Source organism: Ruminococcus sp. RTP21198st1_G1_RTP21198_201120, from assembly GCF_040924265.1.
GTDB lineage: Bacteria > Bacillota > Clostridia > Oscillospirales > Ruminococcaceae > Hominimerdicola > Hominimerdicola aceti.
The window spans coordinates 1-57671 of record NZ_JBCOMH010000001.1 but is presented as its reverse complement, the minus strand read 5'-3'; the positions used below and the strand labels follow the sequence as shown (position 1 = coordinate 57671).

Annotated in this window: 59 protein-coding genes and 1 pseudogene (1 of these 60 running past the window's edge); 30 read left to right on the top strand and 30 right to left on the bottom strand. The window is 41.5% G+C overall.

What is annotated here, in order from left to right:
• The 6 genes in view from AB5627_RS00300 to AB5627_RS00275 are tightly spaced (at most 33 nt apart) and all read right to left on the bottom strand, a layout consistent with a single transcriptional unit that may run on beyond the window.
• On the bottom strand, positions 1-460 hold the 5' portion of the coding sequence (locus AB5627_RS00300) for an urease accessory protein UreF (protein ID WP_022286956.1). It extends 215 nt beyond the left edge of the window; only the first 460 of its 675 coding nucleotides appear in the window; it begins with the start codon at positions 458-460; its stop codon lies off the left edge, out of view.
• Between the two features lie 16 nt (positions 461-476).
• Complete coding sequence (locus tag AB5627_RS00295) at positions 477-965, bottom strand: urease accessory protein UreE (RefSeq protein WP_117864122.1); 489 nt, start codon at positions 963-965, stop codon at positions 477-479.
• A gap of 15 nt (positions 966-980) precedes the next feature.
• Complete coding sequence (gene ureC, locus AB5627_RS00290) at positions 981-2693, bottom strand: urease subunit alpha (RefSeq protein WP_002851786.1); 1713 nt, start codon at positions 2691-2693, stop codon at positions 981-983.
• A 3-nt stretch (positions 2694-2696) separates the two neighbouring features.
• Positions 2697-3377 (bottom strand): urease subunit gamma, encoded by a 681-nt coding sequence (gene ureA, locus AB5627_RS00285; RefSeq protein ID WP_289147911.1) that lies wholly within the window; start codon positions 3375-3377, stop codon positions 2697-2699.
• A gap of 33 nt (positions 3378-3410) precedes the next feature.
• Positions 3411-3728, bottom strand: a complete 318-nt coding sequence (locus tag AB5627_RS00280; protein WP_289147910.1) for a hypothetical protein — start codon at positions 3726-3728, stop codon at positions 3411-3413.
• A complete protein-coding gene (locus tag AB5627_RS00275) occupies positions 3725-4135 on the bottom strand; it encodes a hypothetical protein (RefSeq protein ID WP_117877690.1) in 411 nt (136 codons plus the stop codon). Before AB5627_RS00275 ends, AB5627_RS00280 begins: the two co-directional genes overlap by 4 nt.
• Before the next feature lie 499 nt (positions 4136-4634).
• On the opposite strand from AB5627_RS00275, the gene speB (AB5627_RS00270) reads away from it, so the two are divergent.
• The 18 genes from speB (AB5627_RS00270) to AB5627_RS00185 all read left to right on the top strand — a co-directional run bounded on the left by speB (AB5627_RS00270) (position 4635) and on the right by AB5627_RS00185 (position 24198).
• Entirely contained in the window at positions 4635-5597 is a 963-nt protein-coding gene (gene speB, locus AB5627_RS00270) for an agmatinase (RefSeq protein WP_022286952.1), read from the top strand.
• A 156-nt stretch (positions 5598-5753) separates the two neighbouring features.
• Positions 5754-6620, top strand: a complete 867-nt coding sequence (locus tag AB5627_RS00265) for a transporter substrate-binding domain-containing protein (protein WP_333634930.1) — start codon at positions 5754-5756, stop codon at positions 6618-6620.
• A gap of 57 nt (positions 6621-6677) precedes the next feature.
• Positions 6678-7340 carry an amino acid ABC transporter permease gene (locus AB5627_RS00260; protein WP_022286950.1) on the top strand — a complete coding sequence of 221 codons (663 nt, stop codon included), beginning with the start codon at positions 6678-6680 and terminating at the stop codon, positions 7338-7340.
• Positions 7341-7354: 14 nt separating this feature from the next.
• Positions 7355-8014, top strand: a complete 660-nt coding sequence (locus AB5627_RS00255) for an amino acid ABC transporter permease (RefSeq protein ID WP_051706754.1) — start codon at positions 7355-7357, stop codon at positions 8012-8014.
• A gap of 22 nt (positions 8015-8036) precedes the next feature.
• A complete protein-coding gene (locus AB5627_RS00250) occupies positions 8037-8816 on the top strand; it encodes an amino acid ABC transporter ATP-binding protein (protein ID WP_046441104.1) in 780 nt (259 codons plus the stop codon).
• A gap of 31 nt (positions 8817-8847) precedes the next feature.
• Positions 8848-10122, top strand: a complete 1275-nt coding sequence (locus AB5627_RS00245) for a sigma 54-interacting transcriptional regulator (RefSeq protein WP_138336569.1) — start codon at positions 8848-8850, stop codon at positions 10120-10122.
• Entirely contained in the window at positions 10119-10829 is a 711-nt protein-coding gene (locus AB5627_RS00240) for a trimeric intracellular cation channel family protein (protein WP_265290358.1), read from the top strand. The genes AB5627_RS00245 and AB5627_RS00240 overlap by 4 nt, the downstream gene beginning before the upstream one ends.
• Positions 10830-10832: 3 nt before the next feature.
• Entirely contained in the window at positions 10833-11438 is a 606-nt protein-coding gene (locus AB5627_RS00235) for an AAA family ATPase (RefSeq protein WP_022286945.1), read from the top strand.
• Between the two features lie 338 nt (positions 11439-11776).
• Positions 11777-12721, top strand: a complete 945-nt coding sequence (locus tag AB5627_RS00230; RefSeq protein WP_022286944.1) for an ABC transporter permease — start codon at positions 11777-11779, stop codon at positions 12719-12721.
• 13 nt (positions 12722-12734) lie between these two features.
• Entirely contained in the window at positions 12735-13646 is a 912-nt protein-coding gene (locus AB5627_RS00225; protein ID WP_022286943.1) for an ABC transporter permease, read from the top strand.
• Positions 13647-13649: 3 nt separating this feature from the next.
• Positions 13650-14645 (top strand): ABC transporter ATP-binding protein, encoded by a 996-nt coding sequence (locus AB5627_RS00220; protein WP_022286942.1) that lies wholly within the window; start codon positions 13650-13652, stop codon positions 14643-14645.
• Entirely contained in the window at positions 14642-15661 is a 1020-nt protein-coding gene (locus AB5627_RS00215) for an ABC transporter ATP-binding protein (RefSeq protein ID WP_022286941.1), read from the top strand. Before AB5627_RS00220 ends, AB5627_RS00215 begins: the two co-directional genes overlap by 4 nt.
• Before the next feature lie 28 nt (positions 15662-15689).
• The gene (locus tag AB5627_RS00210; RefSeq protein ID WP_022286940.1) at positions 15690-17324 is read left to right on the top strand and encodes an ABC transporter substrate-binding protein; all 1635 of its coding nucleotides are present in this window, start codon (positions 15690-15692) and stop codon (positions 17322-17324) included.
• Between the two features lie 28 nt (positions 17325-17352).
• Complete coding sequence (locus AB5627_RS00205; RefSeq protein WP_265290359.1) at positions 17353-19023, top strand: ammonium transporter; 1671 nt, start codon at positions 17353-17355, stop codon at positions 19021-19023.
• A gap of 32 nt (positions 19024-19055) precedes the next feature.
• Positions 19056-19955, top strand: a complete 900-nt coding sequence (locus tag AB5627_RS00200) for a MerR family transcriptional regulator (protein ID WP_022286938.1) — start codon at positions 19056-19058, stop codon at positions 19953-19955.
• A 2-nt stretch (positions 19956-19957) separates the two neighbouring features.
• Positions 19958-21055: an agmatinase gene (gene speB, locus AB5627_RS00195; RefSeq protein ID WP_173333830.1), complete on the top strand. Its 1098-nt coding sequence runs from the start codon at positions 19958-19960 to the stop codon at positions 21053-21055.
• A gap of 28 nt (positions 21056-21083) precedes the next feature.
• The gene (locus tag AB5627_RS00190) at positions 21084-22838 is read left to right on the top strand and encodes an adenine deaminase C-terminal domain-containing protein (protein ID WP_022286936.1); all 1755 of its coding nucleotides are present in this window, start codon (positions 21084-21086) and stop codon (positions 22836-22838) included.
• Positions 22828-24198, top strand: coding sequence for an MATE family efflux transporter (locus AB5627_RS00185; RefSeq protein WP_022286935.1), 1371 nt, complete (start codon positions 22828-22830; stop codon positions 24196-24198). The genes AB5627_RS00190 and AB5627_RS00185 overlap by 11 nt, the downstream gene beginning before the upstream one ends.
• 216 nt (positions 24199-24414) lie before the next feature.
• Here AB5627_RS00185 and AB5627_RS00180 read toward each other — a convergent pair whose 3' ends face one another.
• The 9 genes from AB5627_RS00180 to AB5627_RS00140 form a co-directional block, all read right to left on the bottom strand.
• Positions 24415-25350, bottom strand: coding sequence for a DUF1848 domain-containing protein (locus AB5627_RS00180; protein ID WP_195221241.1), 936 nt, complete (start codon positions 25348-25350; stop codon positions 24415-24417).
• A gap of 4 nt (positions 25351-25354) precedes the next feature.
• Positions 25355-26209 carry a hypothetical protein gene (locus AB5627_RS00175; protein ID WP_265290361.1) on the bottom strand — a complete coding sequence of 285 codons (855 nt, stop codon included), beginning with the start codon at positions 26207-26209 and terminating at the stop codon, positions 25355-25357.
• Between the two features lie 14 nt (positions 26210-26223).
• Positions 26224-27645: a deoxyguanosinetriphosphate triphosphohydrolase gene (locus AB5627_RS00170; RefSeq protein WP_265290362.1), complete on the bottom strand. Its 1422-nt coding sequence runs from the start codon at positions 27643-27645 to the stop codon at positions 26224-26226.
• 197 nt (positions 27646-27842) lie between these two features.
• On the bottom strand, positions 27843-28109 hold the full coding sequence (locus AB5627_RS00165) for a hypothetical protein (protein ID WP_333634928.1): 267 nt from the start codon (positions 28107-28109) through the stop codon (positions 27843-27845).
• Positions 28110-28121: 12 nt separating this feature from the next.
• Positions 28122-28610, bottom strand: a complete 489-nt coding sequence (locus tag AB5627_RS00160; RefSeq protein ID WP_333634927.1) for a gamma-glutamylcyclotransferase family protein — start codon at positions 28608-28610, stop codon at positions 28122-28124.
• 19 nt (positions 28611-28629) lie between these two features.
• The gene (locus AB5627_RS00155) at positions 28630-29718 is read right to left on the bottom strand and encodes an amidoligase family protein (RefSeq protein ID WP_333634926.1); all 1089 of its coding nucleotides are present in this window, start codon (positions 29716-29718) and stop codon (positions 28630-28632) included.
• A 59-nt stretch (positions 29719-29777) separates the two neighbouring features.
• Positions 29778-31394: a recombinase family protein gene (locus AB5627_RS00150; RefSeq protein WP_368369613.1), complete on the bottom strand. Its 1617-nt coding sequence runs from the start codon at positions 31392-31394 to the stop codon at positions 29778-29780.
• Positions 31330-32271, bottom strand: coding sequence for a recombinase family protein (locus AB5627_RS00145; RefSeq protein WP_265290366.1), 942 nt, complete (start codon positions 32269-32271; stop codon positions 31330-31332). Before AB5627_RS00145 ends, AB5627_RS00150 begins: the two co-directional genes overlap by 65 nt.
• A gap of 106 nt (positions 32272-32377) precedes the next feature.
• Complete coding sequence (locus tag AB5627_RS00140; RefSeq protein ID WP_302837665.1) at positions 32378-33709, bottom strand: recombinase family protein; 1332 nt, start codon at positions 33707-33709, stop codon at positions 32378-32380.
• 236 nt (positions 33710-33945) lie between these two features.
• Between AB5627_RS00140 and AB5627_RS00135 the strand changes: the two genes are divergently transcribed.
• Together AB5627_RS00135 and AB5627_RS00130 are read left to right on the top strand one after the other, a co-directional pair.
• Positions 33946-34446 carry an RNA polymerase sigma factor gene (locus tag AB5627_RS00135; RefSeq protein ID WP_117878543.1) on the top strand — a complete coding sequence of 167 codons (501 nt, stop codon included), beginning with the start codon at positions 33946-33948 and terminating at the stop codon, positions 34444-34446.
• Positions 34433-35194: a hypothetical protein gene (locus tag AB5627_RS00130; RefSeq protein WP_117878541.1), complete on the top strand. Its 762-nt coding sequence runs from the start codon at positions 34433-34435 to the stop codon at positions 35192-35194. The genes AB5627_RS00135 and AB5627_RS00130 overlap by 14 nt, the downstream gene beginning before the upstream one ends.
• Positions 35195-35247: 53 nt before the next feature.
• On the opposite strand, the gene AB5627_RS00125 is transcribed toward AB5627_RS00130, so the two are convergent.
• The 4 genes from AB5627_RS00125 to AB5627_RS00110 all read right to left on the bottom strand — a co-directional run bounded on the left by AB5627_RS00125 (position 35248) and on the right by AB5627_RS00110 (position 37667).
• Entirely contained in the window at positions 35248-35499 is a 252-nt protein-coding gene (locus tag AB5627_RS00125) for a hypothetical protein (RefSeq protein ID WP_117878540.1), read from the bottom strand.
• Positions 35500-35662: 163 nt separating this feature from the next.
• Positions 35663-36097: a sigma factor-like helix-turn-helix DNA-binding protein gene (locus AB5627_RS00120; RefSeq protein WP_022287129.1), complete on the bottom strand. Its 435-nt coding sequence runs from the start codon at positions 36095-36097 to the stop codon at positions 35663-35665.
• Between the two features lie 485 nt (positions 36098-36582).
• Positions 36583-36945 carry a helix-turn-helix domain-containing protein gene (locus AB5627_RS00115; protein ID WP_022287130.1) on the bottom strand — a complete coding sequence of 121 codons (363 nt, stop codon included), beginning with the start codon at positions 36943-36945 and terminating at the stop codon, positions 36583-36585.
• Positions 36946-37271: 326 nt separating this feature from the next.
• Positions 37272-37667 (bottom strand): helix-turn-helix domain-containing protein, encoded by a 396-nt coding sequence (locus AB5627_RS00110; RefSeq protein ID WP_022287132.1) that lies wholly within the window; start codon positions 37665-37667, stop codon positions 37272-37274.
• Positions 37668-37834: 167 nt separating this feature from the next.
• Between AB5627_RS00110 and AB5627_RS00105 the strand changes: the two genes are divergently transcribed.
• From AB5627_RS00105 to AB5627_RS00060, 10 genes are all read left to right on the top strand, one after another.
• On the top strand, positions 37835-38563 hold the full coding sequence (locus tag AB5627_RS00105; protein WP_022287133.1) for a LytTR family DNA-binding domain-containing protein: 729 nt from the start codon (positions 37835-37837) through the stop codon (positions 38561-38563).
• Complete coding sequence (locus AB5627_RS00100; RefSeq protein WP_022287134.1) at positions 38560-39867, top strand: sensor histidine kinase; 1308 nt, start codon at positions 38560-38562, stop codon at positions 39865-39867. Before AB5627_RS00105 ends, AB5627_RS00100 begins: the two co-directional genes overlap by 4 nt.
• A gap of 122 nt (positions 39868-39989) precedes the next feature.
• Positions 39990-40565 (top strand): accessory gene regulator B family protein, encoded by a 576-nt coding sequence (locus AB5627_RS00095; protein WP_022287135.1) that lies wholly within the window; start codon positions 39990-39992, stop codon positions 40563-40565.
• 1 nt (position 40566) lies between these two features.
• Positions 40567-40701 carry a hypothetical protein gene (locus AB5627_RS00090; RefSeq protein ID WP_265290369.1) on the top strand — a complete coding sequence of 45 codons (135 nt, stop codon included), beginning with the start codon at positions 40567-40569 and terminating at the stop codon, positions 40699-40701.
• 118 nt (positions 40702-40819) lie between these two features.
• Entirely contained in the window at positions 40820-41224 is a 405-nt protein-coding gene (locus AB5627_RS00085; protein ID WP_022287136.1) for a hypothetical protein, read from the top strand.
• Positions 41225-41430: 206 nt separating this feature from the next.
• Positions 41431-42576 (top strand): hypothetical protein, encoded by a 1146-nt coding sequence (locus AB5627_RS00080; protein WP_022287137.1) that lies wholly within the window; start codon positions 41431-41433, stop codon positions 42574-42576.
• A 197-nt stretch (positions 42577-42773) separates the two neighbouring features.
• The gene (locus AB5627_RS00075) at positions 42774-43901 is read left to right on the top strand and encodes an ABC transporter permease (protein WP_368369612.1); all 1128 of its coding nucleotides are present in this window, start codon (positions 42774-42776) and stop codon (positions 43899-43901) included.
• A 2-nt stretch (positions 43902-43903) separates the two neighbouring features.
• On the top strand, positions 43904-44575 hold the full coding sequence (locus AB5627_RS00070; protein ID WP_038670449.1) for an ABC transporter ATP-binding protein: 672 nt from the start codon (positions 43904-43906) through the stop codon (positions 44573-44575).
• A 17-nt stretch (positions 44576-44592) separates the two neighbouring features.
• On the top strand, positions 44593-46254 hold the full coding sequence (locus tag AB5627_RS00065) for a hypothetical protein (protein ID WP_368369611.1): 1662 nt from the start codon (positions 44593-44595) through the stop codon (positions 46252-46254).
• Entirely contained in the window at positions 46241-46843 is a 603-nt protein-coding gene (locus AB5627_RS00060; RefSeq protein WP_038670458.1) for a hypothetical protein, read from the top strand. Before AB5627_RS00065 ends, AB5627_RS00060 begins: the two co-directional genes overlap by 14 nt.
• Positions 46844-46966: 123 nt before the next feature.
• Here the strand turns inward: AB5627_RS00060 and AB5627_RS00055 are convergent, their stop codons facing one another.
• From AB5627_RS00055 to AB5627_RS00005, 11 genes and pseudogenes are all read right to left on the bottom strand, one after another.
• Entirely contained in the window at positions 46967-47281 is a 315-nt protein-coding gene (locus AB5627_RS00055; protein WP_038670460.1) for a transposase, read from the bottom strand.
• A gap of 334 nt (positions 47282-47615) precedes the next feature.
• Positions 47616-48413, bottom strand: a pseudogene (locus AB5627_RS00050) (IS256 family transposase); the annotation flags it as partial.
• Between the two features lie 233 nt (positions 48414-48646).
• Positions 48647-51478 (bottom strand): MobP3 family relaxase, encoded by a 2832-nt coding sequence (gene mobP3 / locus AB5627_RS00045; protein ID WP_302837867.1) that lies wholly within the window; start codon positions 51476-51478, stop codon positions 48647-48649.
• A 7-nt stretch (positions 51479-51485) separates the two neighbouring features.
• Entirely contained in the window at positions 51486-51890 is a 405-nt protein-coding gene (locus tag AB5627_RS00040; protein WP_117905926.1) for a hypothetical protein, read from the bottom strand.
• 342 nt (positions 51891-52232) lie between these two features.
• Positions 52233-52469, bottom strand: coding sequence for a DUF6103 family protein (locus AB5627_RS00035; RefSeq protein WP_265291102.1), 237 nt, complete (start codon positions 52467-52469; stop codon positions 52233-52235).
• A gap of 20 nt (positions 52470-52489) precedes the next feature.
• Positions 52490-53473: a hypothetical protein gene (locus tag AB5627_RS00030; protein ID WP_265291103.1), complete on the bottom strand. Its 984-nt coding sequence runs from the start codon at positions 53471-53473 to the stop codon at positions 52490-52492.
• 300 nt (positions 53474-53773) lie between these two features.
• The gene (locus AB5627_RS00025) at positions 53774-54223 is read right to left on the bottom strand and encodes a GNAT family N-acetyltransferase (protein ID WP_195247674.1); all 450 of its coding nucleotides are present in this window, start codon (positions 54221-54223) and stop codon (positions 53774-53776) included.
• Between the two features lie 106 nt (positions 54224-54329).
• Positions 54330-56183 (bottom strand): VirB4 family type IV secretion system protein, encoded by a 1854-nt coding sequence (locus tag AB5627_RS00020; RefSeq protein WP_265291104.1) that lies wholly within the window; start codon positions 56181-56183, stop codon positions 54330-54332.
• A complete protein-coding gene (locus AB5627_RS00015; RefSeq protein ID WP_265291105.1) occupies positions 56173-56757 on the bottom strand; it encodes a hypothetical protein in 585 nt (194 codons plus the stop codon). Before AB5627_RS00015 ends, AB5627_RS00020 begins: the two co-directional genes overlap by 11 nt.
• Complete coding sequence (locus AB5627_RS00010) at positions 56758-57024, bottom strand: hypothetical protein (protein ID WP_265291106.1); 267 nt, start codon at positions 57022-57024, stop codon at positions 56758-56760.
• 360 nt (positions 57025-57384) lie between these two features.
• On the bottom strand, positions 57385-57671 hold a 287-nt coding region (locus AB5627_RS00005), incomplete at its 5' end, for a conjugal transfer protein TrbL family protein (RefSeq protein ID WP_368369610.1).

The following is a 57671-nucleotide window of genomic DNA, read 5'->3' as shown; positions in this document are numbered from 1 at the left end:
AATAGCCGTATACCGCAAGCCCCTCTGAAAGCTCGATGCCATTGTCACGCATATAAAGCCCATAGGCGATGCACTGATGACCCTTGCATATGCCCTGCTCCGTCAGGCTTTTATAAAGCCCTGTGAAGCTTTCCCGACCATTGTTGAATATTTTGAAAAAACGCCTTGTGACCTTTTCTGAGCCGCTTCGTATCTCAAATGGTGTTTTCACCGCAGAGTATATCTCATCAAGACGGCAAAGCTCCTTTTCGTCAGCATTGTATGCCGCTGCCGCCGCACCAAGCTCATTGTAGGGCAGCACTGAGATGTAAGAATGGAGATATTCTTCAAGCCCTTTTGGGGAAGTGATGATATCATGCTGAACGTAGGTTTCAAGCCCGTTTGAAAGCGTGAACGCACCCACTGGGAAAAGGCTGTCGCATATTTGCAGAATGTGCATAAGTCCTGCGGTATCGGTCATTTTTTATCAGCTCCGTTTAGTGTGAATGTTCGTGGTGATGATGTTCTCCATGCTCGTGGGAGTGGCTGTGTGAGTGTCCGTGAGCTTTGCAGACGATAAAATCGTCAAATCTGCCTATGATGTTCTCGCACTCAAAGCCGAGGTTTTTCAGGTGCTTTTCTGTAGGCTCGTCATGTGGGATAAGCACGTTGTCGTCAGATATTTTAAGTGACAAATGCCTGTTGCCTATCTCAAAGCAAAGCCTGCCCATTTCCTGCATAGTGTGAACGTTTATCTTGATAAGGGGACAGCTTGTGAGCTTCACTGCTACGCAAAGCTTATCGTCAAGATAGATGATATCCCCGTCCTTTAGGTTTTCGTCAATGGCAATGCCTATGTCACGTCCTCCTGCGGTGGTTTTTCTTATGCGCTTTTTCTCGGCTTCAAACCAATCAAGCTCAACTGTGTCTACTTCTACGGAAGGGGTGCTTTCAGAGAGATTGCCTAATATTTTTTCTGCTATCATTTTTGTTTCCTCGCTTTAGAACATAAAGTAACGCTGTGCCAATGCAAGCTCGTCAAAAGGCTCGCAGGTAATAACTTCGCCGTCAACTGTGACAGTGTAGGTCTCAGGGTCTACTCTTATATCTCCGCAGACGTTGTTGTATACCATATCAGCCTTTGAGATGTTTCGGCAGTTCTTCACAGGAAGCACCTGCCTTTTAAGACCAAGCTTCTCTTTTATGCCGTCCTCGTAGGCGTATTTTGATACGAACGTGATACAGGTGCTTGAAAGGGCAAGCCCGTGACCACCGAACATTTCTGTGTAACACACAGGCTGAGGGGTAGGGATAGAAGCGTTTGCGTCGCCCATTTTTGATGCGAAAATAAATCCGCCCTTTATTATCATGTCAGGCTTTGCACCGAAAAATGCAGGATTCCAAAGAACAAGGTCTGCCACCTTGCCAACTTCCACTGAGCCTACATATTCTGATACGCCGTGGGTTATAGCAGGGTTGATAGTGTATTTTGAAATGTAGCGTTTTATTCTGAAATTGTCGTTTCGCTGGCTGTCCTCTGGGAGTGCGCCACGTTGTTTCTTCATTTTGTCAGCGGTCTGCCATGTTCGTGTGATGACTTCGCCTACACGTCCCATTGCCTGAGAGTCGGAACTCATCATTGAGAATATTCCCATATCGTGCAAAACGTCCTCTGCGGCGATAGTTTCAGGACGTATCCTTGAATCCGCAAAAGCAATGTCCTCAGGGACGTTCTTGTCAAGGTGATGACACACCATGAGCATATCCAGATGTTCGTCAAGAGTGTTTGCGGTGTAAGGCATTGTAGGGTTCGTTGAGGAGGGGAGAACATTCGGGAACGCTGCTGCTCTGATAATGTCAGGAGCGTGTCCGCCGCCTGCACCCTCTGTGTGATAAGTGTGGATAGTCCTGCCCTTGAAAGCGTTGACGGTATCTTCAACAAATCCGCCCTCGTTAAGAGTGTCGGTGTGGATAGCCGCCTGAACATCATACATATCCGCAACAGTAAGTGCGTGGTCGATAACGTCAGGGGTAGAGCCCCAGTCCTCGTGTATCTTCAAGCCTATACAGCCTGCCTTTATCTGCTCCTCAAGAGTTGTGATGTCGCTTGAATTTCCCTTGCAGAGATAGCCGAAATTCATTGGCAGGTCTTCGGAGGCTTCCAACATTCTGTGGATATTGAACTCGCCAGGTGTACAGGTGGTGGCATTGGTGCCGTCGGCAGGACCTGTACCACCGCCTATCATGGTGGTGATTCCGCTGTAAAGGGCTGTTCTCACCTGAGTTGGAGAGATAAAATGAATGTGCGTGTCAAGTCCGCCAGCGGTGAGGATAAGTCCCTCGCCTGCGATAGCTTCCGTGGAAGCGCCTATTATCATGTTTTTGTCAACGCCATTCATGATGTCGGGGTTGCCTGCTTTGCCTATTCCTGCAATCCTGCCGTCCTTTATGCCAACGTCAGCCTTTATGATGCCTGTGCTGTCGATGATAAGAGCGTTTGTGATAACAGTGTCAAGGCACTCCTTGTCAGTGGCTTTGCAGGATTGCCCCATGCCGTCACGGAGAGATTTTCCTCCACCAAACTTTGCTTCATCGCCATGAACTGTCAAATCTTTTTCCACTTCTGCAATAAGAGAAGTATCGCCCAAGCGTACCCTGTCGCCAACTGTCGGACCATACATATCGCAGTAAGCTTTTCTCGATATTTCGATCATTTCCTACACCCCCTTGAAGCCAAGCTTTTTAGCCTTTTCAAAGGCTGCCTGCTTGATGTTTTCATCGTCCATTTTTCCGTTTACAAGACCATTCAGACCATAGCCTATGCGGTCGCCGCCGATAGGTATAAGACGGACGGTCTTTTTCTCTCCCGGCTCAAATCTTACCGCTGTGCCTGCGGGGATATCAAGTCGCATACCATAAGCCGCCTTGCGGTCAAACTCCAAAGCCTTGTTTACCTCAAAAAAGTGGAAGTGGGAGCCTGTCTGGATAGGTCTGTCCCCTGTGTTTGAAACTGTAAGCTCAATGCTTTCTGTTCCCTCGTTGAGCTTGACAGTGCCTTCCTCAACGATAAATTCCCCTGGGTGAAGCTTGCTTGCACCCTTTATAGGGTTGTGTACTGTCACAAGCTTTGTGCCGTCGGGCATTGTGGATTCTATTTGTATTTCATGTATCATTTCAGGAACGCCGTCCATGACGTCATCAGCGGTAAGAAGCTTTGTGCCGTATTGCATAAGCTCAGCGGCTGTCGCTCCTGCTCTTGCTTTTTCCATTACTTCCATGCTTATGTATGCCACAGCTTCAGGGTAGTTGAGCTTTAATCCCTGTGCCTTTCGGTCACGGGCAAGCATGCCCGCATAATGGAGCATAAGCTTATCCTGCTCTCTTGGAACAAGTCGCATTATTATTCCTCCTATTTATATAGTATAGCGTATCTACTGCTTTTTCTCTGTAAGGGCTTTTCTTACTACTCCCTCAGGGTCGCTTATGAGCATAGTGCCGAGCCATACGACGGTGCCGAGTGCAACAACGCAGATTCCTAAAAAGCTGTCGTTTATCATGTCTGCGGTGGCAGGTGTGAAATATCCTGCGCCCTGCGCTTTGTATTCAAAAAGTGCGTCCACGAGCCACATTATAGATGCGCCCCAGTACATATAGCACATCAGCCCCACTTTAAGCTTTCTGGCTTTTGGTGATGTGTACCATACTATGGTAATGATAACGGCTGCTATGAGCGTGATAAGAAGCGTCATACGGCGTCACCGCCCAGCTTTGCAGTCTCTTTTGGCTTACGTTTCAGTATCTTGTCAGACACCACAGTCAGTACAGCCCATACCGCTGTCACAAGAACAGCCATTGATGTTCCGACAGTCGCCATTTCGTGGAATGCTACTGCCATTTCCGAAGGGTCGTTAGCCGCTGTCAGGAATGGGAAGAACGGAGATATCTCGCCATGCCACAGATGCTCAAATGCCAAAAGTCCTGAACCGCCCCACAGAAAGCCTGAGAGCCTTGTTATCTTTTTAGAAAGAGGAAGCTTGTCCTCCGAAAGAGCTTTGACCTTTGTCTGCTCCTCTGCCTTTGCCTCGTGAGACTTTACTGCCTTTGCCACAATAGTTGTAACGATCGCTTCTGTTGCTGGTACTAAAAAACAAGCCATAATAAAACTTCCTTTCAAAATTGTTTTCTGAGTTTGACCTAGTGATAATAAAAAAACAACGCCCTTATAAACCGACAGGCATTGCCGTATCGGTTATAAGAGCGTCATTGCTTTGATTATCAGTATAGCACAGAGCTTTTTATTTGGCAATAGTGTTAATGAAAAATTCTTATTTTATTCAGCTTTGAATAAAAAATAGATATGAACAAAATGAAAGTCTGACACCTGAATATTGCATTATTGCCCTTTGTAAATTTGCACAAAGAAACTATTCAAAAATGAATAGTTTCGACTTTGATATGGGTGAAATGGCGTAAATACGCTGTATAAGTGATAACAAAGATTATTCCAAAGTGAATAATTTTCAGAAAAATTGAAAAATAGCTCTTGACAACTTGCAGGAATGGTGATATAATTCTGCACATAGAGCAATTCAGAAATGACTTGAACGGTCATGCGGATATGTTCCTCAGTGATTTTGAAAGGAAAGTGACCTCAAATGATCAACAACAATTGTCAGCCACCGAGCGCCTCAGGCTCTCCTCGTTTTTGTAATATGGGTAATTTCATGAGGCTTCCTCACGCGACCTCAGCAGAGGGATTGGATTTCGCTATCGTTGGTATACCGTTCGATACCGCCGCTTCTTTCAGAGCAGGCGCAAGATTTGGTCCTAACGGTGTAAGAAACATCTCGGCAATGATAAAGCCTAACAATGTTGCAATGGGCGTCAACATTATGGATTCACTCAAGGGCGCAGACCTTGGCGACGTTCCTGTGATCCCTGATTATATCCACGAAACATATGCAGCTATCGAGCAGACCTTGGACGGTGTTCTTGAATGCGGTGCAGTTCCAATAAGTATTGGCGGCGACCACGCTATCACCCTTGGCGAACTTAGAGCTATCGCAAAGAAGCATGGAAAGGTAAGCCTTGTGCATTTCGATTCACACCTTGACCTGTGCGATACGGTTTTCGGTCAGAAATACAATCACGGCACACCATTCAGAAGAGCAATGGAGGAGGGTCTTATTGATCCTGAGAAGTCAGTTCAGATCGGCATGAGAGGTTCTCTTTACGATCCTGACGATTTCAAGATCGCCGCAGACCTTGGCTTCACGGTTATCCCAGGGGACAAGCTCCACACATATTCTCCTGAAGATCTTCTCAAGGTCATAAAGGAAAAGGTGGGCGACAATAAGGTGTTCCTTACATTCGATATTGACTTTGTTGACCCGGCTTATGCACCAGGTACAGGTACTCCTGAGGTGGGCGGATTTACTTCATTTGAAACACTTCAATATATAAGAGCGCTGAAAGATCTGAACTTCACAGGCTTTGATGTAGTAGAAGTTGCTCCTCCATATGACCACTCAGAGATAACAGCTTATATGGGCGCAAATATCATTTTTGAGTTCATGTCTATCCTTGCTTATCAGAAGAAGATCGGCAAGAGAAAATAAAGATAGAAAAATAATTCACCTTCCAATAAATATAATATCAAACGCAACGGAGCGTTGACGGCGGCACTAGGGTGTCTGGCTTGTCAGCGCTCCGAATTATTTAGAAAAGTAAGTGAAAGGTTGGAATCAGTTATGAAAAGCGGAAGAAGATTTGGAATGTTAAGAAAAGTTTGTGCAGTGGCAGTGGCTTCAGTACTTGCGGCAGGATGTCTTACAGCCTGCGGAAGCAGCAAGAACACAGGTCCGCTCACACTGGACCAGATCAAGGAAAACGGTAAGCTCACAGTTGCGACAGAAGCCGCTTATGAGCCTTTTGAATACATGGACGGCGATAAGATCATAGGCTACAACGCAGATCTGTTTGCTAAGATTTGCGACGATCTGGGGGTGGAGCTTGATTATATCGACCTGCCGTTCCAAGGAATACTTGCAGGACTTGAAGCAAAGAAATATGACGTTGTTGGAGCAACACTCGGCGTAACTGCTGAACGTGCAGGCAAGTACACGATGACTTATCCTATCCAGAACGGAACTACAGTTTTCGTAAAGAGAAAGGGCGATGACAGCATCAAGTCTATCGAAGATATGTCAGGCAAAAAGGTCGGCACACAGACTTCTTGCTACAATGAGGACGATACAAAGAAATTCAACGAGAAGCTAAAGTCAGAGGGCAAGGACGGCTATGCTGAACTGCTCAAATACGACTCATTCCCTGAGGCTTTTGCAGAGCTTAAGAACGGCAAGATAGACCTTGTTGCTCAGAACTATGCAAGCTGCGCCGCAGTTGTAATGAAGAATCCTGACTATTATGAGATAGTGGCTGACGATTCAGGCAAGGCTGAAATGGTCGGCACAGACACTTGGGTATCATGGGCTGTTCGTAAGGAAGACACAGAGCTTTCTGACTATATCAACTCTGAGATACACAAGTTCAAAGAGGACGGAACTCTTGCAGAGCTTCAGAAGAAATGGTTTGGTGAAGCCGTTGACCTGCCTGAGAGCGATTATATCCCTGCCGAGTAAAAAGCACCTTTGAAAGGAGGAAATGCTCCGTCGCAAACGGCGGAGCATTATATATCAATGGAGAATTTCAACATAGTATGGCATTATAAAGACCTGCTGCTGAAAGGTCTTGGCTATACAGTATTCGTATCCGTTGCAGCGATACTTATAGCGCTTTGCGTTGGTATGCTGCTTTCGGTGATGAGAATGGGCGGCGACTCGCTTCCTTCGAGGATACTGAAAAAGATAGTCGCAGTTTATATAAGCTTTGTCCGTGGCACGCCTGTGCTGGTGCAGATATACATTATATATCAGGCACTTGCAGTAATGGGTCTAAACCTTTCAAACCTGGCGTCAGGCATAATCGCTCTTAGCCTTAACAGCGGCGGATTTATCGCAGAAATAATCCGTGGCGGACTTACGGCTGTGCCAAAGGGTCAGACGGAGGCGGCCAGAGCCTTGGGCATGAGCGAGCCAAAGATACTAATGAGGATAGTTTTTCCGCAGGTATTCAAGGTAGCTTTGCCGCAGCTGACAAGCGAGTTCATAAACGTTATAAAGGTGTCGCCGATGCTTTCTGTATTGGCAATCGTAGAGCTTACAAGAACGGCTCAGCGTCTTGTTACGCAGACATACATAAACCTGCCTTTCTATATTGCTATCGCAGTTATGTATTTTGTTATCTGCGCAGGACTTGAAGAACTTGTAAAGCTTCAGAAGAAAAGACTTGAAAGAAGATAAGGAGGCGCAGATATATGAACGAATTTATGCACGTTGCGGAAATAGCGCTTCCGCTGCTTTTGCAGGGTCTTGGAACAACGGCGGCAATATCGGTGCTGTCTATCCTTATTGCAATGGTGTTAGGCTCGGCGGTAGGCTATATGTGCCTTTCAAAAAACAAGGCTGTTGAGCTTATCGCAAGGGCGTTTATAAAGATATTCAGATGCACCCCTTTTATGGTGCAGGTATATCTTGCATATTACGGACTCCCTGCTCTTGGTCTGAACGTTTCAGCGTTTTCAACAGGCGTTATAATTCTTGGAATGTACACAGCGGCTTATACCGCAGTTATCCTTGAAAGCGGCGTCAGCGCTATCCCAAAGGGACAGTTTGAAGCTTCATATGCAATGGGAATGTCAAGATTTAAAACAATGGTGAGAATAATTTTTCCGCAGACTTTGAAAATAATCGTTCCGTCACTGACAGGACAGTTTGTTCAGACTGTTAAGGACTCATCTATCCTTTCTATCATCACAGTTGCAGAAATGACAATGATGACAAAAGAGGCTATCGGTATAACTTTTAGCCCTCTGATAGTTTATATCTGTGCAGGCGTTCTTTACTGGGCGCTGAACCTTGTTATCGAGTTCGCATCAAGATGTATAGAAAAGCACAACAACCGTGTTGCTATCTGACGAAAAAGGAGTGTAAAATACAATGGCTGAAAGCAGAAAGCCTGTTATATCGGTTCACGATCTGGCAAAGAATTACGGGGAGCTTAAGGTCCTCAGAAAAATAGATATGGATATTTACAAGGGCGAGGTGGTAAGCGTTATCGGCCCCAGCGGCTCTGGCAAAAGCACTTTTCTCAGATGCCTGAACTATCTCGAGGAGCTGACATCAGGCGAGATAGATATAGGCGGAGTTTCCCTAAAGGGCATCGACGAGGACAAGCACAACAAAAAGCTCAACGAAAAGGCTGCAAAGGTCATAAGAAAGAACGTTGGAATGGTGTTCCAGCAGTTCAACCTTTGGCCGCACAAAACAGTGCTTGAAAACGTTATGGAGTGTCCTGTTCAGGTTAAAAAGGCTAACAAGGAAGAAACAAAGAAGAAAGCCATGGAGCTTCTTGCGAGAGTTGGAATGGACGGCAAGGCAGACGCTTATCCTACTCAGCTTTCAGGCGGTCAGCAGCAGCGTGTGGCTATTGCGAGGACTCTTGCAATGGAGCCTGAGGTCATACTCTTTGACGAGCCGACTTCCGCCCTTGACCCTGAGTTCGTTGGCGAGGTTCTGAACGTTATGAAAGACCTGGCTAAGGCAGGAATGACAATGATAGTTGTCACACACGAAATGGGCTTTGCGGCAGAGGTGGCAAACAGAGTCTGCTTTATGGACGGCGGCTATGTTATCGAGGACGGCACCCCTGAGGAAGTGTTCAAGCACCCTAAGAGCGACCGTGCAAAGCAGTTTTTCTCAAAGATACTTAATGTGTAAACTATAAAGCCGCAGAAAGGAGTGCAGACAAATGGATTATGAGCAGCTAGGGCACATTCTCGAAAGTATCCACCCAGGAGTGACTATTGCCGACAGCAGCGGAGTGTTCAGATTTGTTTCAAACTCCTATCTCAGCGGCAGAAGCGTAAAAGGCTCTGACATAATAGGTAAATTCGCAGGCTCAGAGGAAATGATGAAGATGTTTTCCCCTTGCGTGACGCAAATGGTTTTTGAAAGCCACAAGCGTGTCACAACGGTGCAAAAAGGCGTTGACAATGACGAAACTTTCGTCACGGGAATACCGGTATTCAAGGACGGAGAGCTTGAGATGATAATAAGCTATTCCTCTTGGGAGATAACAGGCTTTGACGACCTGAGGGAGCGTTACAATGTTTTGCAGTATCAGAACAAAAAGCTTCTTGATGAAATAGAGCTTATGACAGGACGTGACGGTGGACAGCGTTATATCGCCCAAAGCAGCCGTTCAAGAGACGCAAGGCGGCTTGCAGGAGTTTTCTGTGACGCAGGCTGTCCGTGTTACATCTATGGTCCCACAGGAAGCGGCAAAAGCTATCTTGCTTCCACTATATACGGCAAAAAAGGAACGCTTTACACCTATGACTGCGCACCTGTCGGGGAAGAAGTCATAGAAAAGGAGCTTCTTGGAGAGGGGTCGATGATATCGCCGCTTTCGGGCATTTACGCTGTGATAATAAAGCATATAGACAGGCTGTCGCCTAGACTTCAAAGGGCAGTTCTTGAAAAATGCGCAAAAGCAGGCATCGTGCCTGTGGGGCTTTCTGAACATTCAGTGGAGGAGTTTAAAGGTGCTGACAAGCTGTCGGAGGAGTTTATAAGCGAGTTCGAGCCTTATCAGGTACAGATGTATTCTCTTGGCGAGCGTGCGGAGGATCTTAAAAGCTTTATCGACTATTATCTCGGCTCGGCAAACAAGAAATACTCACGGAGCGTTGAGTTCACCCCTCGTGCCATGGGCTGTTTGTTGGGATATGATTGGAAAGAAAATATCGACGAGGTGCATAGGACTATCGAGCGTATCGTTCTTACTACCGAGAAGAAAAAGGTGGACGTTTTCGACTTGCCTGACAGGATAACGGGCGGTTCGTCTGAGGTGTTTGCGCAGAATGCTTCCCTAAAGGATATGCTTGAATTTTACGAAAGCGGACTTGTGATGAGAGCCTATGAAAAATACAGAACATCTGTGGCTGTGGCACAGAAGCTTGGCATAAGTCAGGCGACGGCTGTGCGGAAGATACACAAATATGCAGGCAGGGACGTTGAATGAACGAGCGTTTTGATGTTATCGTTACGATACTTGAACTTATCGGCACTGCAGCGTTTGCGGCAAGCGGTGCGCTGACAGCGATAAAAAGGCGTTTTGACCTTTTCGGCGTTATAATAATAGGAGTGACAACGGCTGTGGGCGGTGGGATAATGCGTGATATCGTCATCGGAAGTCACCCTGTGGCGGCGTTTCGTGACCCCCTTGCAATGAGTGCGGCGGCTTTGATATCGGTGCTTGTGTTTGCTGCCTTGGCTGTAAAAGGCGACCTGGGGGGCAAGGCGTTGAAGCTTTATGATACTGCAATGCTCATGCTCGATACTATAGGGCTTGGCATTTTCACTGTTACAGGTATAACAGCGGCAATGAGGAGCGGCGTGTCTGACAACACTTTTTTGCTTGTGTTTTCGGGAGTTATAACAGGCGTTGGGGGCGGAGTTCTCAGGGATATTTTCGTTAACAAGAAGCCTGAGATATTTGTGGGCAACATTTATGCCTGCGCTTCTGCCACAGGTGCAGCGGCTTTTCTGCTTTGCTATGGCATGATGTCGTTCATGCCTGCCTGCATGGCGAGCCTTGCGGTGACGTTTTCCCTAAGGCTCATGTCGGTGAAATTCGGTTGGAATTTGCCGAAAATTCAGATAAAAGCCAGACAGGAGCGGAGGATAGCCGCCGCGAAAGAAAATCTCATAAATAAAAAAGGAGCATAGACTATGAAAAAGTTTATTATTACCATAAGCCGTGAGTTCGGCTGCAACGCAAGAGAGGTCGCAAGAAAGGCGGCGGCTGAGCTTGGCGTGGAGTTTTATGACAAGGACCTTGTAGATATGGCGGCAGAGCGTGCAGGCATAAGCCGTGACTCGTTTCTTGACAGTGAGGAAATGCTTGACAAGAACGCTGACCGCCTGCTGAAGTCATTTGGCTACGGCTCATCAACGCAGTTTTATTCCGACAAGGCTGTAAAAGCGCAGGTGGATATCATCAGAGATCTTGCAAACAAGCGTATATCCGCCATATTCTTCGGCAGGTGTGCAGACTATGTTCTCAGAGAATATCCGAACCACATGAACGTTTTTCTCTATGCGCCTTTGGAAGCAAGGATAAAGCATATGTGTGAAACTTATGACCTTTCATGGCCGGAGGCTGACAAGCTCATAAAACGTGTTGACCGCCAGCGCCACAACTATTATAAATACGTCACAGGCAAAAATCGTGGTGACCGTGACAACAAACATCTTATGATCGACGTAAGCGAATACGGCACTGATCTCACTGCCGAGATGATATGCTTCGCTGCAAGAAAGATGTTCGAGGACTAAGCTTTCTACTGATTACCAAATCTTCATTTGTGGGGTGCTTCTGCTTTGGAGCGCCCCTCTTTTTTTACATTTGTGAATATGAACAAAATGCAGGATATAAAACTTCTTTATTCATACAACATTTTATGTAAGCTTAAAAGACAGTTTGCGTTAATAAAAAGTTTATATATAAAATATAAAATGACTGATTTTTAGTATTGCAGTTGTAGTTGCTACAGGATATATCATAGGTATATCGAAAGAAAAGTTTCGTGAAGTAAATTATTTTCAAAAAGCAAAATGAAAGTTAAACAAGAAAATCCTGCAAAGTGCAGCTGTAAATATAGGAGGAATGTAAAGTGAAGAGGTTCAGATTTATAATCAAACGGCTGCTTTCAATGATAGTCATAATGTTTTTGGTATCCTTTCTGGTGTTCGTTGTTCTGAGAATGTCAGACGCAGACCCTCTCACAGTAATGATAGGAAACAATCAATCCACTCCTGAACTCAGGCAGGCTCTTACAGAAAAATATCACCTTGACGACCCTGTGCATATACAGTATCTCAGGTGGATAAAGGGAGTTCTTTCAGGCGACTTCGGTACAGACTATGTTGACGGTCAGGACGTAAAAGGTCTTATAATGTCAAGGCTTCCAATAACATTCGGACTTGTGATAATGAGTTCCGTCATAGGCTCAGTGATAGCTGTTATAATGGGAGTTGCAGCGGCGCTGAGAAAAGGCAGACCCTCAGACGCAGCAATTTCAGGACTTATGCTTGTGCTTTCAGGTGCGCCGTCATTTTTGGTAAGCATACTGATACTTATTTTCATGACAAAGTACGTTCCTGGATATTCGTTTATCGGAACATATACAAATTTCGGAGAGTTCTTACAACGTATAATGATACCGAGCCTGATAATGGCGCTGACGTTCGTTGCGATGCTTGGACGTATCACACGAAGCAACATGATAAGTCAGCTTCAATCCCCTTATATCGCAACAGCAGCTGCAAAGGGATTAAAGCAAAGCAACATAACCTACAAGCACGCTTTTCACAATGCCGTTATTCCTGTTATAACAGTTGCAGGATATATGATAGCAGGCTCTATAGGCTCGACAGTAATAGTTGAGCAGGTCTTTTCTCTTCCCGGTATAGGCGGTCTGCTCATATCGGCGATAGAGGAAAACAATTTTCCAATAGTTCAGATACTTGTGCTTTTCATGCTTGGAGCTTATCTTGTAATGAGTTTTGTTATCGACATACTTTATACCGTTCTTGATCCGAGAGTTGATCTTAAATAAGGTGGGATTTTTAATGAAGAAGAAAAATAAAGCAGGAACGTTTTTCACACCTGTTGTGGCGGTGACGGGAATATTCCTTGCGGTAATAGTTTTCGTATCGCTCTTTGCAAGCGTTATCGCACCGTATGACCCTCTTGCCACAGACGTGAATGCCATATATGCACCCGCCTTTTCTGAGGGACACATTTTCGGAACTGACGGACTTGGCAGAGATATTTTTTCAAGGCTCATATGCAGTGCAAGAACTTCCATTCTGAATGCCTTTCTTATAGTTGCCATAGAGGTAGTCATAGGTGTTCCTCTTGGGCTTATCTGCGGATACTACAGAGGTCCTCTTGACAGTATCGTAATGAGGGTGTGGGACGTTATAAGCGCAATACCGCCACTTCTTCTTTCCTTTATCCTTATTGCGGTAATGGGAAAGGGCATGATGACAGGTATCATCGCCATAGGCATTTCTTATATCCCTCTTACAACAAAGACCGCAAGATCAATGATAATGACAGAGAAAAAGGCGGTGTATGTTGAAGCCTGCAAATCAATGGGCTTTTCAGACGCAAGGATAATTTTCGTGCATATCCTGCCGAACATCATCACACCTATGATATCGCAGTTCACACTTGATATCGGTACAGCTATCACATCAATGGCTACTCTGAGCTTTCTGGGACTTGGCGTTCAGGCTCCGAATGCCGACTGGGGAACGCTTCTCCGTGACGGCATGGGCAACCTTTATAATAGTTCGGCACTGCTTTTTATACCTGCAATATGCGTAATACTTGTAACAGTATCCATAAACCTTTTCAGCGACGGTGTTCAGAACTATCTCGATCCGTCATCAAGAAAGCTTCCGTCATTCAAGAAATACGAAAAGAAACACAGAATAAAGAAGCTTTCAGCAGTTAAGGCAAACGGGGAGGCGTAAAAGATGAAAAAAGGAAACGTTCTTGAAATAAAAGACCTTTCTGTAGACTTTATGACAGTTAGAGGTATCGTATACGCCGTTCAGGGCGTTGACCTTGAAGTGAAGCAAGGGGAGATACACGGTATCGTAGGCGAGAGCGGCTGCGGAAAAAGCGTAACATCAAAGTCGGTCATAAGGCTTCATAACGAGGAGACCACCAGATATGCAGGGGATATCTACATAAGAGATGACAGCGGCGAGAAAGATGTTCTTGCAATGAGCAAAAAGCAGCTCCGTGATTTCAGGGGCAGCACAGCCGCAATGATATTCCAAGACCCTATGACTTCCCTTGACCCTATCATGAAAGCAGGCGAGCAGATAGCAGAAATGCTAAGGGCGAAGAAAAACTTAAATCGCCGTGAAGCAAGAGAAAAGGTCATCGAGATGTTTGAAAAGATAGGCATAACACCTGCTGAGAAAAGATACGAGCAGTATCCGTTTGAAATGAGCGGAGGAATGTTACAGAGAATAATGATAGCAATGGCTCTTATATGCGAGCCGAAGCTTCTTATTGCAGACGAACCTACCACGGCGCTTGATGTTACTATACAGGCGCAGATACTAAAGCTTATAAAAAAGCTCCAGCAGGAAAGCGGAACGTCGGTAATATTCATCACTCACAACCTTGGTGTTGTGGCTGAGATTTGCGACAGCGTAACTGTAATGTATGCAGGAAAGGCTGTTGAGACCGCAAGCGTTGTGGATATTTTCGACCACCCTGCTCACCCATACACAAAGGCGCTCCTTGAAAGCAATCCAAGAGAGAGCGACACAGAAAAAAGAATGAAAAGCATACCTGGCAGTCCTCCGCTTCTGTATGAAAAGTTCAAGGGCTGTGCCTTTGCACCAAGATGTAAGTATGCTGACGATAAATGCAGAAGCTGCGTGCCTGTTACAGAAAATGTGTCTGAGGGACACAGCACAGCTTGCTTCAAGTGGCGGGAGGTGACATCACAATGAGCAATGAAAAAGACAGACAGCCTTTTATAAGCGTCAGAGATCTGAAAAAGTATTTCTGCCTTGACAATTACAAGCTTGCAAAGGCAAAGACAAGATATATCCACGCCGTTGATGATGTTAGCTTTGATATCTACAAAGGCGAGATATTCGGCATAATAGGCGAGAGCGGCTCGGGCAAATCAACCATAGGAAGATGCGTTCTGAAGCTTATCGACGTTGATTCAGGCGAGATATATTTTGACGGCAAAAACATAACTCATGTGAGCCGCAAGGAACAGCAGGAGCTGCGTTCAAGAATGCAAATGGTCTTTCAAAACCCTCTTGCTTCCTTTGACCCGAAAAAGACTATACGCTTTAGCCTTGAAGAATCTGCAAAGGTGCATAAGATAAAGCCTGAGGTCTACAAGGCGAGGATAAAACAGCTTATGGAGTATATAGCGCTTCCGGAGGACTTGCTCACAAGATATCCTAAAGACCTTTCGGGCGGTCAGCTCCAAAGGCTTGCAATAGCAAGGGCGCTTATGCTGGAGCCTGATTTCATTCTTGCAGACGAGCCTGTTTCGGCACTTGACGTTTCTGTGCAGGCGCAGATATTGAATCTTATGCTCGACCTGAAAGAGGATAAAGGGCAGACGATACTTTTTATCTCCCATGATCTGAACGTTGTCCGTCACGTTTGCGACAGGATAGCGGTGGTATATCTGGGAGCGGTAATGGAAATGGGTACGGTGGAGCAGGTATATAACAGCGTTGCTCACCCTTACACTCAGGCACTTATTTCAGCAAAGCCAAAGGAACATCCTCTTGAAAATAAGAAGCATATCCTGCTGGAGGGAGATATACCGAACGCAGTGGATATCCCCGAGGGCTGTCGCTTTGCAGGCAGGTGCAGATATTTCAAAGAGGGCTTGTGCGACAACCGCACGCCAAAGCTCAAAGACATTGGAAACGGGCATTACGTTGCCTGTCATTTCCCGCTAGGCATTGACCGCAGCAAGACTGCTTCGGATATGTAATAAATCTTTTGAAGAAAGGAAAGTTATCATGAAAAAATTCTCACGCAAGATCGCGGCCGCTGCTGCATTGGCAATAACAGTTTCAAGCTGTATGACAGGCTGCTTCAACAACACAGGTTCCGGTTCAGGCTCAGGTTCTTCAGGAGGAAATTCAGAGACAGTTCTCAGAGTAGGCTATACTCAGGAGCCGTCATCATTTGACCCTGCCGACTTCACTATCGTGGCAGCAACTCTCACAGGTTATGACTGCTATGACACGCTTCTTAACTTCTCACATGACGGCACAACAGTTGAGCCTGCCCTTGCAGAATCTTGGGAGCAGGTTGACGATACTACATACACATACAAGATAAGACAGGGAGTAAAGTTCTCAGACGGCAATGAAATGACAATGGACGATGTGCTTTATTCTCTTAACAGAGTAACAGAAGACAACTATTATATGAGCTATCTTTTTGCAAACGTTGACAGCTTTGAAGCCGACAACGATACTTGGACGCTGACAGTTCATCTTAAGCAGCCTGACTCATCATGGCAGTATGTTCCTGCGACATCAGCCTGCACTATAGTCGAGAAGTCTGTAACAGAGGAGCAAGGCGACAAGTACGGCACTGCTGACGGAAAGACTGTCGGCACAGGTCCTTACAAGCTTTCTTCATGGTCATCAGGAAGCGAGATAGTTCTTGAAAAGAACGAAAACTGGTGGGGCGACCCTGATACTCTCGATATCGACAAGGTAGAATATTACGTTATCGAGGACGAAAGCGCATTAGCACTTGCGGCAAAGGGTGGACAGATAGACTTTGTCGAGGGTATGTCAAACAGCGTTATGTCTGTATATCAGAGTTGTCAGAACTTCAATATCCTCTCATGCGAGGGAACAACTTCAAACTATATCGCATTCAACACAGCTTCAAAGCCGTTTGATGACGAGTGGGCAAGAAAGGCTGTTGCATATTGTATCGACCGTTCCCAGATAACAACAACTATCGGCGGCGATTATGCAAAGCAGTCGGCTGTTGTTCCAATGAGCGAATCCATGATGTATATGGATAAGGACAAGTGGGATTCAACTATCGCCGAAAGCGATGTTTATACTCAGGATTATGACAAGGTAAAGGAATGTCTTGCAAAGTCAAAGTATCCTGACGGCTTTGAGTTTGATTTCTATACGACTTCACAGACGCAGAAGCAGGCTGAGCTTCTCAAGTCAATGGTAGACGCAAGTGGCTCTATCACAATGAATCTTGTGGAAGTGCCTGACAGCGATATCTTCAGCTATATGTTCGGCTACAAGACAAAGGATAACGGCGAGAGATATTACAACGCAGTCGGCACATACATGATGTCAGACTTCCTTGACCCTATGGGAATGTTAAAGACATTATATGCAGGCTCTAACGCTTGCGAGGGCGGAACGAATGAAACACTTTGGTCAAGCACAGAAGCAGACGGACTTCTTGATAAAGCGGCTCAGACAACAGACGACGCTGAGAAAATGGGTTACTATACTGACGCATATAAGATATTTGCTGATGAGTGCCCTTACCTTGGACTTTACACATCATCTGATGTTTACGCAGTAAGCGATAAGTTCACATATGACCCAAGCCCGATGTTCTGGTATAACTTCAGTTACGCAGACGTTCATGTGGCAAAATAAGAAATAATATGAAAAAGGAAGTGCGATAATGTATTCATCTCTGGATACCGTGTGGGTTCTTCTCTGCACAGCTTTGATATTCTTTATGCAGGCAGGCTTTGCAATGCTGGAAACAGGCTTCACCAGAGAAAAAAATGCAGGCAACATAATAATGAAAAACCTTATGGATTACTGCATAGGCTCTGTTCTTTTCTGGGTTATCGGCTTCAGCTTTTTGTATGGCGACTCCATAGTAGGATTTATCGGAACGCCAAGCCTGTTCGCAGCAGGAAAGTTTGCAGCCGCAGGAGATCTGCCTAAGCGAGTGTTCCTTATGTTCGCAACGGTCTTTTGTTCAACTGCCACGACTATAGTTTCAGGAGCAATGGCAGGCAGAACAAAGTTCAAGGCTTATCTTACATATTCGGCTGTTATGAGCGGAATAGTTTATCCTATAACAGGTCACTGGATATGGAACAGTGCAGGCTGGCTCAAAAGTATAGGCTTCCACGATTTCGCAGGCGGAACTGCCGTTCACGTTGTTGGCGGAACTACCGCACTTATAGGTGCGCTGCTTGTGGGAGCAAGGATAGGCAAGTTTGATAAAAACGGCAAGGCGAGAGCCATACCGGGACATAATCTCACTATCGGAGCTTTGGGCATATTCATTTTGTGGATAGGCTGGTTCGGATTTAACGGTGGCTCGCTTCTCGCCGCTCAGGGCGACAATGCGGCGGCAAAGCTTGGGGATATCTTCTTTAACACAAACATATCTGCGGCGGCTTGCGCAATAGCTGCAATGTTCATCACATGGGTGCGCTACGGCAAGCCTGACGTGACAATGACCCTTAACGGAGCACTTGCAGGACTTGTGGCTTCAACCGCAGGCTGTGACACAGTTTCGGCAGGAGGAGCATTCTTTATCGGCATAACAGCAGGCTTTGTAATGGTGTTTGGTGTTGAGCTTATAACAAAGCTAAAGGCTGACGACCCTGTGGGTGCGGTAAGTGTTCACGGTTTGTGCGGAGCATGGGGAACGCTTATGACGGGCGTTTTCGCAAAGAAAAGCGGTCTTATATATTCAGGCAGCCCGAAGGATCTGCTTATACAGCTTGCAGGCGTGCTTTCAGTGGCGGCATGGACAGCGCTTATTATGGTGATAGTGTTCACCGTGATAAAGAAAACAATGGGTCTGAGAGTTAGCGAGAACACAGAGATAGTTGGTCTTGACAAGTGCGAGCATGGACTTTCAAGCAGCTATGCGGACCTTCTCAACACTGCTCAGTTCATCACCGCTGCCGCTGACGAGCCTTCAAAGGTGAGGGCTATAGACGAAGCCTCAGAGCTTAACGCTTCTGACTACAAGGCGGACGGAAAGATGCACAAGGTGGTCGTTCTTATGAACGTCGCAAAGTTCGAGATGCTGAAAAATGCTTTGGATAAGCTTGATATAACAGGCATGACAGTTACGCAGGTGAGCGGCTGTGGAATACAAAAAGGAAGCACTGAGCTTTACAGAGGCTCTGAGCTTGAATCAAGGCTTCTGCCTAAGATAAAGGTGGAGATAGTTATAAGCACTGTTCCTCTTGGACTTCTTATTGACACTATCAGAAAGGTGCTTTATACGGGCAAGATAGGCGACGGAAAGATATTTGTTTATGACGTTGCAAACGTTGTGAAGATAAGAACAGGGGCAGAGGACGAGCAGGCTCTTGAATAAGCTGTCATAATAATTGGAATGGGGGACAAGATATGACTGATGATATGAAATACACTGTGTTTTATACAGACGAAAACGGACAGCTTGTCCCGAATGGGGAAAAGCTTCTGAGCATAACCGAGATAGCAAAGTATCGAAACATACCTACAGAACGGCTTAGATATTACGATAAGATAGGGCTTTTAAGACCTGACTATGTTGACAAGCTCACAGGGCGGAGGTTTTATTCGGCACAGCAGTGTGAAAAGCTTGGCACTATAAAAGAGCTTCGCAGGCTGAACTTATCACTGAAAGAAATAGAGGACTATTTCAGCGACAGAAACCTTGAAAAGTCCGAGCGTGTTCTCAGACAGCGTTATGAGCTTTTACAGCAGGAGATAGCGGATAAGCTTGAAATAAGCCGTGTGCTGAAAGAAAAGCTTAAATTTATCAGAGAGCTTAACAACACAGATTTCAAGCTTGATGACCCTGTTATAAGGGAGCTTCCTGAACGATATGCCCTCAAAGGGGAGAGCAACAAGTTCAGAACAAATCTCACCGGTATAGAGTTTATGAAGCTTGAGGAGGCTATAGGCGGAACTTCACCTGTGCTTGCCACTGATAAGGTGGCAATGACCATAAAAAACTCAGTTGACCCTGACGATATGGATTCCGAGGTCTGCCCTATGGTGTTCTGCTCGGCAGATCAGGCTGACAAGGAAAGCTTCACAACAGTGGCAGGAGGAAAATACGTTTGCGCTTTTCACAGGAATTGCTACAGCTATTTCGGTGAGCTTATAATGAAAATGCGCTGTCTTGCACAGGAGCATGGCTACACCCTTGGAAACGTCGGGGTGATGATATACCGTATAGACATAACCCTTACGGACAACAGTGATGAAACTATAGCGGAGCTTCAGTTTCCGCTTATAAAAGAAAGCAGGGAGAAATGATCATGATAGACAGAAATGAACTGCACGCCATGAAAACGGCGGCAAGATTTGATGAATTTGGCAACACAAGATTTCCTACAATGGCAAAGAGAGCCGTTGAGTTTGGATTAGAGCCTGCGGACAGCATTAAAAGCGAGGGCATGAGCTGTTTTGCAAGAACAAATCTCGGCCCTACATACACAAGCCACGAAACTTTTCTCAGAAGTCCTTTCTGCGAGGATATCCATAAGGTGTCGGAATATGACGTTGCAGTGGTGGGTATCCCATATGACAGCGGAGCGTCAAACCGCTCAGGCACAAGACTTGGCCCTGCCGGCATAAGACACGCTTCTTCGCAGATATCCCCTTTCAACCCTGACTATGGCGTTGACCTATACGAAAACATAAAGCTTTGCGACGCAGGAGATATCTACACACTTCCTGCAAATGCCGAAAAGACTTTCGACCAGATAACAAAGGGCATAGGATATATATTCTCTCAGGGAGTAACGCCTATCGTTCTTGGAGGCGACCACTCTACCACTTTCCCTACGCTCAGGGGCATTTCAAAGTATATCGACGGCAATATCGGCGTTATCCATATCGACCGCCACAGCGATTGCGACGCTATCCAAATGGACGAAAAAATGCACGGCACAGAATGGTATCATTCCACTCACCTGCCTAACCTCAGCGCAAAAAATCTTGTGCAGATAGGCATAGGCGGAAACTGCTGCAAGTCATGGTCAAAATTCACCCGTGACAGCGGCTGTACTGCGATCTCAATGGAGGATATAGACAAGTATGGTATCGACAAGGTGGCAGAGCTTGCCCTCGATATCGCATGGAAGGGCTGTAAGGCAGTGTATGTGAGCCTTGATATAGACGTTCTGGAAGCTGCTTTCTGCCCGGGTACTGGCACACCTGATTTTGGTGGTATGCTCCCGAGAGAGCTTTTAAGGCTTCTCAAGCTCGTGACAGCTCCCGGTATCTGTGGAATGGACGTTGTGGAGGTATCTCCTCCGTTTGATGTGAGCGAGATAACTTCACTTGCGGCGTCAAGATGTATAATCAATGTGCTTTGCAATCTTGCGCTGAACAAGTCGCTATATAAACACTGATAATATTTGTATCTGAAAGAGGCAGCTTATGAATGATCGGCAGCTAAAGGAACTTATACTGGCGGCTAAGGGTAAGCTGCCTTTTGATATTTATTTTTACAACGCAATGATAGTTGACGTTTACAGAGAACGGATAATAGACAGCGGCTCGGTGGGGATAAAAAACGGCATTATCGCCGCAGTTTGCCCTGACTTTGAGCCTAGAGCAACAGAGTTTATTGATTGCAGAGAAATGTATCTTGCGCCTTCTTTTATCGACGCTCATATGCACATAGAGTCCTCAAAGCTCACGCCTTTTGCATACTGCGAGGGCGCAGTGCCACACGGAACGGGCTGTGTATTCTTTGACCCTATGCAGATGTCGAATACTCTTGATCTTAAGGGCATAAAAGCTATATGTGAAATGCTTGGGGAAATGCCCATAGAGAGCTTTTTGCAGCTTTCTTCGCAGTATCTTTCTACTCTGAAAACGCAAGACGATATCACCAATGTTATCAAAGAGTGCAGGGCGAAAACTGTGGGTGAGATAAGCGGTGCTGTGGTGGGGAATGAGGAGATAATAAAGCTTCTCGGTGCGGCAAAAATGGCAGGTGTAAAGGTGAACGGTCACTGTCCGTCAATGGGATTTCGTGACGTTCAGCAGGCGGCTTGCGCCGGGCTTTGTGACGACCATGAGTGCGAAAGCATAAGCGACCTTGAGCAGCGGCTAGCCTGCGGAATGGCGGTGTTGGTAAGAGAGGGAACTATAGAGCCGAACTGCCGAACTCTTTGCCAGGGGATAGTAAAAAATCATATCCCAACGGACGATATAATGTTCTGCACTGATGACAAGTCTGCGGAGGATATAAAGGAAAACGGCTGTATAGATAATGCTCTGCGCATTGCAGTGAAATGCGGTGTTTCCCCTGTGTCAGCAATAAAAATGGCAACTCTCAACGTCGCAAGGCACTATGGTGTTGACGATATCATAGGCTCGGTGGCTCCCTCAAAAAAGGCGAATTTTCTGCTTATGGATAGCCTTGAAAATATGACAGTGAAAAAGGTCTTTCACCAGGGCAGGCTTGTGGCTGAAAACGGCGAGTTTCTTTGCAGGCATGAGTTTGACATAACTTGCTATCCTGAGCTTAAAAACACTGTGATATTGCCCAGAGGGCTTGACAGCCATTCTTTTGAGATAAAAGCAGGCTTTGAGAGGGGCTATGTTACTGCAAATGCAATTGAAATGCCCGAGGGTGGCATAGTCACAAGGCTTGTAAAAGGCAGGCTTGAAGTCAGCAACGGCATTGTATGCGGTGATACAAAAGCCGATATTCTGCCCATATTCGTTGTGGAGCGTTTCGGCAGGAGCGGTGAGATAGGCAATGGCTTTATAAAAGGTCTTGGCATTAAAAGGGGAGCTGTTGCCGCAAGCTTTGCTCAGGAGAGCAATAATGTCGTTGTATCGGGCGTTGACCCTGCGGATATGCTTTGCGCTGTGAAAGCTGTTGAAGCGAATGGCGGCGGTGCGGCTATGGCTATTGACGGCAAGGTGGCAGGGCTTTACTCCCTTCCTGTGGCAGGCATACTAAGCGGTGAAAACATCATAGGCGAGATAAAGGCACAGAAAGCTTTCAGAGAAGCCCTTGCCCTCACAGGGGGAAACATACAGCGTATGACGGTGGTGCTTACAGTGTCGCTGTGTCAGACTATCCCAGAGGTGGGGATGACGGAAAAAGGGCTTTTTGACGTAACCCAGCAAAGATACATACCCACATTCACAGGCGGTGAAGAATTTGAAGAATAAGCCAGAAAATGTAATAATGACAGAGGGCGACCCTAAGAAAATAATATTCCGATTTGCACAGCCTCTTATATTTGCAAACCTTTTTCAGCAGCTTTACAACACCATGGATACCATAATAGTGGGCAAGATAAATGGTGACGAAGCTCTTGCGGCGGTGGGAGTTTCCTTTGCAGTGACAATGGTCATGATAGCCGTTGCAACTGGTACGGGCATAGGAACATCGGTGCTTATAGCGAAATACTGCGGTGCCGGGAACAAGTCAAAGGTCAAGACGGGCATTTCCACTGTGCTGATATTTTCACTTATGGTCGCAGCGTTGATAGCGGTTCTTGGGGTGGTGCTTAGTATGCCGCTTTTAAGACTTCTGAAAACGCCGCAGAATATCATAAATGACGCTGCAGACTATCTGCGGATATATTCCTTAGGTATGCCGTTTATGTTTCTTTACAATGTGCAAGCGTCGGTATTTAGTGCTCTTGGCAACTCAAAGACGCCTTTTCATCTGCTTGTGATGTCCTCTTTGCTGAACATAGGGCTTGACCTTTTGTTTGTAGGGGGATTTTCCATGGGCGTATCAGGTGCGGCATGGGCGACTTTCATTGCTCAGGGAGTATCGGCAGTGATATCGTTTCTGCTTCTTACTGACAAGGTATACATAAAAGACCATGAAAGAGCAGAGTTCAGCTTCTTTTCGGGGGCAGTGTTAAAAGAGATGTCGTCCTATGCGGCAGTATCGGTGATACAGCAGTCAGTGGTGTCGGTGGGAATGTTAATAGTGCAGTCTGCCGTCAATCCCTTTGGCTCGGACGTGCTTGCAGGGTACACGGCGGCTTCAAAGATAGACTCCTTTGCCATAATGCCGTTCATAGCTTGCGGAAATGCGGTATCCACCTACACGGCACAAAATCTTGGGGCAGGCAAAAAAGATCGTATCAGAGAGGGCTACAAGGCGAGCGTACTGTTATGCGCAGGCATAGCGGTGATAGAATTTGCAGTGATAATGCTTCTCAGACGGCGATTCTTGGGCTTTTTTATGGACTTGTCAAGCTCCTCAGCTTCCGCCATAGAAACAGGCATGGGCTACATGACAGACCTTGCGTTTTGTTATATAATAATGGGAATAAATTCAAGCTTCAACGGAATGTTAAGGGGGCTTGGGTGTTTGAAGCTGTTTTTATCCGGAAGCATAATAAATCTCACGTTCCGAATCATTTTTACCTACGCTCTAGTATCGGTCATAGGCGTATCGGCAGTATGGCTGTCGATGCCGGCAGGCTGGGTTCTGAGTTTTATTTACGGGAGAGTGGGGTATAGGATCATGTGCAAGAAGAAAGATAGTGCAGGGATAAGCGATATATGATAGGTAAAGCATTAGCTTCCGAGCAGTTGTCAGCGGCTGTTCGGAAGCTGTTTTTATTGTAAAACAAAAAACTTGCAAACCCTCGTAAATAAAGGATTTGCAAGCTTTCTAACTTGTGTTGTGACTATGAAATAGATGAATTGTTTAAGCGTTTGTGTTATAAATGAAAAAACATTTTTCTTAAAAGCAATGATAGAGAATGAAAGCGTCAAATTATTACCACATTGTTAACTGATCATCTATTAAAGATTTAACGTTTCTTTCAATTATTTTATCTTCAATTAATAATTCACTGCATAACAATGGTGAATTTGGATTGTATTTTGCATAATTATCATCAACTGTTTTTAAGCTATAATTGGCATAACAATACTTACACTTATGCATACAAGTATTATACAGACCAATGTCAATACTCTCTATACAACCACAAATATCACGCTGATTTTTATCTTTGTTTGCTGAAATCCTACAGCCGCAAAGTTGTTCTATCAATTTGTCATCAATACACTTACCGTGATTTATCCCATATGAAGAAAGATCAATGCTCTCTGCGCAAGTATTGATTTCAAAATCATATTTTTTTGATATTTCACTAAATGCTTTTGCAATAAGATTTATTTCTTCTTTTACAGGTTCATTTATCTTACTCTCATTTAAAGTACGAGCATTCTTTTTATAAAAATCTACAAAGCTTATAACGCATTTATTAAAACTTCCATTTAAAATTTGAGAAAGCTTCTCAAAATACTTAATATGGTATTGTACTGTATATTTTTCACTTAGAATAATCGGATCATATCTCCAAATCACTCTATCACGACCGATTAAATCAGACAATTGCTTGAAAGTATTAATTATTTCTTCACTTTTAGATGGAACATTCGGTTCAATATCATTAGAATAAGAATTCAAGGTAAACTGAAAATAATATCTATAATCTTTCAATTCGTCAAGTTTATCAAGCATAGGTTTAGGATTTTTTGTCCAAAACACAATACAATCCACAACGTCCGGGGAAAGTTTTATTTTACTAACCTGATGTATATTCATGGGGTTCCGAACAAGAACATATCCTTCTTTTATTCTATTGAAAAACCAATCAGAATAAAAAGCAGGAATATCTGTCCTGCGGCTTGCACTGATTATCATTTAATTATTCCACCTCAATTATTAATTGTGCACTGTTACACGTTTTCGCTACACAATATTTTTGTTGGAAGTCATAGTCTATAACATAAAAGTTTTCATTCGTATCATACTGTTCAGAGTCACTATAATAACTCGACGGTGAAAATCTTTTTTTACTATATGTAAAATTATACTCCAAATTATTTAATTTGTCAATGAGCATATCAACAGTATCTCTGCCGGTATAGCAACTATCAACGTCATTAATTATTATCAGCATTGGTGTGTCATATCTTTTATTCGAAACAATGCTCTCAATAATATCATCAAAAAATTGACTTATGCCCATTTCCCCAATTTCTTTATAGAAAAAAGATATGAGATATTCAATTATAATCACATTATAATTCATTATATTATTTGTTCGCAGATAAGACAAAACATCTACATTAGTTGAAAAATTCACCTTGTAGCCCGAAACACATTTTATTTGTTCATGGATAGTATCCCAGTATTCATTTATATCTATACCATAATATTTATTTATTTTTTCACTACACACTTCATCAAAAGCCATTAAATCAGCAGCACCACCGCATCCCAACGATAATATACTAAAATCCCTATATCTATCATGATCAATTTCTTGAAGAGCATACCTTATTTCTGAACAATATTTATATGAATATCTACATACATAATAATCTAATAGTTTTCTACAGCTATAATCTGATCGTAAATTATTACGATGATAATGTATATCATCAAGACATTCTTTACAATCATGCCCACATATTGTAGCATTGCTGCAATCATCACAATTACATTCTATTGAATCATAGTCAGCGTCGCAAAAATTAATAATTTCATCAATTAACATAATAAGTTCCTCCATCACTCAATCCCACTCAACTCCTGATAAAGCCTTTTAGCATAACTATCAGTCATGCCGCAGACGAAATCAGTTACCAGAAGCAGTCTGAGATACAGCTTTTCTTTATCGCTCTTACCCTCAGAATATATTGTGTAAATCTGACGATAGTTATCAGAAATCATATTCATTAGTCTATCCTTCATAGGTGAAAGCTTTGTTCCAGTATCAAAATTAACTGCCGCAGGAATGAAATTGTCGAGCAGAAAATTGATTATATTACCCGCAGAGATCTCCATTTTAAGTATCGGCTTAGAACGGAAAACATACTCGTATGCTATACCCCCTAAAGCCTTTGACATAGCATTTCCACGTGATACAGAAAGCACATCTTTAGTGAATGTGCCTTCCATTATACTTCTGTAATTTCTTGTGAAGCCATATGAAGCACAGTATAAAAGATTTCCCTGTATACTGATAACCCAATTCTGAACCGCATTAAGCTCGGGATTTGCTATTTTCTTAGCTTTAGCATTTTGATATTTTGTTTCCAACCAATCGATCATATTGGTATAATTTTTTCTCTCATCTTCATCGGCGCATTTACTTATGTATTTCTCACTTCTTAACTCTTCAAGAAGCTGGTCATAACTGAGAAACCCTTTCTTTACTGCGTCCTCTATGTCAGCTGTCAGATAAGCTATATCATCGGCGGCTTCAAGCAAATATGTAAGCGGATACCGGCAATCTGCTGCACCGGTCGAAGATGTAATATCTTCAAAAAGCTCTTTTTCTGCAAGGTAATATCCCATCTTCTTAGTCTTGATATTACCACTTTGCTTATCTATTTCACAAGATGAAATCGGATACTTTATCAGCGTATTGAGCAAAGCATAAGTAAGATGCATACCGTTTTCATCAACAAGATAGTGCAGCTTTGTCAGCAAGCGAAGAGCCTGGGCATTACCCTCAAAACGAAGCAGATCGCTTTTCATCTGCTCGTCTAAATACCGATCAAGCGTAGTTCCGTCAAATTCAATTTTCGTTAGATTTGCTTCAAACCAGTTTCTGATGGAATCTTCACCAAAATGTCCGAAAGGAGGATTGCCTATATCATGCAGCAGCCCTGCACATTCAAGTATACTGCATACCTTGTCCTTAGTTTCCGCTGTTATATCTTCATCAATATTATTGTCGATCAGATACTGAAAAGCGGTCTGCCCTAATGATTTGGCAAATGAGGAAACTTCAAGAGAATGGGTCAGCCTTGTACGCACAAAATCGCTTTTATCCAACGGAAATACCTGAGTTTTGTCCTGCAAACGTCTGAATGACGCACTGCATATTATTCTGTGATAATCTTTCTGAAATTCATTGCGTAAATCCTTATTATTAAATTTAGACTTGGATTTCCGTTTTTCGCATAAAAGCTTTTCCCAATTCATTACAAGCCCTCTCTTTGCTGTTAATTCAAATAAACGAAATACTGCGGTGCATTTTCAATTCATAAATCACAAAGATTTAGTAGCTTTTTCGACGTAATGCACTATAGCAGAATTATAATATTATTATAACTACGTAAATTTAATTTGTTAACGAATTTGGCATAAGGTGAAGATTTTAGACACAAAATGCACATTTTCTATGTGACAATCGGGTTGGAATCTATCTGATATATTTTGTTCTCACAATCAATAAAATCCTTCGCAAACTGTTCCGCCTCAGCCAAACTGTCCTCAAGTATCTCAAACCCCACAGCCGCAGAAAAGTTGTATATCTCGACCTGCTCGGTTTCGTCAGCGAAAACCTGTATCAAAAAGCCCTCACAGAGAATTTTATTGCCTTTCTTGTCAACCCTGGGGATATATTTGTCAGGCGTAATTCTCACATAAAAATCCTTGTATCTCATTTCACCACCTCCTTAAAGCTTCAATTGAAGATCATCATATTCGTCAAGCTCTTCATCTTGAATTTCATCAAAACATTGTTCGCAAACCGACTTTTCAAGTGCCGCTCTCAGATAGCTTGTATCCATACCGTTCGCCTCATAACCCTGCTTTATAACGTTGTAGTAATAGCTCATAGGCGGTGAAATGTGACCGCTGTTCATCAGATATGCCATACATTCTTTCTTTTCGCCATTAACATCTATCTCAAAAAGCTCCTTGCGGTAATAGTTCGGAAAGCCTTCATATTTGTCAAGACTGTGCTCATCTCGTCCGTCTATCTCCCATATGAGTACGGGAACTTCCGATTTATCATTCGGCACGATCGTCGCAACACCTCTGAATTCAAGCTCGTATCCTTTCAGCATCTCCTTGCTTACGATCTTTGAATTCGGGCAGCGGTTTGCCATTTGTTCAAGATTGATGTTGCTGCCATAAGCGATATATAATCTTCTGTATTCCATAAAAATCTCCTTTTCAAATTTACATACTCATTTCAAGTTCTTCAACACCGTCACATTCGCTTTCTGACGGCTCGTTGTTTTCTTCGGGTACATTTTCGGCTTGTGTGCTGTTGTCGCTTACAGGCTCGGCACGCCGCTCACGAGCCGCTTGTTTTTCGAGCTCTCGTTTTTCTTTTAGCTTTGCCCTTGCAGCAATCCCGTCCTCCGGATGTCGCCAGGCTATGTCACCCTCAAGATGTTTCAGCAGATGTGTCCTGCAATTTTTGAATTCATCACCGATAAGTCCTAATCCCAGCAGCCATACTCTAAAGCTGTACCGCATATTATCGCTTTGAGAAACGTGAGGAGAACAGTATTTCTTTGTCATAGCCGCATTGCTTATGGCTAATGCAAGCACAATCTGACTTCTTACCTCACCGGCATGAAGTGAACCATTATACGCCCTTATCTCATAATGCCCGTGCTGAAAAAAGCTGTGCAGATTGCAGATCACATATCGGCTGTTTGAATAATGCTGAAACTGCTCACTCATCCTTCCACGATACCAAAGCTTTTTTATCTCCTCCATATCTTTGGGTTTCTTGCGGTTTATGTTCTCTATGAACTGCTTGTCCATCTTGTGGCAGTAGGATTCACGGGCAGATGATACCTGCAAAGCGTCCCACAGAAAGTTCTCCTTGCTTGCGAAGATGTTTACAAGATTTCGTATCTGCTGCGGTGTATAATCTTCGGCTGAAATGTGTATATGAGTGCCTGCACAATATCTAGGACCTGTTACTCCGCCTGCACGGCGTAATGCTCTGACAACTTCCTGCAAAAGCGGAATATCCTCATATTCCAGCACAGGAGAATTCATTTCCACGCTGTAAGATTTAGACGCATGTTCACCATTGGCATTGTAACAGTTGATACTTCCGTCATAAACTATCGCCCACTTTCTGTTCTTTGAATCAGTTACAATGTATTTGTCATAGCTTCCACCCTCGTGTTCAACACGCCCGTCAAGGACATTTGCCATAGCCTTTGCCGCCTGACTTCGTGTAAGTCCAGTCATTTCGATCTCAATGCCGTATTTTCTCGTTTTTATGCCGTTAAAATTTGATGACAATGTTACACCTCCCAACAAAAACAGCCTGCGAATATATCGCAAGCCGTAAATTTTAATCGTTATTCAATCTCCGCTTTGACCTCGTATCCCCCTTTAAAAATAACCAGTATTTCGGTCTTGCTCAGTACTTTGACGCACTCAATCAGTTTTCGTATAAGCACATTATCAAAGGTTTCCAACTCAAAATTCTCATGCTCTATCATATCTATAATTTTATCAAGCTTGTCCTGAGTTTGTTGCGAAGTTTTATTCTGAGATTTAAGGGTTTCCAATCGTTCGCTAAGCTGCTGTTCTTCTTGGTATAACTTTGCAAATTCGCTGTCGAGCTTGTCCTCATCGCAGCCGCCGGAAGCTATCAATCCGACTAAATCGTTTCTCGCTTGGTCGATTTCTTTAAGTCTGTTTTCGATGGCTATGATCTCTTCCTGCCCCTGACACTCAAGAACCGAGCCGATATTCGTTTTAAGAATCCTTGCAATGTCATTACGGCATGAATAATAGTTGTTTATCGCATAGATTATAGCTTTGTGGAGCTGTTCTTCCTTTATCGTAGGCGAGTCGGGACAATACTTTTTTCCATGTTCAAGTCGGCTTATGCAACGCCAAACTATTTGCTTTTTGCCTCTTGCCGCCCAAGTGGTTCTGCGATAAGGTGTGCCGCAGTGTCCACAAATAAGCAATTCGGTAAGAGCATATTTGCTTGAATACTTCCCTTGTTCCGTAACTGTTTTATCTGAAACTTTTCGTTTACTGGAACGCCTTGCAAGCTCCTGCTGAACTCTATTGTATGTGTCACGGTCGATTATGGGTTCATGATGATCTGTCACAAGATACATCGGACGTTCGCCGTGATTTTTAACCACCTTGTGGGTTATGCAGTCGGAAGTGAACGTCTTTTGCAGGAGTGCGTCACCTACATATTTTTCATTTTTCAGAATGCTGCGGATAAGTGATTCGTTCCATACTTTCTTTCCCTGTGAAGTCAAAATACCTTTGTTCTCGAGGAGCTTTTTTATCCTGCTCATGCTGTATCCGTCGAGAAACAGCGTATATATCAGCCTTACTGTTTCAGCCTCTTCGGGTACTATCTCCGGTTTTCCGTCTGCTCCTTTTTTATACCCAAGCAGATATTTATACTGGAACTGCACCTTGCCCTCACGGTAGGCTTTTCCTTTGCCCCAGCTTACGTTTTTACTTATGGATTCTGATTCTGCCTGAGCAAAACTTCCATACAGAGCTATCATAAATTCCGATGTCATAGTTAAGGTGTTTATGTTCTCTTTTTCAAAAATAACTCCGATACCCAAGTCTTTAAGTTGTCTGACATATTCAAGACAATCCACGGTATTTCGTGCAAATCTTGATATTGATTTGGTGATCACAAGATCTATCTTTTTGTTCCTGCACATTCTTATCATGCGGTTAAACTCGGTTCTTTTCTTCGTCTGAGTTCCGCTTATACCCTCATCTGCAAATATCCCCGCAAGCGTCCATTCCTTTTTTCTGTTGATAAGATCGGTGTAATATGCGATCTGGACCTGATAGCTGTTCTGCTGTTCTTCCTGAGCCGTAGATACTCGGCAGTATGCGGCAACTCTTAACTGGTGGTATTTATCCCTGCTTTCCGCTGTTTGCACTTTCGCAGGAATTATCGTTACATTCGGCGCTGTGGACATTTTTCTCATTCCTTTCCGTAATATTCTTAATACGTATTCCGTTAATAAGCTCAACCTCTATGACACAAAAATGGCTTATCCAAATTCGTGAAACACACGCTTTAAATAAGCCAATATCGAGTGTATTTAATTGTTTGTGATTCTCAAGCAAAGCCTTGATTTCCTCTGTTTTCTGCGGGCTGTCATTGTAAGTGCAGCAATCATATTTCATCTCGGCAAGTTTGAAGATCTCTGCTTTTACTCTGTCAAAATCTGCTTGGGCAGAATCCGTCATATGGTTTATCTCATTTTGCTTACGGACTATATCCGCAGTAGGTGAATATGTGCTTATCTCGCCGCCCGATTCCAACAGACTTGGATTTGCTATTGCCGAATTAATAACATTAAGTACAGCACCTATGATCATTTGATCTGTAATCCGATATTCAAGCTTGTAACAATCGTGATTTTTGCAATCCCAATGCTCATACTTTGAATTGCCGCCTATCCTTGAAAGTTTGTGACCGCATTCGGAGCAGTATGTACGGTTCCTGATTTCTCGCAAATCAGCGGATATCAGATTAAGTGTAGTTGCTTTCCGTATCCGCTTTTTATTTGCAAGTCTAAAAGTATCATCATCAATTATCTGCGGATATTTGTCAGTACCGAGATACTTTTCATTCTCAATTATCCGCTTAACCATGTTCTTGTTCCACTTATCCGAATCAGCATTGTAGCGAATTTTCTCTGACTGCATAAGCTTTGCGATCTCAGACAAACTTCTGCCTTTCAGATACTCGTCAAATATTTTAACAACGGCGTAAACTTCTTTTGGCTCGGTTGTTATCTCACCGTTTTTCATACAGTATCCGAACGGTATCGTTCTGTTTTTAGCCATGATCTCGCCTCCTTTCGACCTACAACAATACCACATTTTCTTCTCAAAAGCTATTACCAACAGCAACAAAAAACTGCCTTGCGATTTGACTTGCAAGGCAGTTTGGCTATATTTTTTCTTCAAACTTTAATCCGCCTATCAAATGAAATTCCAGCTCATGTTGACTTTTAACAACTATCTTATCAACAATGCTTTCAAATGCCGTTTCTTCAAACTCTGTCATAGGACTATCTCTTTTTTCAAAGAAGTCGATAAGTATTTCGATCTTATCAAGTGTTTCGTCCTCATCGTCTGAGCGTGTAAGCTTTTTCAGCTCTGCTTGCAGCTTATTGATCTTTGCCGTAAACTCAGTAGTCTGCTCAATGTATTTAGCCTCGTCAAGAAATCCCTTTGTTTTCAATCTTGCAAGTACATGAGTCTGTTCACGAAGCTTAGCGATTTCTTTGCTAATGTCCATTACTTGAGTTTTACCGCTGAATTTTCTGAATTTTAAGTCCTGCAATGCTGTTTGAAGAGGTACAAGTATTTGCTTATAATCATGCCATAATTTATTGTGAAGTCTTATAAAACTTTGCTTGATAAACTTTTCCTCAACTCGTTTATTCATGCACAATTCTGCTAAATTATCGTGTTTGCGACAAACCCAGTATATTTTATTTCTACTATCTTTGCGTTTGTATTTTGTTCCACAGTTGGCACATATCAATTTTCCTCTGAACGGTGATTCAGACACTATATTTTTATGTTTTCTGCTTTCAATCAATTTTTGAGCTTTTTCAAATATTTCTATCGAAATTATTGCTTCATGAGTATTCTGAATATAATATTTGTTTAATTGTCCATTGTTTTGAATCTTTCTATATGGAAGATTATTTGTCGTAAATGTTTTTTGATAAACTGAATCGCCAATATATTTTTCGTTGGAAAGAATATATCGAATGCCATAATAACTGAATTTATCTTTATACGCTTTGTACTTGCTCTGACAGATTTCTGAAATTCGCTGATAACCAATACCATTCAAAAACATATCAAAAATTTCTTCCACAATCTGAGCTTGAATTTTGTCAATAATCAATGCGCCATTATTTAACTTAAAACCAAATGGTGCAGAAAAAACATTTACAATTCCTTTTTCAAATCTTTTTTGATAACTCCATTTCAAGTTTTTTGAAATGGATACCGATTCTTCCTGAGCCAGACCGCCCATAATGGTTATCATCATCTCGTCAGTCATATCGGCAGTATCGATATTCTCTTTTTCAAACAGCACAGTTATGCCTAAGCTTTTCAGCTCTCTGATATTTTTCAGGCAGTCTTTGGTGTTTCGGGCAAATCGGCTGATAGACTTTGTATATATCCTGTCTATCTTGCCTTTCCGGCAGTCGCTTATCATTCGCTGAAACTCGTCACGCTTGTCCTCACGAGTACCTGTTATTCCCTCATCTATCTAAAAGCCGTCTCTGATACAATTTTATTTTTACAGAAAAACGGGTTCAAATTTCTCGGACGGGTTCAAATTTTGTAACCTTTCCGTAGATAAGGCTCGGAATTTTCAATTTTATCATATTGCTATCAGAAACTGGCGTTATAATGGTTTCTGATATTTTTTCTTTTTTATCCGACACTTTGGCGTTCTCAATTGTATTAGTAGTGAAAGGAGGGCAAGGCAAGATGTCAAAATCTTTGTTGCGTACGGACAAAGAGATTGCGGAGATCTACAAACGCCACAGTAAAACTGTTTATCGCGTCTGCTTTGCTTACATGAAAAATCCTGCTGATACCGAGGATGCAGTTCAGGATACATTCTTCCAGCTAATCAAGAGCGGTCCCGCTTTTGAAAGCGAAGAACACGAAAAGGCATGGCTTATCAGAACTGCCACGAACATTTGCAAAAATGTCCTGCGGCATTGGTGGCGCAGACACGAGAACATCGAGGATTTCTACAATCTCCCCAGCTCAGAAAATATCGAAACAGATGATATTTTCCAAGTGGTTATGGAACTCCCCGAAAAGTATAAGACCGTGGTCTATCTGTATTATTATGAAGGATATACCAGCGTGGAAATCGCAGGCATCCTGAAAAAGCCGCAATCGACAATCCGTAATTATTTGCACGAGGCTCGTGCCATCCTCAAAGAAAGGTTAGGTGATGATTTCGATGAAGAACAATAAAATCATTACTTCTTGGGACAAAATCGAACCGAGCGATTCTGCAAATGATCGTATGCTTTCTGCGATTTTAGAGAAGAACCGTTCTGTTCATGACAGAAAGGATAAGGTGAACTATATGTCACAGAGAAAGAATTTCAAAAAGTTCCTGATTCCAGTTGCCGCTTGCCTGGTAGCCATAGTCGCAGTAACAGGAATTGTTGGCAGCAATATGGGATGGTTTGGTTCTAAAGGTTATACTGTTAATCTTGCAAACGGTGACTCCATTGTCTATCACATCGGAAGTACCAACGTGGCAAGTATTCATGTCGGCTATCCCGTTTCATCGCGTAAACTGACAGATGCAGAATTGGACGCCATACTTCCTGAAACCACTGAACGAAGATCAGCCATCGGAACTTTCCGAGAGGAAAACGGGGAGCTGCTCCGAGTCGAAGGAAAACTCGGTGATGCGACAATCATATTTGCCCAGGATAATTTTCCAATAAGCGATGTGGTTCTGGAAGGAAACGAAAGCAGCTCATCGGTAAACGGAATTCCTGTCACTACGGGATACTTTGTTACCAGTCCCAACAGCAGAGGTGAGCAATCCGCAATATTCTTCGCTTCGTTCTCTATTGGAAATACGAATGTCTATGTGGAGTGTTATGGAGACAAAAGCGATGCAGATGCGGTAAGTCAAGAAACGGCAGATTTGATTTTCAGCATCATAACAAAAGGTGAGCCCGATTTTTCGGCTATTACAAAGTAAGACAGAAAAGCTCCCCACATCGGTTCAAAGTGAGCCGTTGTGGGGAGTAATCTTTATACTCGGATTTCCAATCCGTTATGGAAGGTAACCCGGATGTCATCTTTGCCGTAGACCGTGATGAAGTCGCACATTGCGTACCAGGTGCCTTCCTCAAAGTAATCGACCTGCTCCGGCAGCGACCGCAGCACCTTCATGAAGTTCTCCATCATCTGTCTCTGAGCCTGCCGCTTGGTTATCGCCGACTGCGTTTCATCCAGTTTTGCCTTTGCTGCATCGAATTTTGAAACGTCATATTTATCGCTCATCCTTTCGGAGTCTTGGCGTATGGTTTCTTTGGCTGCCGAGATTTCATACCGGCCGTGTGATTAACATACTTACAGAGTTGATATTCTATTGTCAAGTTACTTGGAGCTTTTATTCTCCTTACACTTGTATAGGGGTAGAAGTCGGATATTTAACAACCGTTTTTTATTGCAATTTTAAAAGTTTGTTAAGTTTGCATAAAATCCTACGTTTCTTTTTGTTAATGTTTTGCTGAGTGTTATGTAGAAAACAAGCCACCTCGTTTTCCGTTTTATTTTCAAAATATATTGCAAAGATCAACCTACGTTCATCCTCAGAAAGTTCATTCAGACAGCTATACAGCTTTTCAAATTTAATATTCTGTATCACTCTTCTTTCGACATCGTCATTTTCTGTTCGGAACTCCTGAAAGTTTTCAAGTTCTCCGTTAATGTTTCCTTTTAACGCAGAGAACTGGATCTCGTGCTTATAGAACGATTTATTGTTGTCATCAATATTCCATTGGGTTCTATTGTAATATGTGCGGATCTTTTCGCTTACTTCAATTTCAACGTATCTTTTGGTTATAGTGTCATAAACACTTACTATGTTTTTGCTCATTTTTTATTCCTCCGTTTTGATTTTCTTGTTCTGAATCAAAACGAAGGCTTATGGATATTTGGCTATGTATTGCTGCCAGTATTTAAAAATGGGCATAAAAAAACTCCATTTCTGCTCTTAAAGCAAAAATGGAGTTAACAAAAATAAAAAAATAGAAACCGACACTAGCTTTAAAAGCTACTTGTCAGGCTTCTACTCCGATTTTAAACAAACGTGTGATGCTTGTACTAAGTAATTAATATTATTTAATGGTTTTAACGTTATTGTTTCTCGGCATTTCCAACACTTGATCATAACTGCAAAGTTTGTACCGAAATAACTATTCTCGCCTTTTCCTGTTATTACATCAAAAAGTCTGCCACCACATATTGGGCAGCGTATATGATGTATATTATCTATTGTCAATCTATCAATCCTCCGACGTTTAGCTGGTAAGCTAAACTGATGCTAAATAAATTTGCGGCATAAACCGCAAAATTATTTGTTCATTTTTGAAGTTGGTCTATGAAATCAAGCCAATCTTTTTCTGTTGCACTATTTTCCTGTGCTTTACGAATCGCTTTTGTTACAATATTATTGCTCTTTAGATATGTAATAATGTCCGGACTAATTGTATCATTTGATGCTGCATAGAGATCATATATTTTATGTGTTTCCGCTTCGTCCAAGTGCAATTTATTAATCATTCGGTCAAGCACTTCAATAGTTGGATTGCTTCTTGCTCCGCTTTCAAGTTGACTGAGATATGCTGTAGATATCCCAATCTGTCTTGCGAGTTCTTGCTTGGTCATAGAGTGTTGTATTCGTTTCTCGGATATGAACTGACCGAATCTGAGTTTGTCAGTCATGTTTTGTGTTCTTTACTGAACTACGATTTTAAAAACAGAAACACCTGCAAAATCGTACAATTCAGTATATTGATCAAAATTTTTTACATTTGAAGCTCTCCAAGCATTTATAGTCATAAAAATTCTCCTTATTAAATTTCATATGATGCATGAGTCTTATTTAATTATACGTTTTACATTATCGATGTCAACAAAATTGGCATAAGGTGAAGATGTTTAGCACGAAATGCAAAGATCAGAAAACTAACATAATATGCTTGACCTTGCTGTTTTATTATGGTAAAATAAAAAAGAACCCTGATACAAATTCAGAGTTCTAAATTGAATTATTTTTTTGACTTTCCTATAACCTCAATGAAATACGCTAAATGCTCACGTTCTGCGTTGTCCATCTTTGCCATTATTTCTACAGCGTCGCCTATAGTCATTTTATTTGTTAGCTTTATTGCATAAGTGTCATTAAGATTTGTCCTGCTTGCACTTTTGCCGAGAATATAATCTGTAGTAACGTTATAAAAGTCGGCAAGTCGATACACAACTTCTGTAGGTGGGACAGTTAATCCTTTTTCATAGTGAGAAATCGTGCTAGGAGAAAGATGAAGATGTTTTGCTATATCTGTTTGTGTTAGAAAGTTTAGCTCTCGCAGATTGATCAATGTTTTAGCTATAATGCGTTTTTGCTTTTCGCCAAAAACATTTGAACTTTTTACTTGCTTTTTCATAATATATGCTCCGCCTCTCTTTCCGGTTCCAACACTTTTATTATAGTATAAATATAGTCCAAAGTCATAAATCTGTATTATTTATAAAAATCAGCGAATTTTGTCGTAAAATTATATCACAAATACAATTGTTGTGATTTATACTACATTTTAAGGAGGAAATACATATGCTCAGAGTGGCAATATGTGATGATAATAACGTATTTGTTAATAAAATGTCACAAGCTGTAAAATCTGAATTTACAAGGCAGAATAATGAAGATATTGAGTTAGAGACCTATGTTTCAAGCGAATTAATGTTCCAGCACCACTTAATAAAGCCATTTGATGTGATTTTTCTCGATATTGATATGCCGGAGCTCGACGGATTTCAATTAGCGGCTAAGATTTCAAGTTCAAACGACTGTTACATAATTTTTGTTACCAATCATCCTGAACTGGTTTATGATAGTCTTTATTTCCGACCACTGAATTTTATAACCAAAAGCAATGATTCTTTTTTCACAGAAAAACTACATAGTGTGGTTAATCAGCTCTTCAATGAAATGAAGCAAAACACAATTATTATTTTGGAAAATAAAGAAGTCGGAAGAGTTCCGCTGCAAATAAAGAGCATTTATTATATTGAGAGCAGTAAACATTATGTTATCTATCATTCAGAACATAACGAACCGATAAAGATCAGAGGTAATATTGGTGAATTGGAGATTCATTTTTCTCAATATGATTTTGCTCGGATACACAAGAGTTTTCTAGTTAATCTTCGTCACATTTTTAATATAGATAGAAATAAAGACGAGATAATTTTTAAGCAAGGCTTTAGATTAAATATGAGTAAAAACTACAAACAAACTGTTGATGAGAAATTAACACAGTATTTGAGGAAGACAAAATGAAGAACTTGCTATGGAAATGCTTTGAGCTTGTGATTAATTATTATCAGGGCTTTATTATGACATGGTTTGTGTATAGATTTCTAAATCCTAAATCTCTCAAACAGGCAAAAACATTTCTTTCGATTTTTAGTATCATATTTGGAACAACCATAACCCTGTTAAATCACATCACTTTATATGAGGGATTTACAAGTACTTTATATTTAGTTATATTGTTGGTATATGCCATTATTGCCTTTAACGACAGTATTATTAAAAAACTACTATCAACGATCATTCCCAATATTATTCTGCTGCTTATCACTTCTGTTGAACTTAATTTATTATCATCTCTAAATAGAATAAGCGTCAAGGACTTGATTACAAATGATAATAGCGTAAGATTCATGACTTTGATTGTAATCCAGATTTCTCTTTGGATCTCCTTGAAAATTATAATCAAGCTGTTCAAATTCTCTGACAGTTATACAATATCAGATTGGTCTCCGATTATCACAGTATTAATATCTTCCTTTATTCTAGTATCACTTCTCCATGTACTTTCACTCAATGCGGATGATACGCAAAGAATATACATCAATTTATCATACCTGGTTATCATTATACTGAATTTCCTAATGTTTTACGTTATTTATTCACTCTTCTTCAAGAATGCTCAGATAAAGAATATGAAGGTACTATCCGTAAAAGAACAGTATATGGAACAGTATGTTAATAATGCGGAGACTCAATACGAGCTGATCAGAAAAATAAGGCACGATATAAAGGATCAACTTACCACCGTTTATGAATTGCTCACAAGTGGCAAAACCGAAGATGCTTTGGAATTTATTGAACAATCCAACGGCATTGTTAAAGCTACAATGACATTTGTTCAAACCAATAATCCAGTTGCAAATGCAATAATCAACTCTAAATTGTCTACTGCATCAACTTTAGGAATAAAGGTGTCATGTATTACGGTAAATGACTTTGTAGGTATCAATGAGCTTGATCTATGTGACTTATTGAGCAATACTTTGGAAAATGCGATCACAGCCTGTGAAGCTATGCCGCCAGATTTAAACAAGTTTATCTATTTGGAAATCAGTAAAGAAAACAACATTTATACATTTATAGTGAAAAATTCTCTAGATAAGTCTGTTATTAGCGAAAATCCAAAATTAAAAACCACAAAGAAAGATATCATAAACCATGGACTTGGCACTTCTATTATTAGGGACATAGTAAATAAATACAGTGGAAGATATGATTACTATGAAATTGACAATGCTTTCTGCTGCTCTATAATCTTAGAAACTTAACTCATATGATAGCTCGGCTTATGCCGAGTTATTTTTTTGTGCCTGAAAACTGCACAATATGCCAAAACGCTTGACGAAAGATATTTTATATTGTAAAATTCAAAAAAAGCAAGGTGAAAATTATGAATTACTTGGTATCTCAGATTGTTAATTTTATTACGGAACAAGATGTAATCAGTGATGAATCAGATGTACAAGACTTTTATAGATATGGAATAGAAATAAGTATTTCATCGTTACTTAACATAGTTCTTGTTGTAATAGCAGGTATCCTTATTCATCATATAATCGAAAGTATTGTTTTTCTTTCACTATTTATACTTATCAGATCATTCACCGGAGGCTATCATGCCGACACATACTTTAGGTGCAATCTATTGATGTGTACTACATTCATATTAACCGCTTTAGCCAATAGTATATTTTCTAATAAATTCTCCCTATTGATTATTATTGTTTTAATCTGTGTTACTGAACTGATAGTTTCTATCTTGGGTCCTATAGAGAATAAGAATAAACCAATTGATGATTCGAAAAGAATAAAGCTTAAAATAATAGGGATAGTTATAACTTTAATAATTAATTGTACCGGATTGTTTCTTTCGAGAAGTTATCTAGGTACAATGATTATATTAACAACTTTTTTAATTGCCTTGCTCATGATTGCAGCAAAGATTAAAGAGAGAGGAAGTGATTAATGTGAAAAGTTTAAAAAAACTACTAGCTGAAATGATTCAGAAGATTGCAAAACATACAGCAATTTTGGCTTGTGGAGCAGCTTCGGCATACGGCGGATATCAGACTAGAGAACCTAAGAACATTTACAAGAGATAAGCATCAAAAACACAATTCAAAAGATTGGCATATTCGACTATTACGATCTACACTAGTATAGTTTTGAGCTGAATTAATCATTTTGTGCAGGAAGAAGATTGATTCAAAGGTTTTCAATATGAAACTTAAGAAGAAAATTGCGGCTATGGGTGCTGCTGTTATGATAATGGCTTCTATGAGTGCTATAGGTGCTAGTGCGTATCAAGCATCATATGAGGATAGTTATCGAATTATACTTGCATATACGTCTTATACTCCAAGCGAGACAGATTCAGTGGGAACGGTAACGAATCTTTCAACTACAAAAACAAATTACTCTGTACAGTCACCCCTTTATTACAAGACTTCTGCAGCAAAAATCGGTTCTTATACTCCTTCTGGATGGAAAAATGGTACGCTGTCCAAAGGTCAGCTTTTGAAAGCAACAACAACCCATAACCGTAATACTAGTTATAAGTATTCTGCCAGAACTCTAGTCATGAAAGATAATAGAGTTTTTAAGGATATTCAGTCTGATTACTAATATATAACCCTGAGGAGCTAAAGCTCCTGCGGCAAGCTTGCTTCGTCGCAGCCGATGAAAAGCTACGCTTACATCGGGCTTTGCTCCGAATTAAATATGCATTAAAGAAATTTTAATAAAAATCAATTGAACATTTTACAAAGGCAATGCATTATCTGAATAACATCAGATAATGCATTGCCTTAATGGGTTTGAAGGAGGAAAGAATGTACACGCTGAAAAATCTTAGAAATATGATGAAAAATCATACCGGTATGCTGGTTCTACTTGTGATTTCTATGTTTGTTTCATTCGGGGTTTTGTTTTTCGGTGTTGGATTGTACTATCAGTACAGCAAAAATATTGAGGACGGCGAAATTGACAGCTATGCTGTCGGTTTTTCCATAAATGACATTATTACAAAAAAAAATTTTTGTGAGTTTGTGAAGAATATGCCGAATAAGCTTATGGGTGATGTTTCATATATTACCTGTTTTTCGTCCACGCAGGTAAGCGGAATTGATGAGGAAATACCTGTCGCATTCTATCTTCAGTATTCTGAAGGAAAATTTGAATATTCCGATAACGTATTTCAGCCAATGATTGATGACCTTGTAATTAAGGACGGCAGTTTTTTCACGCAGGAGCAATATTCAAACGGAGAAAAAAAGGCTGTTGTAATGGGCAGCGGAAATGTAAATCAGCCGACTTCAGCACCCGAATATACAAATTCGGTTACAGCATTCGGTCAGAGCTATGATGTTATCGGCACAATAAACCCTGCTAACAGCAGCTATTTTTTTTACAGTATCTATGTTCCGTTCAGCTCAGTCCCCGACGATACAATTATGAACGACGGGGTTTATCTTGCACTCAACAATAAAATCACTAAATCTGAATATGATGATTTTACCGCATATATCAGCGAATTTTTCAAAGATAAAATCACTCTTTATGAACCGGCATTCGACTTGGCATCAAACACTTCCTACTACATAACAGTTGTACTGATTTCGGTAATCATTGCCATTCTTTCGGCATTGAACATTTCCATTCTGTATAATTACATCATTATCAGCAGAACAAGACAACTGACCATTATGCGTATCTGCGGAGGGTTAACCTCAAATCTGAGCATATCAACCGCAAATGAGATTATTCTTATTATGCTTCCTGTAAGCATTATTTCAGCTTTGTGCTATGATAAATTTATTCTTACTGTACTTTCAGCTAAATTTCCGCTTATGAAAGCTGCATATAATCCATATGTTTACGCAGAAATAATTTTGATTTACTCTGCAATATCGTATCTTCTTAATCTGTTTTTGCTTCATCATAATCTCGGCAAAAAAATTAAGGAGGGATTGAAATGAGAATTAAGTTATACGGCAGGGTTATCGGTATATTCCTGAAAAAGCACTCGTTTATCAATGTTTTAATAAGCCTCCAGCTGATTGCTGTTTTTGTTATCGGAATAATTATGACATCGATAATAGACGAAAAGGCTTCCTCATATGAGGCTGTCAAACCGCTGCTTAATGGCGAGGGATTGTATTGTGGTGGATATTTTTTGAAAGATAATGAAAATGGCGGACTTTTGGAAAACACAGATGAAATCAAAACTCAGCTGAAAGATGTTGATTTTATCTCGTCTGTAAACTTTGCGTCCCTGCAAACAGGCGTTGATACACAAACTAACGAGGTTAAGACCGCATATGCACTTGTATATGATGATTATTCTGCAAATCTTTTTCGCCCGACAATAGAAAAAGGTTCGTGGATAACTGATTCCAAGCAATCCGATGATATACCGCAGGCTGTAATTACCCGAAATTATCAAGGCTATAATGTTAATGATATTGCTGAATTTGAAACTGAAAATGGAACGTTGAAGGTCAGAATAATCGGTGTAATTGGTGATAATGAAAAATACCTTGGAGCAAACTCGGAATATGAATCAAATGAACCATCCTATCAGTTAATGCTTTCTACACATTTCAACTGTCTGAATGACCAGCTTAAAAACAAAGGCTTTACAAACGAGGAGATTGCTTTGAAACTCGAATCTCTTGGGTATTCAGCGGACAGCATTGTATATAATGAACCTGTATTGTTTTTTACAGATAAGGAGTGGAATAAAACCGATTTGGATTCAGTAATGTCAGACTCCCTTTTTATAAAGTACAACCGGAATATTTCCGATGATGAAAAGCTTTACAACAGAAAATATATCAACGAGAATCTTTCTGTATTATCATTTGCGATACAGTTTTCTCAGTTGAACAACAACAGTCAGACCATTGTTTATAGAGAGTTGTACACATTGATGCCAATAATGTGTGCAATATACCTGCTTGTACTGATTGCGTCAGTGAGCGTTAATGCGATTAACTGCAAAAATAATATAAGAAACGAAGCCATACTGTATTTGGGTGGTGCAAAAAGAAAACAGTTGCTTACAATCAATGTAATTTACAATGGGCTGATTTGCATTGTGTCTTTGATAATTTCAATAGCAGGATTGTTGATTTTCTACAAGGCAGGATTGTTCAGCAAAACAGTAATTACATTGGGCTGGAAACCGATCACCATTTGCCTGATTGTGTGTGCTGTATATATCTTGGTATCCTGTATCATTTCCTGCATTATCCTCACACCAAAGGCTTTGAAAAAAGCAATAATATTATCGGAGGAATAGTAATGGTAAAACTTAATAACATAGTAAAAATATATAATTCAAAGAAAGCCAACGAATTCAAGGCTCTCCACGGTGTTTCGGCAGAAATTCGGGACGGTGAGCTTATTGCGATTATCGGAAAATCGGGTGCAGGAAAATCAACGCTTCTGCATATTTTAGCCTGCATTGACAACTATCAGGAGGGCGAATACTACATTGATGATGTGCTTGTGAAAGACCTTTCCGAAAGTCAGTATGCAAAAATCAGAAACGAGAAAATCGGGATGGTTATGCAGGATTTTGCACTGGTTGAGGATTTCACGGCACTGGAAAACGTGATGATACCGCTGAATTTTTCCAAAAAGAAAGTCAGTGACAAGAAAGAAAAAGCCCTTGCGGCACTGAAATCGGTAGGCATTGAGGAGCTTGCCAAAAAGCTATGCAGCAAACTTTCGGGTGGACAGAAGCAGCGTGTGGCAATTGCCAGAGCGATAGTCAATGAACCGTCAATGATTTTGGCGGACGAACCGACGGGAGCGCTGGACACAAAGACTTCCGCTGAGATTATGGAGCTTTTCAAGTCCCTGAACAAACAGGGCAGGACGGTTGTTATAGTTACCCACGACCCGAAGATTGCGGAGCAATGCGGCAGGGTTATTGAGATTAGTGACGGGAATATTGTTACAGCAAAATAAATTGTGGAGTGAAAACAATGAAAATTACCGATTATGTAGATCTGTTCTATCCGTCGGCGGAGGCTGAGGAGTATGCAAAAAAGCGGCAGAAAAAATATGAAAATTATCCGCAGGATTTTATGGTCAATCTTGAAACGGATAACATAGCAAAACTTATTGCACCTATGAATTTTGCTGTCGCAACATCTAAAATGAAAGAGTTTACAGATGACATTGAAACCCTTGATTACAGGCTGGATTGTCTTGAGGACTTTATGAATGTCCCCGAACTTAACGGCAGATTTCGACAGCTGATAAATGAACTCGCAGGAAACAGAATTGACTTTTCAGATGTTGATTGTGTCAACTCGTTTATGCAGATTAAGACCCATATGGACAGCCTTGAAGAATTTCTCGGCTGCATTGAAAACATCAACAGGTTCTTTGCAAAGTATAATCACGCAATTAAGTCGGTAGCGGTAAAAAGGCTTGCACAGTTTTTTGAAAAACTGCCAAAAAGCGAGAACATTTTCGAAATAGCATACAGCATTTCACAGCTGAAAGATACCTTTTCAAAAACCATACGGAGCGTAAAAATCGGTGTTAATTTTGATTCGGCTATGAATCCCGACAGTGCAGGACTGCTTGAAATCGGATATGACAAAATTTATCCCAAGGGAAATATTCTTGAAAAGCTTGTGTTCAAAAGTTTTGCAGGCAGAGAGCAGTTTATTGGCGAGGAGCATTTCAACTCGGCAACAAGGCACACTCCTATTGATATAGACACTGCCCTTTTCCGTGAACTGAGCAAATACACAAAGGAGTTCGCCCTGCGGATTGCCGCAGCACTTAAAAGCTATCGTTCCTCGGTTTTTTCAGACCTTTCGGAGCTGGAATCACAGCTTGACTTCTATGGCGGAGCGGCACAGTTTATATCAAGTGTTAGGGCAAGGGGAATGAAAATGTGCCGACCGAAATTTCTCCCCTCTGAGAAGCGTGTTACAAGGCTGAAAAACGTCTTTGACCTCAACTTCTACAGGCAGCTTGTTACGCAAAATCCGCAGGAAATTCTGACCGAAAAAATTGTTGCAAACGATATTGATATGTCAGATTACGCACGGTTTTATATGGTGACGGGAGCAAACAACGGCGGAAAAACCACTTTCGCAAGAGCGGTGGGAGTATGTCATTTAATGGCACAAATGGGATTGTACGTTCCTGCGGAAAGTGCAGAGATTTCCCCTGCCGATTACATATTCACCCATTTTCCAAAGGAAGAAGCTGTCGGAATAAATTCAAGCCGATTTACCACGGAAATCAAGGAGCTGAAAAAAATCTGCGAATATATGACCGACAGAAGTCTTGTTATTCTCAACGAATCCATTCAGTCAACCACGCCAGTTGAGTGCTTAAACATTGCAAAAATTCATCTTGAAATTATAGCGGCAGTGGGGGTAAGGGGATTTTATGTCACTCATCTAACAGAACTTTACAATGAAATTCAGCGGATAAACAACGAAAACTATCCCACAAAGGTGGGAAGTCTGGTATCCTGCACAGACAGTGAGGGCAAGCGTATGTACAAGATGAAAGCCGCAAAGCCGCCTATTGAAAGTCTTGCATACACGGTTTACGAAAAATTCGGAGCAAAGCTTGAAGACGTACTTGCAAAGTCGGGTGATAAGAATGGACAAGCGTGAAAACCTTTTGCAGTTTCTTGATTACGGTGGAAACGAGCTGTTTTCAAGCCTTATGGAAAGTGACAGCGACAGACCGCAGGCGTTGGACAGAATGTGCATTTTGCTTCGCAAGGCTGTGATTTTCGGGAAACTGAAAGGCAGAGCTGCGGCATACCAATATATGATTTCAAAGGCAAACCAAATGGGATTTATAAAGTCAAAAAAAATACATGCCTACAGGCTGACAGCTGCCGAACGGGAGCGGATTACAGAAAAAGTCTGCAAGTCAACAGGTGCGAAATATTTTTTCAAAAAGTATGGAAAGAACGTGATAATTTATTCTGCACTGCTTGGGGCGGCTGTGATTTTGGTTGTGCTGATATATAATTATATGCACTCGGAAAAATATCTGAAAAGAATGTACCAGGCGGCTGAGGAAACTGTAATTATAGAGTCGGCATACAAAACCGATTACGGCATAAAGCTTACCATACACAACAATTCACTTGCGGACTATTACATCTGCGATTTGCCGACCTTGAAATATACTGACGAATATGATGACCGGGCAATCGGAACATATTATCATTGTAAAAATGCAAAACTTTAAGATTGTGTTATATACAAGTTTGACAAAAAATGACCTGATTCTAAATTCTGTATAGCTGCGGAATGGCATATCAAAATTAAAGAGCAAATCTATTTGATGAGATCGTCGAAACCACCGTCGGTCTTATCTGCATATTTTCATAAAAGTATTCTGTGCAAGATACAGCATTTTGAACAGTCTCTCATCGGTTGGAAATAACGACTTTGTTTTGGTGACCTTTCGCAGCTTACTGTTAATTCCCTCAATCGCATTGGTAGTGTAAGTCAGCTTTCTCAGTTCCTGCAGAAACTTGAAGTAAGTGCTTAGATTCGCCCGATTTTCATACCATGACTTTGAAATCTTTGGATACTTCTTGTCCCATATTGATGCAAATTCGTCAATGGCATCATGCGCAGAAGGCACATCAACAGCGGGATAAACACATTTTAAATCAGCCATAAGTTCTTTCTGACACGCTCAGACCTAAATATTGCGGATATGCTCTTCAATGTCAGCAGTTGACACACCTTTTGCGTAACATTGAGATGATTTTATTCTCCATGTCCGAAGAAATTTTGGGCTGATTTTTCCAAATAAGCTGCAGCTCTGGACCTGCGAAAAAATCTCTGTAAATTCAACAACAGTGATAAAAAACGATATTGTGGAGCGGCTTGAAAAACAGCCGCTCATTTTTTTACAGTATACAATAAATACCGTAATTTGTCAAGGTTCTTCAACAGTCAGTCTGCTGGAATGGAGCGTAGCGGAATGGAAGCAGACTGACTGTGCCGGCTCAGCTTAGCCTGTCGAGATACATGATCTCCAGCTCGCCAAGAACTATGCCCCAGTTTCTCAGCGGTATAGTCCATTTTTTCGCTATTTCATGCGTTGCAAGATACAGTACCTTCAGGAGCGCCGTATCGCTCGGAAATACGCTTCTCTGCTTGTTCAGACGACGATAGCCGCTGTTAAGGCTTTCGATCGCAATGGTGGTGTAAATGACCTTTCTCACATCAGCGGAAAACTTGAAGATCGGTGAGATCACATCCCAGTTTTTGTACCAGCTCTTCATGGCGTTTGGATAATCTTTCTCCCACTTCTCCGTCACACGCTCAAGCTGTTCAAGCGCAGCGTCCTCAGACGGTGCGTGATAAATGGTTTTCAAATCGTTGGAAAATTCTTTCTTGTTTTTTGCACCAACATATTTCAGCGTGTTTCTTACTTGATGAACGATACAACGCTGTAATTCTGTCTGTGGAAATGCCGTATTTACGGCTTCTTTCATACCCGAAAGACCATCGGCACATATCACGAGGACATCCTTTACGCCGCGATTTTTCAGCTCATTCAGGACTCCAAGCCAATATTTTGCACTTTCGTTTTCTCCGATATGTATGGATAAAACTTCCTTGTGACCTGTCAAACTTACTGCAAGGATTACATATGCTGCAAGTTTTTTTATCTGTCCGTTTTCTCGTACAGAAAAATGTACAGCATCAATAAATACAATGAGATAAACCTCGCCCAGAGGACGTTTCTGCCAGTCCTCTATCTGCGGAAGAAGGCGGTCTGTGATATCGGATATCATACTCCTCGAGCAGCATTCCGATGATGTTCTTTTTTCCTTCGCTCATTGGTTCTCTTTTTCTTCTTCCCATAAAAAATCAGCCTCCTGTGTTATTTATATTTTACCATAGTTGACTGCGTTTTTACAGACTTTTTTTCGGTGGGTCTCAGCTCTTTTATTATACACTACTTTGGAGATTTACACAACATATGGGAGAAAACCTATCTTTTCTTTGAATATAGCTTTTAAGATATTTCTTAGTTAGTCATATTTTGTTCTTCTCTGATGCCAATTCCTGACTTTCTCTTTTGTATCATTTTTCTGAGCTTTCTATCAGTTTGTATTTTTAAAGAACACTGCTTCTGCGAATAATTATCCTCAATACAGCGACTTAAATTCACAAACAATCCCATAACAGTATTTCTAAGCAGCATATTTTCAAAATCATCAATATTGTTAAGCATATTCTGAACGTACTCATTACCATCATTTGCGGACTTTGTGAGCCACTCCACAGCCTTTTCCTTATCCTTTTCAAGTTCATCTGCTCCGAAAAGATAAAGCCTGCCGAGCTGATAGCTTGACCACATATTCTTATCAGCGGATTTTTCAAAGTAATCTACCGCCTTTTGAATATCATACTTTTCTTCCTGCAAATACAACTTCCCAAAAGCATACTGTGTGAATTCGTTATCCTCTGCAAGCAGCAAATATTTCTCTGCTCTTTCTAAATCCTGCGTGACAATTTCACCTTTCAAATAAAACTGACCCAACTGAAAACAAGCAAAACTGTCACCCTTATCTGCACATTCTGTCAACATAAATAGTCCTTTTTCAATATCTTGTGAAAAATATTCACCCGAAATATATTCCAATGCAAAAAAACGCTTTGCATTGGAATTTTTAAGTTTCATTGCTTTTTCAATACACTCCAAACCCTTATTCAAATCAGCCTCAATGTATTTTCCTTGAATTAATGTTTTGCCATATTCATACAGACCATTCTTGTTATTCATCTCAGCGGAACGTTTGAAGTAATCAATGGCTTTTGAAATATCAGCTTCCGTTCCAAGTCCGTTTTTGTACATAACTCCAATTTTATAAAATAGGTTATCGTCCGCCTGATCTTTGCTTTCAAGTTCAAGGAAACCAGATAATGCAGCTTTGTAATATCTCTGTGCGGTTTCATTATTCTCAGCAACATATTCACCCTTGCTGTACATCTGTGCAACAGCATAAGAAGCATACGGCTGACCCTGAGAAGCCGATTTCTGATACCACAAAAACGCCTGCGACAAATCTTTTTCCACGCTGTTGCCATAATAGTATAGGTTAGCGAGACTGTATTGTGCGAATTTGTGGCCCTCCTGAGATGACTTCAAAAACCATTGAAACGCTTTTTCATAATCCTGTTCTGTGCCTAACCCATAGCAATGCATTTTACCAATGCGATACCAAACGTAAGAACGCATATCCGCAGGTTTCATGACCTGTCCCTTGAATTTAGGTTCGTATGGGAACATATAGTCCGAATCCGGCTCTATCTCCATAAATCCCTGCAATGCCTCTTGGTAGAATGCGAATGATTTTTCTTCGTCTTTTGCGCCAAGCTTGTCGGTGGAATACAATTTTCCTAAATCGTGAATAGCAAGGACATTGCCTGACTTTGATTCGGAGAGCAAGAGCTGTTCCGCTTTTTGAAAATCTTCAAGCTTTGATTGCTTGTTATAAATCAGCTTGCAGGCTTCTTTGTATGCGTTGCTCCATTTTAAATAATATTTGCTTTTCGGAGAATCATCGGGTTCTTTTGGCGAGATTTTGCTGCTGCATGAAAAACCATTGGCAGCCATATCGTCATTATCAAAATAAATCGCATTATCAAACTCATCAATCTGCGGAGGAATATCTGTTATGTCATCATCAGTTTTTTCTGTCAGTTCCGGTTCTTCAATCTCAATATCAACAACAGGACTATTCATATCCAGCACGGTCTGAATGATCATATTTTTAACGGACTTAAACTCCTTGTTATCCGCAAGCTTCGGAAACTGAACTCTTGCTGACGAATAAACATCATGCTTCTGCTGTTCCATTTCGCACCAGAGGGAGTACATTTTTTGAATTGATTCGTTTTCCGAAAGCCTTATAAAAATCTCATCAACAGTTTTCTTCACATCCGCTTTCAAGTATCCGTATACCTTTTTGCCTTTAGAAGAATTAAGCTGTTCATGCAGTTTTGCAACAAGATCAATTAGTTCTGCATTATCAACATCATTCTGTGAAATGTTATCCGCAAGCTGTTTCATCAACTGCTCAGACTCTTTTTTCATCTGATTGCGCAAATCGGTCTGCTGTGCGTAGAGATGGTGAAGTTCGTCCGCATAAATATCGTTTGCAAAACCACTGCGGATTTTTTCAATACCATGATTAGTGAGAAATCCCTCACGCTCGTTTGTGGAGTACACGATGATATGCACATGGGGATTCGTTTTCTTATCGTGAAAGGCGGCATACCATTTCAGATTAGCCATATCAATTTTTTGATTCTTTGCAATGTTAGAAATCTGCCGCTTGACTAATTCCCGCCACGCTTTTAAATTATCATACCCCATTGCCTGAGCGTTATCTCTGCGCAGCGAAACGACATGAGTCCAAACGTTACCGCCATGGTTTGCAATCTCTTTTGCAACCTTTTCAAGATTAATAGGTTCGTCCGATTGTGAAAACAAACCGTGCGAACCAAACTTGACTGCTCCGGGACGGTTTGCAAGATAGCCTACATAATTTTCACGACTTGTAAGCCTGTCCATGTTTCGGTCAAGTATTACCGATATGAGCGCTGAACCGTTTTTAATTGTGGGATTCTTTTGGTAATCTTCGTACTCAAATAACTCTTTGCTGTCGGGGAAATCGTGCAGCAGAGATGAAATAAGCTCCTGCTGACTTTTCGTAGCAGGAGCTGTTTCATTTGCATTCGGTATCGGGACTGAACCCTCACGGGTTGCAATATATTTTACATAATGGTACAGCTGTTTTTTCTTCCCAGAGCCGCTTTTAAGATAGCGGCTTGTAACAATTAATTTTGGCAATTAAAAATCACTCCTTCTGATACTCCACAGCGTCCTCATAATCAATAATACCGTTGATTTTACGGACTTCATTAACGCACATGGCATGAAGACTTCTAAGCGTTTCATCGTCCACATCATTTATCGCCGCAGTCATATGCGACAGCTTGCCAAGCTCAACTGCAACTTTGAAAAGCAAGCGGGCAAGCCGCTGTTCCGTACCCTTAATTGTAGCTTTGACTGTTTCGGTTATCATTGGTGAAATGTAATTCACGCTTTTTTCCTCATCAAGATAACCGATGTAGAACTTGATCGCTTTTTCAATAAACTCACTCTGCGACTTGCAGTTGTCGTTTTTGTAGTGAACCTCCACGTCTTTCAACGTTTCGGGATATGCCCATAGCGCAAATTTTACTTTATTCTCAAAACTCATCTTACAACACCTCTTAAATCCTTGGCTTTACGCTGTTTTCTGCCACTGCAACCCCTAATTTTCAAAATCCCCGATTTTACAACCCCTTTGCCGAAAACTCTGTAAATCTCGCAAAATGCGGTCGGCTTTGCCGTCCGCTGTAACTGTTTCGGGGTTTCAACCCCGAAACTTTAACTTGCAATAAAATATTTTCCCTCAAACCCACCCGAAATCATCTGATCCCTGCCATTCTCAAACTTTGCAACAAAACGCCCCAAATTCGCCCCAGCTGCCTTTAGGGTAGTTACCCCACTCATGCTCTGAAAACGCCACACGAGGGCACACGGTGCGAACGGTGGCGAATTACTGCTCGGACAGCTTTTCCGTTTCGGCAGGAGCAGTGATCTTCTGCTTTCTCGCAGGCTTTCTGTCCGACATCATATCAATAAAATCTCTCACATTCTGCGGAACGACCTTGCCGTAAAGCTGATCTGCATATTTTTCAAGCTCCGCAGCAAGAGTTGTGTTCTTCTGCTCCAGATACATTTCTATCGCCGAGAGCTTTTTCTCGTTTACATTTACCGTAACTGATTTTTTCAACCTATCACACTCCAATAAAATTAATTTTCTGATGAGCTGTCCTCATTCACACTTTGAATAGCGTCAGTCACCTCCTGAGGATAAGTCACTCCATCATAGGTACACCAACTTGTCCAGCTGCCATTTGAAACAGGCTCTTTTGTGACATAACCAACACTTTCAGAACTGTAAACAACTTCTCCGTTCCCAACATAAATTCCGTGCTGACTTCCGTCAAACAACCCTATCCCGACAACTTCAGGCATAGTATCTATACCACCCTGCTCTGTGTAAACAAGAGTATCGTAATCGGGATCAAACTTTTTATCGGTCGGACTGTAGTTCAGATATCCCAGCACAAGCCCTGCATTATCCGCATAACGTATTCTGTCAGTTTCATTCCTTTCACCAATAAAACCGTTCATATATCCCCAGCCTGAGATGTAAGCATTATCAGCCCAAGCCGCAAGATCAGCACAATTTTTCGTGCCTGTATCAGTAAACATAAACGCATTTATGGTGCTGTTCATTACAAAAGTGTATGTGCGGACGAACTCATCATAGTTAATATCCAAACCGTAAGTCGAGTTTATAGCTGAGATCAAATCGCTGTCATTCTGAGCAGTAGCAAAGAGATCAGCATATGACTCAGCATAGAAATTCTGCACTTCATCAAAGTATGACATATATATCAGCTGAGCCTTGATCGTCTGATCTCTCATCCCTGCATTTGTCATAGCATCCTCTATGGCTTGCCCTTGATTTTGAATATTTGTTATCTCCGCCTGCTGTTCGCTGTCCAGACTCTCAAACAAAGCTGACTCTGTAAACAGATTTTTGTCTATGTCAGGCGGTTCGATATTCATACTTCCAATACTTGAGATCACAGCAATAGGCAGGAACATAAGCCCCAGAAAGCCGGCGATGATACTGCCGACTGCCACGAACAGCTTGCCACGCTTGTTTTCATCTCCGAGAATATATACGGCTATCTTTTTCACAGCCACCGCAACTGCTGACGACATCAGATCACCTCACTAACTTCAAATTCAGTAAATGCACCCTGTGTTTTCATTTCTATGCCGTGCATATATTCAAGTGCACCACGCTCCGTTGCAAACAAAATGGGCTCGCCACTATGACGAACCCAATCCTCAAATATATTTCTGTTGTTCTCAGCATAACGTGTTTTCCATATGCCGTATTTTTACTTTTGCATTTTTATCTGCCTACGTTTCTGCACCAAAAAGAGCCGCAATTTACTGCGACTCGTATATTAAACATATAGTTTTAGTCTATTGATAGATCAAATAACAATTCAATTATTAAATCCACAACTCCATTTCTCCAGAATCGCAAAAGCCAAATTTTTCGTACAAGTGTTTTCCTGCTGCTGATGGTTTTAGTTTTATATTATGAACGCCTTTGCTCTTCAACCATTTAATCAGCTCTTCTATTATTTTTGAAGAATAACCGTTTCTCCTTTTATCAGGAATACAATATACATCAATTATATATCCATACATTGGAGTTTTGAAGAAACAAAACGGAACATCTTCCTTGATCACTGCACCACCGCACGCTATAACACTATCGTTTTCATACACTAAATAATGACAACATTTCTCTTGCTGATACAGTTCCTTATATTTTTCATATATATGTTTTTCAGCATTGTCCTGTAACAAAACTATTGAACCTACTTCTTTAAACATATCCATTTTTAATTTAATAACAATATCCAAATCTTTGATTTCGGCTTTTTTTATTTCCATAGCACTATAACTCCATTCAAATATCTTTCGTTTTATCGATCAGTTCGTTAAAGATAGTATATCAAATTTCAGTTATGAAGTCAAGAAATTTATCCCATATAAAAATCTATCTTCCCCCAGCCGAACCAAACAAACCCGCCTTGTAAGCAGGAGCAATGACCTGCAGCAGATACCTCTCATTACCACACCGATACAGGCAAGTACCTCGTTCTGGATACTTGATAAGACTGTACTCTGACTCTTCCAACTGTAAGGTGTCAATGAATGCCGTTGGCGAGATATTTCCTGGATTGAACAGAAAATGATGCGACGGAATGGAGAACAAGGGCTTAGTAAATTCCTTGATCTCAGGCAGGAGAAAGTCCTCGATATTTTGCGAAGCTAATATGAAAGACGATTCCTTTTTTCGAACACGTTTCATACCGTTGCGAATATATTCGATTGCCGTCATATTTGTAAGGAATAAATATAACTCATCGACTGCCGCAACAGTATTTCCGCGCCCTAAAAGCTGATTGCTCATGTAACTTAGAATGTTGAACAGCAGCGTATCTTTCAGCCGTTTGTTTGTATCCATAAGACCTTTTACTCCGAAACAGATAAACTCGCTGTCTTTGATGTTTGTTCTGCCGTTGAAATATTTCGATTCCGCTCCCTTGCACATTGAGTGCAATCCCAAGCAGATATTCTGCAATATTTCTTCGGTGTAGAGGTGTTTTTTAGCATTATCAAATGCCATAAATTCTTTTTCAACTAACTCATACAGGTCTGACATTACAGGATAGTCACAGTTTTCCAACTTATCGAGATCTGTAAGATCGTCAATACCGAAACGTGCATACAGTTTCATAAGCATTATCTCTATTGTGTCGATCTCTGCGTCTGTGAAGTCTTTGTATGCTCTGAAAAAGTCTTTTAGATAGCTGATGTGCTGACTTAAACGGGTTACTTTTCGGAATGTTTCAGGGCTGTCATCGGTTTCCTTTTCTTGATTTCCAAAGCGAGAATTTTCTGACCACTCTTTTGGCTCAAGCGGATTTATCATAAACTCACCCGACATCATATCAATATATGTGCCGCCAAGGTTATTGCACAGATCCTCATATTCGTGTTCAGGGTCTAAGCAAAGTATAGATTTGCCTGATTCACGCTGATTGCAAAGCAGCAGTTTCATAAGATAAGACTTACCCTGACCGCTGTTGCCGAGAATGAGAATATTGCTGTTTGTCTTGTCCTCGGTACGTCTGTCGAAGTCCACAAGCACATTGCTGCCGTACTTATCTCTGCCGATATAGAATCCGTTTTTGTCGGTCTTTCCTGAGTAATTCAGAGGATAAAGATCAGCCACCGAGCTTGCAGGAAGAACACGTTCAAACTGACTTGCGAATACGTTATTGCCCGCAGGATGAACAGACAAGAATCCCTCTTTCTGCCGCAAAAGCAAACGGTCAACGGATATTTTGGAACGTGTAAGCTCCATTTGAATATCGGCTTGCAGTTCTTTCAGTTTGTCCTCAGTACTTGCTTTTAGCTCGATAAACACGGCCGTATGCAGGAGGGGTTCTTTGTTCCTTCTAAGCTCCGACAGCAGTTCTACCACATCGTCAATGTTGTTCTGAGCCTTTATGCTCTCGTTGACGTCATTTGTGGTGGTCATCATATGGTTTTTCCTCATTGCCTGCTGAACGATCTTCCTTTGCTCCATGCTTGTAACAAGGCGGTTGTAGATACGGAGCGTTACACCGTTCCTGTCCGCAAGGTGAGCAAGTATAGCCGTTTCTTCCGTACTTGGCGGATACTCCGTCACCGCCCAGCAGGACTTGTAGAAGTTTCCGCAGATGTAGTGGTCGGTGTAAAAGCGGATCACGCCCGGCATGGTGCGGTCGAAAAAGTCCTTTGCTTCCACTATCTCAAGCTGCTCATCAGACAGTTCTTTTTTCTTCTGCTTTTTAGTTCTCATTTGTTTTCGCCTCCAAATCAAATTCGGTTTCTCCCTCGATATCGGGTATCTCATCGCCTGAAATACTCGTTCCAAAATACAGTGCAAGCATTCTTTTTACCTCCGATTTGCTCATTCTCCTTGCCGCAGATCCATGCTCGGCTATTGCCTTATCCACTCGGTTAATGGTGTTAAAGATCTGCTCGTCCTTCTCACGCTTGAATCTTAGGGCAAATATAAACTGTCTTGCCGAGGACATTTCAACCTGTATCTCGTCAAGAAAATCATAGTCCGCCTGCAAGAGTTTTCTGACCGCCTCATTCTGCTCTGTCTGCAAACGCTTTTTGACATAGGTTTTGTTGCTGTCGAAACACTCGCAGGAATCCAGAGCAAGTATTTCAAGGTTGGGTATCGTGCTTAACAGCATCATAAGGTGGTGTATCTTCACGTCGATATTCGCCGCAGAAAGCACGGAAATATTGGTCGGCTCAACGCTGAAAAACGCTATCTCAGCCTTATCGGTTTTTACGCCGAAACGAGTAAAGCGTTCAAGACCTATAAGACCCTGAACGCTGTTATTTTTCCTTTTTGCCATCTATATTTTCCTCCATAAAAACAATTGCTGCGAAGTCACAAAGAACTTCACAGCATTAAAAAGATAGTCCATTATTGCGGTTTCGTCCACCCGAAGGGAGAGAAACGCAAAGCAAGCGGTTGCAGCTATGGGGATAACGTTCCATAGATTTACAAGCACGATCACCGACAGAATTATCCCGCCGCAGATTATGATAAAATCCCGAACGTTCCAGAACCACAGCTTTACGTTTGCCCGCAGATTTTCAGGGTAGATGTAGGTTTTCATTTTATCAGACCTCCTAAAAAAAGAACTCCGAAATTGCTTTCAGAGTTCTTGGTGAGATGCAAGGGATTCGAACCCTTGATGGCACTTATATATAATAATTTCAATAAAACATCATACTTGGTACATTCACAAGAATCATCTCAAAAGTGCCACTTATAGCCTTTCTTAGAAATGCTTTAAATCCCATATTACCGCCTCCGATAAAATCAAGATCAAATAAACTCAATATACTTACCATTAACGAAATAATATCTATTGGAATTTCCAGTGTGCTGATGCTAAAAATTGAAATTATTACTATCCAAACATATTGTACCACATTAAATCATAGAAAGCAATATAAAAATATGAATTTAAGTTTTATGCATTATGTTTCAGCATACCGACTGCTTTAGCCCCCATAGAAACAGTATGACTAACACTCATCATATTGACTCTAACGCTGGTATCAAGCCCGTACATCTGAGCTATCCTCGGCACTTCGTTAGCCGACAGGCATATCCCCACAGCAAGCAATGGGTGCTGAGTGTACGTCAGAAGTCCGATATACAATATCGTTGTCTGCAAAAGTGCCGTCAGACAAGTCGCAATGACCTGCTTGCACCAGCTGTAAAATCCGTCTGTGTAACCTCTCGGAACTCCAAAAA

What these genes read in the sequence shown, in the direction of transcription:
- AB5627_RS00295 (WP_117864122.1), bottom strand. Translation starts at nt 965, where the DNA reads ATGATAGCAGAAAAAATATTAGGCAATCTCTCTGAAAGCACCCCTTCC.
- ureC (WP_002851786.1), bottom strand. Translation starts at nt 2,693, where the DNA reads ATGATCGAAATATCGAGAAAAGCTTACTGCGATATGTATGGTCCGACA.
- ureA (WP_289147911.1), bottom strand. Translation starts at nt 3,377, where the DNA reads ATGCGACTTGTTCCAAGAGAGCAGGATAAGCTTATGCTCCATTATGCG.
- AB5627_RS00280 (WP_289147910.1), bottom strand. Translation starts at nt 3,728, where the DNA reads ATGACGCTTCTTATCACGCTCATAGCAGCCGTTATCATTACCATAGTA.
- AB5627_RS00275 (WP_117877690.1), bottom strand. Translation starts at nt 4,135, where the DNA reads ATGGCTTGTTTTTTAGTACCAGCAACAGAAGCGATCGTTACAACTATT.
- speB (WP_022286952.1), top strand. Translation starts at nt 4,635, where the DNA reads ATGATCAACAACAATTGTCAGCCACCGAGCGCCTCAGGCTCTCCTCGT.
- AB5627_RS00265 (WP_333634930.1), top strand. Translation starts at nt 5,754, where the DNA reads ATGTTAAGAAAAGTTTGTGCAGTGGCAGTGGCTTCAGTACTTGCGGCA.
- AB5627_RS00260 (WP_022286950.1), top strand. Translation starts at nt 6,678, where the DNA reads ATGGAGAATTTCAACATAGTATGGCATTATAAAGACCTGCTGCTGAAA.
- AB5627_RS00255 (WP_051706754.1), top strand. Translation starts at nt 7,355, where the DNA reads ATGAACGAATTTATGCACGTTGCGGAAATAGCGCTTCCGCTGCTTTTG.
- AB5627_RS00250 (WP_046441104.1), top strand. Translation starts at nt 8,037, where the DNA reads ATGGCTGAAAGCAGAAAGCCTGTTATATCGGTTCACGATCTGGCAAAG.
- AB5627_RS00245 (WP_138336569.1), top strand. Translation starts at nt 8,848, where the DNA reads ATGGATTATGAGCAGCTAGGGCACATTCTCGAAAGTATCCACCCAGGA.
- AB5627_RS00240 (WP_265290358.1), top strand. Translation starts at nt 10,119, where the DNA reads ATGAACGAGCGTTTTGATGTTATCGTTACGATACTTGAACTTATCGGC.
- AB5627_RS00235 (WP_022286945.1), top strand. Translation starts at nt 10,833, where the DNA reads ATGAAAAAGTTTATTATTACCATAAGCCGTGAGTTCGGCTGCAACGCA.
- AB5627_RS00225 (WP_022286943.1), top strand. Translation starts at nt 12,735, where the DNA reads ATGAAGAAGAAAAATAAAGCAGGAACGTTTTTCACACCTGTTGTGGCG.
- AB5627_RS00220 (WP_022286942.1), top strand. Translation starts at nt 13,650, where the DNA reads ATGAAAAAAGGAAACGTTCTTGAAATAAAAGACCTTTCTGTAGACTTT.
- AB5627_RS00215 (WP_022286941.1), top strand. Translation starts at nt 14,642, where the DNA reads ATGAGCAATGAAAAAGACAGACAGCCTTTTATAAGCGTCAGAGATCTG.
- AB5627_RS00210 (WP_022286940.1), top strand. Translation starts at nt 15,690, where the DNA reads ATGAAAAAATTCTCACGCAAGATCGCGGCCGCTGCTGCATTGGCAATA.
- AB5627_RS00205 (WP_265290359.1), top strand. Translation starts at nt 17,353, where the DNA reads ATGTATTCATCTCTGGATACCGTGTGGGTTCTTCTCTGCACAGCTTTG.
- AB5627_RS00200 (WP_022286938.1), top strand. Translation starts at nt 19,056, where the DNA reads ATGACTGATGATATGAAATACACTGTGTTTTATACAGACGAAAACGGA.
- speB (WP_173333830.1), top strand. Translation starts at nt 19,958, where the DNA reads ATGATAGACAGAAATGAACTGCACGCCATGAAAACGGCGGCAAGATTT.
- AB5627_RS00190 (WP_022286936.1), top strand. Translation starts at nt 21,084, where the DNA reads ATGAATGATCGGCAGCTAAAGGAACTTATACTGGCGGCTAAGGGTAAG.
- AB5627_RS00180 (WP_195221241.1), bottom strand. Translation starts at nt 25,350, where the DNA reads ATGATAATCAGTGCAAGCCGCAGGACAGATATTCCTGCTTTTTATTCT.
- AB5627_RS00175 (WP_265290361.1), bottom strand. Translation starts at nt 26,209, where the DNA reads ATGTTAATTGATGAAATTATTAATTTTTGCGACGCTGACTATGATTCA.
- AB5627_RS00170 (WP_265290362.1), bottom strand. Translation starts at nt 27,645, where the DNA reads ATGAATTGGGAAAAGCTTTTATGCGAAAAACGGAAATCCAAGTCTAAA.
- AB5627_RS00165 (WP_333634928.1), bottom strand. Translation starts at nt 28,109, where the DNA reads ATGAGATACAAGGATTTTTATGTGAGAATTACGCCTGACAAATATATC.
- AB5627_RS00160 (WP_333634927.1), bottom strand. Translation starts at nt 28,610, where the DNA reads ATGGAATACAGAAGATTATATATCGCTTATGGCAGCAACATCAATCTT.
- AB5627_RS00150 (WP_368369613.1), bottom strand. Translation starts at nt 31,394, where the DNA reads ATGTCCACAGCGCCGAATGTAACGATAATTCCTGCGAAAGTGCAAACA.
- AB5627_RS00145 (WP_265290366.1), bottom strand. Translation starts at nt 32,271, where the DNA reads ATGGCTAAAAACAGAACGATACCGTTCGGATACTGTATGAAAAACGGT.
- AB5627_RS00135 (WP_117878543.1), top strand. Translation starts at nt 33,946, where the DNA reads ATGTCAAAATCTTTGTTGCGTACGGACAAAGAGATTGCGGAGATCTAC.
- AB5627_RS00130 (WP_117878541.1), top strand. Translation starts at nt 34,433, where the DNA reads ATGAAGAACAATAAAATCATTACTTCTTGGGACAAAATCGAACCGAGC.
- AB5627_RS00125 (WP_117878540.1), bottom strand. Translation starts at nt 35,499, where the DNA reads ATGAGCGATAAATATGACGTTTCAAAATTCGATGCAGCAAAGGCAAAA.
- AB5627_RS00120 (WP_022287129.1), bottom strand. Translation starts at nt 36,097, where the DNA reads ATGAGCAAAAACATAGTAAGTGTTTATGACACTATAACCAAAAGATAC.
- AB5627_RS00115 (WP_022287130.1), bottom strand. Translation starts at nt 36,945, where the DNA reads ATGACTGACAAACTCAGATTCGGTCAGTTCATATCCGAGAAACGAATA.
- AB5627_RS00110 (WP_022287132.1), bottom strand. Translation starts at nt 37,667, where the DNA reads ATGAAAAAGCAAGTAAAAAGTTCAAATGTTTTTGGCGAAAAGCAAAAA.
- AB5627_RS00105 (WP_022287133.1), top strand. Translation starts at nt 37,835, where the DNA reads ATGCTCAGAGTGGCAATATGTGATGATAATAACGTATTTGTTAATAAA.
- AB5627_RS00100 (WP_022287134.1), top strand. Translation starts at nt 38,560, where the DNA reads ATGAAGAACTTGCTATGGAAATGCTTTGAGCTTGTGATTAATTATTAT.
- AB5627_RS00095 (WP_022287135.1), top strand. Translation starts at nt 39,990, where the DNA reads ATGAATTACTTGGTATCTCAGATTGTTAATTTTATTACGGAACAAGAT.
- AB5627_RS00085 (WP_022287136.1), top strand. Translation starts at nt 40,820, where the DNA reads ATGAAACTTAAGAAGAAAATTGCGGCTATGGGTGCTGCTGTTATGATA.
- AB5627_RS00080 (WP_022287137.1), top strand. Translation starts at nt 41,431, where the DNA reads ATGTACACGCTGAAAAATCTTAGAAATATGATGAAAAATCATACCGGT.
- AB5627_RS00070 (WP_038670449.1), top strand. Translation starts at nt 43,904, where the DNA reads ATGGTAAAACTTAATAACATAGTAAAAATATATAATTCAAAGAAAGCC.
- AB5627_RS00065 (WP_368369611.1), top strand. Translation starts at nt 44,593, where the DNA reads ATGAAAATTACCGATTATGTAGATCTGTTCTATCCGTCGGCGGAGGCT.
- AB5627_RS00060 (WP_038670458.1), top strand. Translation starts at nt 46,241, where the DNA reads ATGGACAAGCGTGAAAACCTTTTGCAGTTTCTTGATTACGGTGGAAAC.
- AB5627_RS00055 (WP_038670460.1), bottom strand. Translation starts at nt 47,281, where the DNA reads ATGGCTGATTTAAAATGTGTTTATCCCGCTGTTGATGTGCCTTCTGCG.
- AB5627_RS00040 (WP_117905926.1), bottom strand. Translation starts at nt 51,890, where the DNA reads ATGAGTTTTGAGAATAAAGTAAAATTTGCGCTATGGGCATATCCCGAA.
- AB5627_RS00030 (WP_265291103.1), bottom strand. Translation starts at nt 53,473, where the DNA reads ATGTCGTCAGCAGTTGCGGTGGCTGTGAAAAAGATAGCCGTATATATT.
- AB5627_RS00025 (WP_195247674.1), bottom strand. Translation starts at nt 54,223, where the DNA reads ATGGAAATAAAAAAAGCCGAAATCAAAGATTTGGATATTGTTATTAAA.
- AB5627_RS00020 (WP_265291104.1), bottom strand. Translation starts at nt 56,183, where the DNA reads ATGAGAACTAAAAAGCAGAAGAAAAAAGAACTGTCTGATGAGCAGCTT.
- AB5627_RS00015 (WP_265291105.1), bottom strand. Translation starts at nt 56,757, where the DNA reads ATGGCAAAAAGGAAAAATAACAGCGTTCAGGGTCTTATAGGTCTTGAA.
- AB5627_RS00010 (WP_265291106.1), bottom strand. Translation starts at nt 57,024, where the DNA reads ATGAAAACCTACATCTACCCTGAAAATCTGCGGGCAAACGTAAAGCTG.